Origin of the sequence: Loigolactobacillus rennini DSM 20253, from assembly GCF_001436505.1 — a bacterium.
In the GTDB taxonomy this organism is placed as follows: Bacteria; Bacillota; Bacilli; order Lactobacillales; family Lactobacillaceae; genus Loigolactobacillus; species Loigolactobacillus rennini.
Map to the genome: position 1 here is coordinate 1 of NZ_AYYI01000027.1, position 44,586 is coordinate 44,586.

Sequence of the window (44,586 nt, forward strand, 5' to 3'; positions counted from 1 at the left end):
AAGTGATTAGAACTTTTATAATTAATTCACCAACAACAGTTGACGAAGAGCCCTAAAATATAAATTAAAGTACCAACACCAGAACTTAAAATTGCGATTCCTGGATTTAATCCAACTAATATAGGAACTAAAACTGTAGCGCCAAACATGGCAAATAAATGCTGCAATGATAAACCAAACCATTGTAATGGTGCTGGTTTATCGTGAATGTCTAATACAACGCGGTTTGACTGCTGCTTCTTTTGGGTCATTAGGATAACCTCCACTTTATTTTTTACCATAAAAAAACACCCATTTAGCAAAATGGATGTTAATTTCAGACATTAGCCCAAACTAGTTTTAAGGGTAATTGCTGAACGCTTGCGCGACCATTTTGCTCTCACTGGAGACAATTAAATCGTTTTGCTTTTAATCTTCTTTTTGAATAAAAATCCCATCGCGGTGATCAATTTCTTCAACTGCCACCTTTATTTGTTCGCGAAGTGATGTTGGAATATTTTTACCAACGAAATCTGCTCTAATCGGTAATTCGCGGTGACCGCGGTCAACTAAAATTGCCAATGAAATTTTTTTTGCACGTCCTGCTTCTAAAAGTGCGTCTAAAGCAGCACGGACAGTGCGGCCGGTAAATAGCACATCATCGACTAAAATAACGTGTTTGCCTTCAATTGGAACCGGAATCTTTGCGCCATTTACGGTCGGATGTTCCTGATTTTTTCGGTGTATATCATCACGATAAAGCGTAATGTCTAGTTCACCAACCGGAATGGTTAAGTCTTCTAATTGTTGCATTCGCTTGGCTATGCGTTGCGCCAAATAAATGCCCCGCGTCTTAATTCCAACTAACACGATATCATCAAGCCCTTTATTGCGTTCAATGATTTCATAAGTGATTCGGGTTAAGGCCCGTTTCATTGTGACGCCATCTACAACTTCCTTTTCCAATTTACTACCCCTTTCTAACAAAAAATCCTTTTGCCCGTGCGGCAAAAGGATTTAATTAATTGCATATCACTAATTAATTATGCCTTCTTAGCCTCACGGGGCTAATTTAAAGGATTCGTTATTTGATTAACCTAAGAATACCGAAATGATTACTAACTGTCAACCGATTTTTCTAAAGTTACCAACGTTTGCTTGAAAATTGGTGGCACTGCCACACTAAAAGTTAGCTGTTCACCGGTACGGGGGTGTTTAAAACCTAATTTAGCGGCATGTAAAAATTGGCCATGACCAGACAACGTTTTTTTAGGTCCATATAGAGGATCACCTGCAACTGGATGACCAATGTAGCGCATGTGCACACGAATTTGGTGGGTTCTCCCAGTTTCTAGCTGACATTTAATCAGGGTGTATGCTTTAAAACGCATTAAAACTTCAAAATGGGTCACTGCGTGCCGACCATCAGCCACCACTGCCTGTTTTTTTCGATCATTTTTTGCCCGGCCTAATGGTGCATTAATGGTTCCGCGTTGTTCTTTAAAATTACCATGGACAAGTGCGAGATACTCTCGTTGTGTCGTTTTTGCTTGTAATTGTGCTGCTAAACTTTGATGGGCTAAATTATTTTTTGCCACCATTAATAAGCCTGAAGTATCTTTATCGATCCGATGAACGATTCCAGGACGAATCACCCCATTAATTGTTGACAAAGGGCTGTGATAAAGTAAAGCATTCACCAAAGTTCCATGTGAATGGCCCGGCGCTGGATGCACCACCATACCTTGGGGTTTATTGACTACTAAAACATCTGCATCTTCATAAACAATATCCAATGGCATTTTTTCCGGCTTAGCAGTCAAACTGACAGGTTTAGGTAATTTAATGACGATATAATCGCCGGGAGTAACAACATATTTAGCTTTAACGCTAACGCCATTAACCTGCACTAATTTTGCTTTGATTAAATTTTGAATGTGTGAGCGGGTTAACTGGGTAAAAGCGTCCCGTAGTACTGTATCTAGCCGCCCTTGTTGTGTAGTTATGGTCAGTGTTAAACAATTTTGCGTCATGATTAACCTTTCTCATCTTTAAAAATTAAATCAATAAAAATCAAGATAATGCCCACTGTTAAAGCTGTATCAGCTAAATTAAAAATTGGGAAATTAAACCAATCTAATTGCAACATGTCAACAACATAGCCTAAACGTACTCGATCAATAAAATTGCCTAATGCACCTGCTATCATCAGAGTTAAACCAGTTGCATAGAAATACTGCTTATGCGGCGCACGATACAACAAATAGATTAAAACTACCATAACCACTGGCGTTAAAATCAAGAAAAAAATTTGGCGGCCAGCTAAAATATTCCAAGCAGCACCATTATTTTGTAGATAAGTTAATGACATCAAATGAGGAGCGAGTATTTTGACTTGTCCCAGCGCTAAATGACTAATCGTCCAATATTTTAATAATTGATCACTGGCGATGACTATCAAGAATAAAATTAGGTAAATCACTTATTGCCCCTCACTTTGTAGTTGCTGCTTAAATTTCGCTAAATCTCGGGTTAAGTCACTTTCAATTTTTCGGTTGTAAAAAACTGCGGCTGGATGAAAAGTTGGCATAACGCGGTAATGTCGCTTAGTCGGCACAAATTTTTGCTGCTGGTAATCATAACACCGAATTGGACCCGAAAAAAATTGTCCGTGCACGTCTCCAACACGATATTTTGGTCCCAACAAACGTTTCAAGCCAACATTACCAATGGTTAAAATCAAATCAGTGGGTAAATGTGCTAGTTCGTAGTCAATTAAAAATGCCTGACTAATTAATTCATGTTGTGTGGGTGGCCGATTATCTTTTTTCTGGTAAGTCTGACCAGTTCTTTTAGCTGTCTTTGTCACAATCCGAAATGGACGACTGCGATAGGCACTAGTGATAAACACTTCTTCGCGAGTAACTCCTAGTGTTGACAATGATTTATCAAGTTCCACCCCGGCACGTCCTGTAAAAGGTTTATGGGTTGTTACTTCCGTTTCACCTGGTGCTTCACCCACCAAGATAAAACGCGGCGTTAAACTACCGTTTCCTGGGACTAGCCCCTCGACGTTGTCATGCAAGGTTTGCCAACCACGTTTAATTAAGTCAGGTGGTAAAATGCTAGCCATTAAAATAACCCGGTAATGTTACCATCTGCGTCAATATCCATGTCTAAAGCAGCAGGATGTTTAGGCAGTCCTGGCATGGTTAAAACATGTCCCGTTAACGCCACTAAAAAACCGGCTCCTAAATCTGGTACAAATTCGCGTACATGAATGGTGAAGTCTTCAGGTGCGCCTAATTGTTTAGGATCATCAGTAAAAGAATATTGGGTCTTTGCCATGCAAATTGGCAATTTATCCCAACCGTTTGCGGCAAAATCGGCCATTTGTCGTTTAGCTTTGGCAGTATATTCGACCTTTTTACCACCATAAATTTTTTGCACAATCGCGTTAATTTTTTCTGGAATAGATGCTTGCGGTTCATATAGTGGTTGGTAAGTATGCTGTTCAGCTAAGGAAGTAATCACTGCTTTAGCTAGATCAATCCCACCAGCACCACCTTTGGCCCAAACATTGGTATCCACTGCTTGCACGCCCAGAGCTTGACAAAGCTGTTGCAATGTTGTTATTTCAGCCGCCGTATCCGCTGTAAAATGATTGATGGCAACTGTCACTGGTACCCCATATTGTTGCATATTTTGAATGTGTCGTTTAAGGTTGGCAAAGCCAGCTTTTAAGGCAGCAATATTTTCTTGCTTCAAATCCGCTAACGCAACGCCACCATTGTATTTTAATGCACGGACAGTCGCAACCAAAACAATGGCATCAGGATGCTTGCCTAACTGTGGAACTTTGATGTCTAGAAATTTTTCAGCACCTAAATCGGCGCCAAATCCAGCCTCGGTAATGGCATAATCACCTAATTTTAAGGCGGCCTGTGTGGCTAAAACACTATTACAGCCGTGCGCAATGTTCGCAAATGGGCCACCATGAACAAAAGTTGGGGTATGTTCCAAGGTTTGAACTAAATTCGGTTTTAAAGCATCTTTTAAAAGCAGCGTGATGGCGCCTGCTACTTTTAAATCGGCAACAGTGACAGGTTGCTGATTAATATTATAACCAATTACAATTTTACTGATACGTTGCTTCAAATCACTAAGACTAGTTGCTAGACATAACACTGCCATCAATTCACTTGCAACAGTGATGTTAAAGCCATCTTGCCGTGGCACTCCTTGTGTTGGTCCGCCTAAACCAATTACAACTTGCCGCAACGCACGATCATTAATATCCAAAACGCGTTTCCAAGTAATCCGCCGCTGATCAATCTGTAACTGATTACCATGTTGGATATGATTATCAATCAATGCTGCTAAAGTATTGTTAGCACTAGTTAAGGCGTGCATGTCTCCGGTAAAATGCAAGTTAATATCTGCCATTGGAACAACTTGTGCATATCCGCCACCAGTTGCACCACCTTTGATTCCCATCACGGGTCCTAAAGAAGGCTCACGCAATGCAATGACTGCTCTTTTATTCAATCGTTTTAAAGCATCACCTAATCCAATAGTGACTGTTGATTTACCTTCACCAGCTGGTGTTGGATTAATTGATGTCACTAAAATTAACCGGTGTGCGTTAGATACACACTGTTGTGCTAAAGTTGCCAACTTTACTTTAGCCTTATAACTGCCATATTGCTCAATATCATCAGGTTGTAAACCGATTTGTTGGGCAATTTCAGTAATTGGCTTAATTGCTTGTTGCTCGTTTTTTCGTGCAATTTCTATATCAGACATCGCGTTCACTCCTTATATATCATTCACGCTAACCTAAATAATTAATTTTGCTGAAGGCTAGTTTCTGTTTTTAAAGTCTTTAGCGTTTCAACCAGACGTTGCTTTTGTTTTTTTGTCATTAAAATACTCAAATTGGGCAATCGCTCCAGCTCAAAACGAACACCATGAGGTAAAATAACCACGTGATTTAGCGCTTTTAACGGAATAACCTGGCGGTGTTTTGGTAAGATTTGTTGCAACGTTAAGGTCGCCTGATCCACATTAAGAAATAGTTGGCGGCGAAAAATCCCTAAACCAGCAACTATTAAAAACAAAATAAAAGTTACAATTGTAAACCATTGAATGGTGGTTATTTCAAGCCAACCAGTAGCACTACTAAATAAAATAATAAAGGTCCAGGACCAAAAAATAATGCTGCTATACAAATCTGGTTGATAATAAAAACGGTGTGTCATGTCCTCACCTCGTTGTTGGTTTGGGGGTTGGTTTTTGTAATTTTAAGTTAAAGTAACTTTTTTATTTTAAACCATTTTTAAAACAGGCACTATTTTGCCCAAAACTGAAAAAGATCTGTTCTTAAAGCCCCATTATATAATTTGCGCCGTTTAGTGGCTTTCTCACCATAATAAGTTTCAAATTTTAAATCACTAGTTAAAATGTATTTACTCCAAGAAGTTAATGGTCGGTACACCGTACCCATTTGCTGATATAACTGGTGGACACCACTTAAATCACTCAATCGCTCCCCATATGGTGGATTAGCAACAATCACCCCACCTTTTTTCTCGGTTTTAAAATCCTTAACAGCGAGTTGCTTAAATTGAATGTGGTGTAAAACGCCTGCTTCATGCGCGTTGAGTTTTGCAATATCGATCATGCTACCATCAATATCAGCTCCCATAATGTCCAAAGGAGTCGTCATTTTTTGCATTGCTACTGCCTTTTGCCGTTGTTCTGCTACTAAATCGGCGTTCACCCAATCCCAGTCTTCAAAAGAAAAATGCCGTTTACTTCCAGGCGCAATGTTTAAACCGATTAAAGCTGCTTCAATCGGAATTGTACCTGAACCACAAACTGGGTCTAAAAATGGCTTTTCTGGCCACCAATTGGTTAAGGCAATTAGTGCCGCTGCCATATTTTCCTTCAATGGTGCACTACCTTTTTCAACCCGGTAGCCCCGCTTAAACAAACTGGGTCCCGTTGTATCCAATGTTAACAATGCTTTATCTTTTAAAAGACTAACTTCTAAAGCAAAAGTTGCTCCGGTTTCTGGCAAATGCCCACGCCGATGATAAACTTGGCACATTTTATCGACAATTGCTTTTTTAGTTAGTCGCTGCACATCAGGGACACTGTGTAATTTCGATTTATGTGAGCGCCCTGCCACAGGAAAAGCGGCATCTAAAGGCAAATAAGCGTCCCACGGTAATGCTTTAACCTGTTCAAATAAATCATCGAAAGTAGTCGCATTAAACTCACCGATGATGATCTTAACGCGATCAGCTGTTCTAAGCCACAGATTGGTCCAGATAATGTCAGATAAATCCCCTTGAAACCGAACCCGACCATTTTCAGTTTGAACTTGATAGCCTAGGTCTTTTAATTCGCGTGCGGCTAATCCTTCAATACCACTAGCAGTTGTCGCCATTAATTGATATGTTGTCATTTTTTTACCTCAATATCTAAAAACTGTCTTGATGAAAGAAAAAACCCTCCATCGAAATGAAGGGTTTCCTGACTAAGGTGTAAACCTCTGTAAGCCATGTTTTGTCTCATTAAGCTGCTCAGGCACAACTCAATGAGGGTAATCATCTATCTACAGATTATTCATCTGCCTTCATGCATTGTTCATTTCCCGACATGAAGCGCCCCTACCAAAGTTTGGGTTACTCGCTCGCGGGGTTTACCCGTTCCAAACAATATGTTTCCATACTGGATCGTCACTGTGGCACTTTTCAGAAGGTTAACAGCATAGATCACTCCTTAGCTGCGTCCTTCGCCGTTACTGCAAAGCAGTACCTTAGCTTATTGGGCTAAGCGCGAACACTACAGGCATCTCAGCCTGTGCGGGCATGGACTTTCCTCAGCCTGCGCATAGCAGACCGCGATTACCCGAGATTTACACCAAAAGCATTTAATTATTTAACTTTCTTGGCCCATCCTGTTGATTATCATCTAATTTGGCACCAAAAACGTGCCGTTCTAGATTAGATAACCGTTTTAAGATGTCAAAATTAGTCACGGTTGGATTAGGTTGTGCACTTTGGACATTTTTGTTCACAGTGACTTGTTTTGTCAATTCATCATTTCGTGAACGCAACCGTTGATTATTACTAGTTAATTCTTCAACCTTGGCATCATAAGCTTCATAATCTTTGATTACTTGATCTAAGAATTCATCGACCTCTGTTGGATCATAGCCCCGCATTTTAGTTTTAAATTCTTTTTGTAGGATATCCTGAGTTGTGAAATTCAAATTGTCCATTCCGATACACCTCATTGCGCGTTGTCATTAATATGACTGATAATAGTATAGCAAAGTTTAATCTGCTTGCAAACCATTTTCTTGGTCTTGCCCATAATTATTTGCCACATCTTGCAAATCATCAAAATCTAAAGTAGTCAATTGATAATTATGCTGCTGACGATACCGTTCGATTGCATCAACAACATAGTGGGTTTTTCCCGGTGCAGTACTATCGTAAACCACTAGTGCCCCTTCTGTATGGGTTAACATGAAAGTTTGATAATTTCTTAATTGTTGTGGCGAACGGTAAGGCTGCTGACTAATAGCAGCTGCGAAATCGACTTGGCTGCGCACCAAAGCTAGTGCTGCTTGATTAGTCTCATTCCAATTTTGTCCAAAATCTGCAAAAGGCAACATTAATGCTGTCTGCAATTCAGGATAGTCCTTTTTAAGGTCGGTGGCAACTTCTAACCCCCACTGTTCGGTCCCCAACTGACCGCCACTAATGACCCAAGCTAAACCTTGGTTAAATTGATCGATCAACGCAGCGCGTAATGCGGCTTTAATAATTTTTAACTTTAAGTCATTGGCGTTGAAAACGCCGAGTTCATAGCTACGGTAGCCTGTTACCCACAGCCGCATAAAGATCCCTTCTTAATTTCATTTCAAAATATGCTGGTAATTGCTATAATAAGGCTTTAGGAGTGTGATTATATGCCGTTTCATTATCCAAATGGCAGTCTCTACCATCATGATGCCAAAGCACGGCCAAAAAAGCAACTAGTCAGTAGTCGTACTCGCTTTGACAACCGTGGAATGTCATTAGAAGAAGAAATTAATGAAAGCAATCAGTATTACCGCGCACGCGATATTGCTGTTATCTATAAAAAACCAATTCCTTTACAAATTGTCAAAGTCGATTATCCTAAACGCAGTGCAGCAGTCATTAAGGAGGCCTATTTCCGGCGGCCTTCCACAACTGATTATAATGGCGTATACCAAGGATACTACCTTGACTTTGAAGCTAAAGAAACCAAAAATAAAGCAAGTTTTCCGTTGAAAAATTTTCATCAACACCAAATTGATCACATGCGTCGCTGTCTGCGGCAAGCAGGTATTTGCTTTGTTATCGTGCGCTTTGTTAGTTTAGACCGACTTTTTGTTTATCCTGCCAGTCCACTGATTACTTACTGGGATCAGCAAACTAACGGTGGTCGCAAATCGATTCCGCTCAATGAAATCAGCGCAACTGGTTTTGAAGTTCATTACGCGCTTAAACCTAGGATTCCTTATTTAAAAGCAATTGATCAATTACTTGCAACATCAACAATCGATAAAGGAGATCATCATGGCCAATAAACAAACACGGGTTGCTCGCCACAAAGCAGCAACCAAACGACCTAAAAAAAATCGTCCAATCCGACGCATTTTTCTTTGGTTAATCGGTATTTTTGTCGCGTTATTATTAGCAGGCGGCGGTTTATTTACCTATTATGCCATGAGTGCCCCTAAAATAACGCAAGCTCAGCTAGCCAGTAAATCTTCTTCGGTTATCTATGATAGCACCGGGGACAAAATTAGAACTTTAGGCCAAGAAAATCGGCGCTATGCTTCCGGTAACTCAATTCCACAAACTTTGAAAGATGCGATCGTTTCCACTGAAGACCGGCGCTTTTACTCTAACTTTGGAATTGATCCAGTTCGCATTTTAGGCGCTGCTTTTTCCAACGTTAGCGGTCGGACAGGTTTGCAAGGTGGCAGCACACTGACACAGCAATTAGTTAAGTTAGCCGTCTTTTCAACTAAACAATCAGACCAAACGCTAAAACGCAAAGCACAAGAAGCTTGGCTGGCGATTAAAGTTGATCGTGCTTATTCTAAAGACCAAATCCTTGAATTTTATCTCAATAAAGTTTATCTGGCTAATGGCGTTTATGGAATGGGAACTGCCGCGCATTATTACTATGGCAAACCTTTAAAACAACTGAGTTTAGCACAGTTAGCATTAATTGCAGGCATGCCACAAGCACCGAACACTTATGACCCTTATGTTAACCCAAAAGCTGCAACATCACGCCGCAATTTAGTTTTACAAGCAATGGTAGACAATAAAAAAATCAGCTCTGAGCAAGCACAAACAGCTAAAGCAGAACCTGTTACAGCGGGATTAGTCGACCAACACCAACAAAAAAATAATAGTGATACTGATTCAGTGACAGATGCTTATGTCAGCCAAGTAGTTGCCGAAGTTAAAAAGAAAACCGGCTTAAATCCATATACGGATGGCTTAAAAATTCATACAAATCTAAACATGAAAATTCAGCGTCGGTTGTATGATATTGTTAACACAAATAATTACGTTAATTTCCCAGATAATCTGTTACAAACTGGCGTCACAATGACCGACACTAAAACCGGTAAAGTACTAGCCATGATTGGCGGTCGGAAAACGGGTGATGTTCAATTTGGTTTAAACCGGGCAGTTCAAACTAGCCGCAGCAATGGGTCCACCATTAAACCGTTATTAGATTATGCCCCAGCAATTGAATACTTGAATTACTCCACCTATCAACAATTAGATGATACTAAATACGTTTATGCTGGAACTTCCACACAACTTTATGACTGGGATTTCAAGTATATGGGTAGAATCTCACTACGAACTGCACTAGCACAATCGCGTAATGTCCCAGCTGTTCGTACTTTAGATAAAGTCGGTATCGACCGGGCCACCAAGTTTGTTAAAGGTTTAGGCATCACTTTTCCACGGCCATTGGAATTGCAAAACGCCATTGGTGCAGATATTTCTAGTCTAGACGAAGCCGCGGCTTATGCAGCCTTTGGCAATGGTGGTACTTACAATAAACCTTATTTAATCAATAAAATTGATAAACCTGATGGCACTACGGAAAGCTTTGAAAGCCAGGGTGCTCGGGCCATGAAAGCTTCCACAGCTTACATGATCACCGATGTTTTAAAAGATACCATTTCAAAAGGAACTGGAACTAATGCACAAATCAGCGGTTTACACCAAGCTGGTAAAACCGGGACCACTAATTATTCCACCGAGGAATTAGAAAATAGCCAAAGTATTTCTAGTAACATGGCAAAAGATTCTTGGTTTTCTGGTTATACACCACACTATTCAATTTCAGTTTGGACAGGTTATGATCAGCCACAAAAACACGGACTTACCTCTAGTGAACAGCAAATTGCCGGTAGCATTTATCGCGAATTAATGCAATATGCCACTACTGCAACCAATGTTAGTAACAAAAATTGGCATAAACCTAGCAGTGTTGTCGCCGCTAATATTCTTAAGGGATCAAACCCAGCTGAACTAGCTGGTAGCGGCGCATCAAGCAATCAAGTGACACGCGAATTATTTGTCCGTGGCTACCAACCTACTAAAATTGCAAGTGGTACAACCAGTTCACGGCGAAATAATCGCCAAGTAAGCAGCCAAAATAGTTTAGAATCTAGTAGCAGTGATTTTAGTTCAATGCTGAGTGACTCTTCTAGTGCTGACAGTGCTTCTTCTAGTCAAGCTAGCCAAAGCACAACGACCGATCAAGCAAGTAGCCAAAGTAGCAACACTCAAAACAATAATCAGGCACAAGACCAAAACACCTCTAACAACAATAATCAAACTTCTACGCCCCCAAGTGGTGGCAATCAAAGCACAGATTCTGATTAACAATTAATCCCTTATTAAGGGTAAACAGAAAAAACGCCCTAGTTAGGTTCCTAGTGAATAACACTAGTAAACTTTAACTAGGGCGTTTTTGCGTGTTCATTTAATGCTAATAGCAGGTAAAAGTATTACGCATGATCGTCATCAAAAAGGGCTGTAATTAAAAGGGTTACTTTTGTCACAAGCCCCAACACGATCACTAAGCGTTTTTAATGTACCGCCAAACGTTGCTGTCCATCTGCACAGATACTGAGTAACGGACATTGTAAACATTTAGGCGCACGCGCTAAACAGTGATAGCGGCCAAAATAAATTAAGCGATGGTGCGCTGCTACCCACAGTTTCTTCGGTAATAAATGCGTCATGCGCTGTTCGATTTGTAAAACACTGGCATCAGCAGCAACGATCTGTAACCGTTTGGTAACCCGTGTCACGTGTGTATCCACTGCAAAAGCCGGAATATTAAAAGCATCAGCTAAAACCACTGCTGCAGTTTTTCGGCCTACACCAGGTAATGTCACCAAATCTTGCCGCCGCTTTGGTACGACACCGCCAAAATTTTCAACTAACGCTTGACTAGCTGCTTTCATGTGTTTTGCTTTATTACGGTACAAGCCAATACTATGGATATCTTGCCGCAACGCTGCTTCACTAGCAGCAGCCATCGTTTGTGGATCTGGGAAATCACTAAACAATTTTGGCGTCACTTTATTAACTGAGATATCTGTAGCCTGCGCACTGAGTAAAACGGCAATCAAATACTGAAACGGCGTCTGTGCAACTAAAGACGGCTTTGCATCAGGAAACATTTTTCCCATGATAGCAATGGCTAATCTTGTTTGTTTTTTAGTTAACATCAGCTTAAATTCCCTTCACACTTAATTTTGCTGTTGATCATCTGCCGGATCCGCCCAATTATACATGGGAATCTTAGGCACATGGTCACTAGCAGTTGTTTTAGCAGCTGGCTTTTGTTGCTGCCGCTTTTCTCGCTCTCGCTGAACCTGCTGCTTAGAAGTCAAGTGCTTGCGCTCCCAGCTCAATAAAATGCGGTCCATATATTTCAAACTATAAGCTTGATTTAACACTGCTTCGCGTAAAGCTAATGACACCATTTCAGGTTGATAGTGATCCTCATCCAACCAAGCGGCCACTGTTTCAAATTCCATCGGGGACAACGGACGTCCAAACTCAGTTTCAATTTGTTCAAAAAGTTGCTGCCGCTGATTTGCTTTTTTTGTGGTTGTTGCTTGCTGCTGGGCTTGTGTTAACAGTGTTGCTAACTTACGATAAAGCAATCTGAAGTCATACTGATCTTGACTGCGCCCAGATTTATCTTGACTGGTGTCGATGGTCAACACTTTTTTTTGAATCATCCGGTGAATGATTTGATAAATCTGCGGGCGCGATAAACGTAACCGTTGTGCAATAATGGCCATATCCGGAAAATGATTGCCAGCATCATAAAAACTTTTTAGCTGTAAATAAACCAAAAATTCATCATTTGTCATTCCCAATTCATGAAAATGCGCCAACAACAAACTTGAAACCGTCGTTTGTCCAGCATTAATAAATTTTTGCATAAAGCGTTCATCCATGTTGTCATCCTTTTCTAACAAGTTTACGCCATCCTCCTTGTCAACCAGCCGTTAATAGTTAGTTAAACCCTTTAATCAGGATTTCCTTTTGTGCGCAAAAATTCTGCCATTCGCTGATAAGCTTCTGCTAGCTGCGTCTCACTTGCCGCATAACTGATACGAATGTAATCAGGTTGACCGAAGGCACGTCCTGGGACAACTGCCACATAAGCCTGCGTTAAAAGATCTGTGACAAAATCTTCCGTTGTCGTGTAACCGCAGCGGACAACAGCCCGTTTAACATTTGGAAATAAATAAAATGCCCCTTGCGGTTTAGTAGGTAATTCAAAACCTGATAAACTTTGAATCTTCGGAAACAAATAATTTAACCGTTGTTCAAAGGACAAACGCATCGCTTCTGCAGCGCTTTGATCGCCATTTAAAGCAGCAATGGCAGCATACTGACTGACAGCAGTTGGATTACCCGTCGCATGACTAGCCACCGTTGTCATCGCTTGAATAATCCCAGCATTACCTAAAACATAACCTAAACGCCAGCCAGTCATCGCGTAAGTTTTGGATAACCCAGAGACTAATAATGTATTATCCCGAATCGTTTGGTCTAATTGAATAACTGACGTAAATTGATTGCCGTTATAAACTAAATGACTATAGATTTCATCTGCAATTAATAAAATATCATGTGAAGCTGCCCAATGACCTAAGGCAGTTAGTTCAGAAGCGGTATAAATCGCACCAGTAGGATTTTGAGGTGAATTAATAACCAGCGCCTGTGTCTGCGGTGTGCGCACCATTTCTAAATCGGCTACAGTGACCTTGCCATTTTCACCAGTAGGATGAACTAACAATGGCCTGCCACCGGCTAATTTCACTTGCTCAGCATAGCTAACCCAAAACGGTGCAGGCAATAAAACTTCATCCCCAGCATTTAAAATAACTTGGAAAATTAAATACAGCGCAAATTTTGCCCCAGTTGTTGCAATAATTTGCTTAGCTTGATACTTTACGCCGGTATCCGCAGCAACGCGTTGGGCAATTGCTTGTTTAAGTTCTGGCAAACCGCCTGCTGGCGTATAAAAACTAGTTTTACCCGAACGAATGGCATCAATGGCAGCACTTTCAATCGCTGTTGGTGTGGTGAAATCTGGTTCACCCAATGACAAATTGATCACATCCGCACCCTTTGCCAACATGGCTTTGGTTTTAGCTGCCATGGCTAATGTTGCCGATGGCTGGACGCGCATGACTTTTTTTGATAATGCCATTTTATCCACTCCTCATTATAGTTGTTTAATCAATTTAACGGTTTTTCCGGTTTTAAAGCTCAAGGTTTGGTAACCTAACTGGCCGTTTTTATTAGCAAAAGAGACTTCCCAAACTGGTTTCTTTCGGTATAAGCCTAAAGTTGCACTGTAAACTTTTTTTGGATTCTGTGTCTGCCAAACTCGTTTTAAAGCAGTATTCCGCGAAATGCCAGCTGCTTGGTCTAAAATGGTGATTTTGCCACCCTTTTGGGCAACTAACACAAAAACCGCCTTTTTTTGCTTTGTCTGACCAGCAACGGTTAAATAACTTTGTTTGCGGTTAAACCAATAAAAATCATCCACTTGTGTGACATGAGCATATTTTTCTGCTAACGTCACAGCCTCATGACGCGCAGTTGCAGCTGGTTTGTTGGCAGCATGATAAATCAACAACGCACTGAAGATAATCAACAAAATAACGCCTAACAAACTATATGATTTCCAATGTTTGCGCATGTTTTCCCCTCTAGTTGTAAATTCACTTAGCTAAAAGATACATCGTCATTATAGCAGATTTTAATCCTAGCGTCTGGCTGAAAAAATTAAACTTTTGCTGCAAAAAATTGTCCGACTTGCGAGCCCAATTCACTTAAAGAAACTGCCGTTTTTGGCAAGGATGTTGGTAATGCCTTTAGCATCCGCTTACCGTAATTGGTTGCCATAATGCGTTTATCTAAAATAACCAACACGCCATAATCACTGCTAGTTCGAATTAGCCGACCAAAACCTTGCCGTAACTTTAAAGTTGCTTGTGGTAAAGCTGCTTTAAAGAACGGATTTTGGTGCGCCTGCTCAATTTTTTGATAACGTGCTTTTGTCAGTGCATCATTAGGCGCAGCAAACGGTAAACGGGCGATAATAACTTGTTCCAATGCTTTTTTAGGTAAATCGATTCCAGCCCAAAAACTGCCCGTACCTAATAAAATCCCCCGCTCACTAATGCCAAAGCGTTTAATAATTCGCTCTTTACTACCGGTAACTCCTTGTGCAAAAATCTCATGGTGCTTAGGTAATTCAGTTTGCAGCAACATCCGGTAAACAGCAGTAATCATTTGTAAAGAATTAAATAGCACTAAAGTTTGCCTATGATTGTGTTGCAATAATTGAACAAGTGCTTGGGCCACATAGGCGGCATAATCATCCGTTGTTGCTTCACGAACTCCCGGTCCGTCAGTGACGGCAAATAGTGCTGCCTGACGTTTATACCGAAAAGGGCTGGCAAAGCGCTTTTCAACAAATTGAGTCGCCATCACTCCCATAGATTGTTTAAAGTAAGTAAAGCGGTGATCAACACTTAACGTTGCACCAGTAAAAACCGGTGGCGCAAAATGCGTCAGTAATTGTTGACTGATCGGTGCAATGTCTAAGCGGCTTAAATGCAACGCTAAACTAGCGACATCCCCGTTATCCTTCAACGTTAACCAAACTAATTGTCCTTGATCCGGCTGGTTTAACAGTGTAAAGACCGTTTGCAGCTGCTGGCGTAATGTCACTAACCCTTGAACATACTGATTAAATGTTAACCAAATTTTTTGTTCACTTTTCAGCCACTGTACTTGTTGCGTTAAAAGTTGTGAACTCAGTTTATTGCTTAATAATAGGCAATTATTTAAAAGTTGATAAAGCTTACGGCAACTGCCACGATTTTCTTGTAACCAGTTCGCTAATGCGTGATTATCCAACACCCGTTCAAAATAACCGCCAGCACGTTGTGAACTTGTAAGTGGCTGCATGAAGCTTTCATTAAGTTGCCCTTGTAAGTGAATAAGCAATTGCTCAAACTCACTTAGTCCATAATCCAATGACATAACTGTATAATGCACTAACGGTGCGGCTTCCACCAATTTAGCCAGTGTTGTCTGGGCACTGTTTCCTGCTAATAGTTGGTGCAAATGCTTTAATAGTAATGTTATCGTATCACCCATCAACTGATGACCACTAGCTTTAGTTGCCGCGGCAGGAAATTGTTGTGCTTCATCCACCACTAAATAACTTTCTTTCGGGAAAAATATCGTATCAACTGCATGTTGGCTTAAAAAGGCATGGTTAGTGACCAATACATCTGCTTGTTGTTGCCGTTGACGAGCCGCCCGCCAAAAATCATCTGCGGCAAATGGTGTCTCGGCAGAAACAATATCTTGATTATAATGACAAATTTGAGCAAAAAGTGGTGCCTGGTAATTAGCTAAGTGTAATTCTGTAAAATCACCGGTTGTGGTCATAGTTAACCACACTAATAATTGCATTTTAAGTAGTTGCACCGGCTTGAGTTTATCTGTAGTCTGTAATGCCTGCTTAAATTTTGCCAGATCAATGTAATGTTGCGGACTTTTCACAATAGCTGCTGTTAAATTCATGTCCAACAATTGATTGAGTAATGGCACTGTTTGCTGTACAAATTGAGCTTGCAAGACAGCAGTAGCTGTGCTGACCACTAACTGCCGTTTACCTTGGAGCAAAAAACTAAACGGCAGCAAATAACCTAATGATTTACCTAGGCCAGTTGCCGCTTCTAAAATCAATGGTTGTGGTTGTTCATGAGTAAAATTGAAATAGATGGCATCCATCATTTTGCCTTGAGTTTTACGCCATTTTAATAAGGGCTGTAAGTAATGCTTTTTTTCTACATCCGTTTGCGGATAATTTTTGGTTGGCACCGTTAGTCTAGTGGTAGCCGTTTGTTTTTTTCGCAGCGCTAAGCCATGACTAATATAAAGATAGTCTGGCAGTTTTCCTGCAGACTGCTGTGCATAGTAGTCAAAATAATCACTAGTTTGACGCACAGCATAAACCGCACATTTAGCTAAAGCTTGGCGGGTCACTAACGGTAACTGAGCTAATCGCTGAGTCAAAGCAATAAATAATTTAGCCGTTACTAAAGCATCACTGTCTGCTTGATGAGGATTGGTATGTTCAATTGCCAGGAGTTTAGTTAAGTCACGTAATCGGTAGCTAATAGCAGTTGGCAGTAAAACTTGTGCTAATTCAACAGTATCAATTGCGGCTAAATTTAGTGCTGGCTGTCCCACCCGCTGTAATTCTGCATTTAAAAAAGGATAGTCAAAATTAACATTATGCGCAACAAAAACCGTTTGTTGCAGTAATTGCCTAATCGTCGTGGCAACATCTTCAAAATAAGGGGCGACAGCCAGCCGCTTAGTAGTTAAGTGTGTCAACTGCAAAATCGCACTGGGAACTGATCGCTCAGGATTCACATCAAACGCCAGTTGATCAATAATTTGTCCATGCTGCACCAAAACACAACCAAACTGGATGATCCGGTCGCCCTTTTGCACGTTGGTACCGGTAGTTTCTAAATCGACGATGGCGTAAACCGAGTCTTTATTCATAGTCGTCAAGGAGTCTCTTTTCTTTACATTATATAGTTCAAATACTAGCATTTTCAGTGCACTGCGGCAATCAACACCAACGAAAGCTTAACTTTTTATGAAAGCTCTTTTATCTCTTTATTACTGCTGTTTACTTTGTTCCCAACTATGTATAAACTATTTATGGGTTAGATAAAAAATAAACAGATTTCTTATTTACATTAATTCCATCTTAAATTATAGAAAAGAGTGGCGTCATGAAAATAAAAAAAGGCATTGGCACCAGTAATGCAAAAATTATTTTAATCGGTGAACATTCAGCGGTTTACAATCAACCTGCAATTGTGATTCCACTGACAGCCGTTAAACTAACGGCTGTCACCACAGCCAGCACAACCGGTCAATACATTGAAAGCAATTATTACACTGGGCCGCTAAGCCGAGCGGTTAAAAATTTTGCTGGCATTAAAAAATTGATCCAAACCATTTTACAGCAATTCAATCAAAGTAGTGCAAATTTTAAAATGACAATTACTAGCGCTATTCCCGCAGAACGGGGCATGGGATCATCTGCAGCTACCGCCGTTGCGGTTACGCGCAGTTTATTCGATTTTTTCGACCGCCCATTAAGTCGGCACCGCTTGTTGGCACTAGCCGCTGTCTCTGAAAAAGTAATCCACGGCTCTCCTAGCGGCATGGACGCGGCAACTACCAGTTCAAGTGCACCCATTTGGTTTGTCAAAGGTCAAGCCAGTTACAATTTACCAATTAATTTAAAGGGCAATTTAGTGATTGCTGATAGTGGCATTCGTGGACAAACTGGCCCTGCAGTAGCAACTGTCAGAGCCCGAATGGCTGATTTTCCACAAGAAACCAATGTCTTTATGGATCGTTTAGGCCAATTAGCCTATTCTACCCGACAAGCAATTGCTTCAGCCCAACTAACTAAAGTGGGACAAAACTTTACAACTGCGCAACTGATTTTGCAGACACTAGGTGTCAGCAGTGAATTGTTAGACCATTTAATCTTTGTCGCACAGCGCAACGGTAGTTTAGGAACCAAGTTAACTGGCGGCGGTCGTGGTGGGTGCCTCATCGCATTAGCACCAGATCAAACTACCACCGACCATTTAATTCAAGTCTTAAAAAACGAAGGCGTCACCCAAACTTGGGTACAACCACTTGCACATTTAAATCAAGCCCATCAGCAGGAGGAACGCTCATGAATCAACCGGTTACTGCCCGTGCCCACACTAACATTGCCTTGATTAAATACTGGGGAAAGTCAGATCCAGAGTTAATCATCCCACAAAATAGTAGTTTGTCGCTGACTTTAGAACCATTTTATACGGATACCACAGTGACTTTTTCTAACCAGTTAACCCGTGATCAGGTTAGTATTGATGGTCAACAATTGACTGTAGCTGCTAGTCAACGTGTTAGCCAATTATTGAATTTAATTCGCCAACAAGCCAATCAACAAAACTTTGCGCAAGTGATCTCGATTAACCATGTACCAACTGCGGCGGGCCTTGCCTCTTCCGCATCAGGATTTGCTGCTTTAGCAGCTGCTGCCAGTAAAGCAGCTGGCTTAGACTTAGACCGGCAAGCCCTCTCCCGCTTAGCCCGTCGTGGCTCCGGTTCAGCGACGCGCTCGGTATACGGTGGGTTTGTCGAGTGGCAAAAAGGCCACGGCGATGCCGATTCCCAAGCCATACCGTTGCAGGAAAAAATTGATTTTGACATTCAAATGATTGTCATTGTCTTAGATCCGCGACCTAAAAAAATCGCTAGCCGAGCAGGAATGGCTCGCGTGGTCGCGACTTCCCCTTATTATCCCGCTTGGCCAGTCGCAGCAACTAAAGATTTAGCAGCAATGAAGACTGCAATTCTTAAAAAAGATTTAAATTTAATTGGACAATTAGCCGAAGCTAACGCAATGAAGATGCACGCGACAACGCTTAGCGCGACCCCACCTTTCACTTATTTTGAACCAGAAACATTGCAAGCAATCGACCTAATTCAAGGCTTGCGCGCAACCGGGCTTTCTTGTTATTATACTATGGACGCGGGTCCGAACGTTAAAGTGATTTGTTCGGCCAAAGAAACACCCGCTATTCTTGCGCGCCTACGGCAGCACTTCCCCGCCGATCATTTGTTGGTGGCCAAGCCCGGCCCGGGGATCGCATATTTATAGTCTTGTTGTGCTCGAAAGGAAATGATTGTTTGATAAAGGCTCAGGCCCCAGGTAAACTTTACATCGCTGGTGAATATGCCGTGGTTGAAACCGGTTTGCCTGCCGTTATCGTTGCGTTGAATCAATTTGTTACCGTAACGATCGAAAAAAGTGCTGATTTTGGCAGTATTGTGTCAAAACAATATCAAGAAAATTCACTTTATTGGCTTCGACAAGGAGATGAAATGGTATTTGATAACCGAGATAATCCATTTCATTACATTCTTTCCGCCATTCACCTCACTGAAAAGTATGTCCTGGAAGCAGGTAAACACCTGTCACTGTATCACCTGCACATCAATAGTGAATTAGATTCAGCAGATGGTAAAAAATACGGACTAGGTAGTTCAGCTGCTGTCACAGTCGCCACAATTAAGGCGCTATTAGCGTATTACCAATTACCGTTAACTAAAGACAAATTATATAAACTAGCGGCCATTGCTCACTTAGATGTTCAGGGCAATGGTTCTTTAGGCGACATTGCTGCAAGCGTTTATGGCGGTTGGATCGCTTACCAGGCATTTGACCGTGACTGGTTACAGGCAATGCGCCGTGAAGCCAGCTTAGCCGAATTATTAGATCTAGACTGGCCCCAACTGCGTATTGAACTATTAACTCCACCGGAAAACCTGCAATTGATGATTGGCTGGACTGGTTCGCCAGCTTCAACTTCGCAACTAGTCGATAAAATTACCATCGCTAAAGCAAAAAAACGTGCTGCTTACCAAAACTTTCTGCAGCAAAGCACTGCTTGCTTGCAAACAATGATTACCGGATTTAAACAAAAGAATTTGGCCGTGATCCAAAAACAAATTAAGCGCAATCGCTTTTTATTACAACAATTAAGTGATTTTAGCCATGTTTCAATTGAAACTCCGCTCCTTAAAAAAATGTGCAACCTAGCTGAGGATTTCGGTGGGGCTGCTAAATCTTCTGGTGCTGGCGGCGGTGATTGTGGCATTGCCATTTTGGACGCTAATCAGCCTAACCATAAGCTAGTAGCAAATTGGCAAAAACATGGTATTGAACAATTAGCCTTATCCGTGCACAATGTCACTTGGTGATGATCACCTGCAGGAGGAAAAATAATGGCTCATATCTCTGCACATGCTCACCGTAAAGATGAACATGTTTTTTTAGCCGAAAAGAATTACCCGCAAACACAAAACAATGATTTTGATCAAGTTCGTTTCATCCACCAGTCATTACCGGAAATTGCTGTTGATGAAGTTGATTTAACCACTAATTTTGCTGGTCAGAAGATCCCGTTTCCCTTTTACATCAACGCAATGACCGGCGGCAGCCCACGAACTCAACGCTTAAATCAACAATTAGCCACATTGGCTAAACGGTTTAGTTTACCAATGGCAACTGGGTCACAAAGTGTTGCTTTAAAAGAACCAACCACTGCAGCCAGTTTCCAGATCGTACGCCAAGCGAACCCTCATGGTATGATTCTAGCTAATTTAGGCGCAGATGCCACCGTTACCCAAGCTCAGCACGCCATTGCTATGCTCAAAGCCGATGCGCTGCAAATTCATTTAAATCTTCCGCAAGAAATTGTGATGCCTGAAGGACAACGCCGTTTTTACTGGTTAACAAATTTGGCAAAACTCAAAACCGCCCTTCCCGTACCAGTGATTGTTAAGGAAGTGGGGTTTGGTATGAGCCAGGAAACTTTACAACAACTTAGAAGCATCGGCATTGAGCACGTTGATTTAGGTGGCCGCGGTGGCACTAATTTTGTCACCATTGAAAACCAACGGCGCCGTTTTAAGGAGTTTAACTACCTTGAAAATTGGGGCCAATCTACAGTTGAATCCCTTTTAGAAAGTCGTGCCATGCAGGCAGACTTAAATATTTATGCCTCCGGTGGTGTACGGCAACCATTGGATATCATCAAAGCGCTGGCTTTAGGTGCACAAGCAGTTGGCGTTTCCGGCACCATTTTACATAGTCTCCAAAAAAATGGCTTAGACGCTACTAGCCAGTTACTCCAAGCGTGGTGCCAACAGCTAAAATTATTGATGGCGCTCTTAGGTTGCCGTCAAGTTAAAGCATTAACCCACTGTCAACTAATTTTTAGTCCAGAATTAATGAATTACATTCATCAGCGTCACATTAAATGATCATAAAAAAGGACATTATAAATAATGTCCTTTTTTTGATTAAAATAAATTGTACTTAATCTGCTTGAAACCTTAAGCCCTTCGGGAAAAAGTTCTTAATGGTCTGATTTGTTAATTTACCAAAACCAACTGTTTTTTCTTGGTAGCGTAATAAATACCAGCCTTTACCTGCTAAAGTTACTGGAAAAGTATCCCCGTGAACGTATTGCCGGTACTGCTGTGATGTAAGTCGCAAAACATGTTTGGCTTGGGTCAAAGTTAATGCTAGTGCGTAAGCTGGTTCAAATCGTTTACGCTTAAATTGACCTAAAGGCAAGCCAGGCCGCACCACCTTTAAACCACTTAGTTCAATTGGCTGGGATTGCGCAAAAAGATGGTCGCGGTGTACCAGTAAATGCGGATATTGCGGGGCCACCAAAGTTGCCTGACTAAATGTTTGCCATAATTGCTTTTGTGTCGCCGTTAAACGGGACACATTATTTTTTTTAGCTCGGTGCCGTGGCTTTTTCACTGGAGCTGCCACTTGAGATTGCAATTTTGCAATGAAGTGCCCATCACCTGCAAAAGCATGCGGAAAGGCGCGTAAGGTCCCTTTTAGTGCTGAATTACCATCCGCCCATTCTGGCCGCCCGTTTTGCAAGCCATGCGTTGCTGCTAACGGTATTACCGCTAATCCGTCATATTGTTGTAACAACCAGGCAATGATTTGCTCGTCTTCTTCAGGACTAAAGGTGCAAGTCGAATAGATCAACTGGCCGCCGGGCCGTAACATTTTCATGGCTTCTTGAAGAATTTGGCGTTGACGTTTAGCACAGCTAGCCGGGTAGTCCACTGTCCAATATTTTTTAGCAGCCGGATCCTTACGAAACATACCTTCACCAGAACACGGCGCATCCACTAAAATTCGATCAAAATAGTGGGGCCATTTTTGTGCTAATCGTGCTGGCGTTTCATTAGTGATGACAGCATTAGCAATTCCGAAACGTTCAACATTTTCCGCTAAAATTTTAGCACGTTTCGGGATGATTTCATTAGCCACTAATAATCCCTGTTGTTGCATTAAACTGGCCAAATGGGTCGTTTTACCTCCGGGTGCAGCACATAAATCTAAAACCCGCTCTCCTGGCTGTGGTGCAGCCACTGCTCCTACTAGCATTGCGCTAGGTTCTTGACTATAAACATAGCCAGCTTGATGCGCCACCTGCCGCCCGTGTACACTACCATAATATCCCCAGCGCGTCAGCGGTACTGGTTGCGTTAATGGCAGATTGATCTGCTTGGGATTTGGTTTAAGCGGATTTAAACGAAACCCTTTGTAGCCTGGTTCCTGTAAACTGGCCAAAAAACGTGCCGCTTCAGTAGTACCTAGTAATTGCTGGTATTTTTCTTCAAATCCGGTGGGTAACAAAATCTGAACTCCTTCTTTTAAGTTTTAGCGCGTATTGTTTTCAATGTATGCCGCAGTCTAAACCCATAATAAATGATGCACAGTAACGCATTAAATGTTAATAAAATTGCTAGTAAATCATATTGTAAAATATAAAGCCGCCAAGCACCAAGTAGACCGCCTATTGCAATACCTAAAACAGCGAAAAATGCAAAATGTCGCAATTCTCGCCAATAAAAACCTGATGCATCGTCAGTATAAAAATGCGCCTGGCGCAGCATTCGTTTCGCCAGCACTAACCAAAATTCAACTGTGACTAAGAATAAGCCACTGATCAACAATAATGCACCACCAAACCACCAATATTCTTTTAACCAAGCTAAGCCGACAAAGGGCGTACTTTGTGGAAAAAGAAAATCAGCCTGATTGGTAGCAAAGATGTGTTTAAAGACAGGTAAATGTCGTAGTTTGGGTTTGCCATCTATATGGATTTGTAACTGATTAAGTGGTTTGGTCAATAAGCTTTGTTGGGGAGAAGTAGAAATAAACACCATGTTGTCCAATTGACTGACTTTTTTTGCCCCAACCACGCCAATAACGGATAAGTAACGTTTCCCATACTTTAAATAGCTTTGGCTAGTTGGTGTATAAAGTTTTTTGGCAATGTTTTGGCCAACAATCGCAACGGGAACAGGAGAATCAAAATCGCTATCGCTAAAAAAACGTCCTGATACTAGCGGTAACGTTTTAAAATCACCAGTACCGTAAACAAAAATTTCTTTTGAGTGCGGTTGGCGGTATTGAATTTGGTAATTAGTCAATTTAGGGTGCTGGGCTAATTTTTGGTTAATCGTAGTAATACCAGCATGCTTTTTGGTTGCAAGCACCCGAGTATCAGTAGATAAACCGGCATGGTCTAATAAATCTTGATAAATGATCCGGTTCATCTGACTAAAAAATAATACCCCTAAGAATGCAATGGCCGCAAGCAAAATGACTAAAAGCGATTTTCGTTTAAACAAGTGAGCTTCACCCATTTCATTTTATTTATAACAGTTCAAATAACTTAAATCATGGTTTATCAAAACTACTCAATCCAAAAAACCTGCTCTCGAACTAGGTCCAGTGGCGAGAAACATTGGTTTAAGCGCTGAATTTCTGGATTATTGACAAAATGTGCAGTTTGCCAAAATTGCTTACTATTCGTACAGCCATTTCGTTCACCAACACAAAGCAATGGTATTTGTCGTTGATCTTGCCGCATTAACTGCAATAGTTGCCAATCCACTGGCACACCATCAGGACTCCAAACCATCACCACATAGTCAATATTACCCCGGTATTTACGGTAAGCTTTGCAGGCATCTAAAGGGACTACCGTTGTCCATGGTTGCCGGCCAGTCTGATTTTCTCCTGTCCAACTTAAACTATCTGTGGTATAAACTTGCTGATGCAAACGCCGCAAGCCATAGCTTAAATACCCATTACCGGCCATCACTTCTAAATAGTGTTTACCAGGCAACCGAGCAAATCCAGCTGCAACTTCTTGCGTAATCTGCCCCCAAAAGCCAAAATAAGTTTGCAAAAATTGCCGGTAATTTTGTAAGCAACGATCTAACCGCATAAAGTGAGCACTTAATTGGTTGGGGGTTAAAGCTAATTGTGCTAGCCGCGGCAATGCCCACTGGTAAAATTGCGTTGGCGCTAAAATTAAATCAGGTAGCTGGTGTGGTAATTGGTGTCGCTGAAGCCGAATAATATTACGCAAAATACCATCTAACCGTTGGGTAGCCGGAGTGAAGCCAACAAAATCTCGTCGCAATTGCAGTATTTCTTGCACATATTTTTCTTTCACCAATTTTGCTGGTAACACCAAACCCACCCCACATCATGACACGACCTGAAAATAACGTCAAAATTCACCATACTTTTATAATATTCTAAACTTCTTTATTAGAAAATAAAAGCCAATTAGGTACACACATCGTTTTAAACATAAAAGGCGAATAATTCACCTCAGCAGTGAATTATTCGCCTAACTAACTTAGATTTTAACGAATGCCTAGTGCAATTCTAGCATAACGGCTCATCTTATCAACTGACCAAGCCGGATACCAAACTAACTCAACATCAACATCTTTTACTTCTGGCACTTCACTCAACGCTTCATTAATTTGCTCATTCAACAAATCAGACAACGGGCAACCCATAATCGTTAATGTCATCTTAATGTGGCACAATCCTTCTTCATTAAGGTCAATGCCATAAATCAATCCTAAATTGACGATATCAATTCCTAATTCTGGGTCGATCACTGTTTCTAAAGCAGTTAGAATTTTATCTTTAACGGCTTCTGCTTCCTTTGTGTCTGCTGTATCTTCAGTTTGAGCATTATTTTTTTCTTCTTCACTCAAAGGACTCACCCCTTTATACTTACTTTCACAAATCTATTATACTGAAAAAAAGCGCATTCATCAATGCTAAATGAGAAAGGATTTCATTTGCTAGTAAAATTTCACAGTCATTCCTTATTTTATGCTGGATTGACAGTTAAAAATTTACGCCGGTCGTTGATCAACAAACGCTCCCATCACCTTGGTTGTATTCATCACATTAACAAAAGCTGCTGGATCAGTTTGGTTAACTGCACGTTCAATATCGTAAAGCTCGTACCGAGTTACAACGACCATTAAGACATTACTTTCTTGATGCGAGTAGGCCCCTCTGGCTGGCAAAATCGTAATCCCACGAATTAAATGCTGGTGGATTGCTTGAACTAAGGCAGTTGATTTCTGCGTCACAATCATCACAGTCACCTTTTGCTGACTGGTGTTAATACTGTCCACCACTCGAGACATACAGAAAATCGAAATAATGGTGTACAGCGCAATTGCCCAGCTAAAAGCAAAACCAGCCACCAAAACAATAATGCCGTTGGTGATTAACATTAACGTACCGATGGTCTTGCCGGTGGTTTTAGCTAAAACGAAGGCAATGATGTCCATGCCACCGGTTGAAAAACCATAACGTAGCGCATAACCAACGCCTAAACCGGTTAAAGCACCACCGACTAGGGCATTCATTAATGGATTAGCAGCTAACGCATGAATTGGTAATAAAACTGAAAAAGCTGAGGTTAAAACTGCCGATAAGAAACTAAAAACTGTAAAACTACGGCCAATTTTCACCCAACCTAACCAGCCGATGGGCAAGTTAAAAAGTAAAATTAACCAGCCAGTTTGAATGTTAATGGGTGAAAAACGTGCTAATAAAGTAGATGCTAACTGAGCAACACCGTTAATCCCCGATCCAAAAACCGAAGCGGGTATCAAAAAATTATTGAGTGCAAGTGCCAGTAAAATACTTGAAACAACGGCAAAAAATAATTTTTTGCCTAATTCCCGTCTGTTCATTCATAAACCCCTCTCATTGGTTTAACCAGTAATGTCCGTATTTTACCATGAAGTCATTCATTTGATGACAATTTTCTGGAGAAAAATAATGAATGACTATTTTTTGATTTAAAAGTACGTTAAATTCAACAAAATTAACGCAAATTCAACTAAAAATGGTATAATTATTCTAAAATTTAAAAAATAATGTATAAAAGGTGCTAAATATGCAAAAACAACCCATTAATAACTTGTCAGCCTGCACAAGTATCTTGGTCGGTAAACAAGCTAGTGCAGACGGTTCTATTTTTATCGGTCGTAATGAAGACAGTAAAGCGGCATGGCCAAAACATTTTATCAGCCACCCGCGAAAAACTTACACTAACGCCCCGGTATTTCAATCAAAAGATACTGGCTTACGTTTAACCTTACCAGTAAACCGCGCTAAATATAACGCAACCCCAGAATGGACCACGGAGTATGGTTTATTTGAGGAAGACGGTTTTAATGAATATGGTGTCGCCATGAGCGCCACTGAAAGTGCTTATGCCAACACTCGCGTTTTGGCTTATGATCCGTTAGTTAAAACCGGCCTCGCTGAAGAAGCCATGGTGACAGTTGTGCTACCTTATGTTAAAACTGCACGCCAAGGCGTTCAACGCTTAGGCGCCCTAGTCTCCAAATATGGTACCGCTGAAACTAATGGCATTTTATTTGCAGATCAGCAGGAAGCTTGGTATTTGGAAACAGGTAGTGGCCATCATTGGGTTGCACAACGCATCCCAGATGATGCCTATGCGGTAGTCGCCAATCAACTAGCCATTCAAGTAGTTGATTTTAATGACCCTGAACAATTTATGAGTTCAAAAGGCATCCGTCATTTTGCTTTGAGTCACCATCTATGGCAAACAAACACGCCATTTAATTTTCGGGAAATCTTTGGTACCCAATCCGAAGATGATGCCATTTATAACACACCACGAGTCTGGTACGGCCAGAAATTGTTGACGCCATCTAAACAACAACAACCAATGAATCAGCAATTACCTTTTATTCAACGGGCAGATCAGCCGATTCAATTCGAACAAATTGCACAATTTTTAAGCTCACACTACCAAGGAACACCTTACGACCCGGTTGGTAGCGGTAATGCAGTAAGCAAACATCAATTCCGGCCAGTTAGTCTAGCTAAAACGCAAGAATCGCACATTTTGCAATTACGGCCCGAGCTTCCTGCTGCCATTGGCAATCTGCATTGGTTGGCAATGGGCGTCACAGCAGAAAGTATCTACGTCCCATTTTATGCTGGCGCTGATCAAACACCAGCAGATTATCAAATTGGTCAGCAAACTTATGACCCGCAGTCTAGTTACTGGCTGTATAAACTTGCTGGCGTTTTAGTTGATAGTCACTACCAGCGCTTTAACCCACTGCTCAAACAAGTCCAAGATAGCACGCACAGTGCGCTATTAGCAGCAATTGCAACACATGATCAACAAGCACAGCAACAGGCAAAAACAAGCTTAATTCCATTTTTAAATCAAGCAAATCAGGCACATGCCACTTTAGCTCGGCAGAATTTCACCCGTTTGATTGCTAATTTAATTACTGAGGCAACTGATTTATCGCCGTTAAACTTCAACACTGACGAAAACCTTTAATTATGGACTGCGTTAGACCACATTGAAAATAATTTAATTTAGGGGAAATTAGCATGGCAAAAAAGAAACAAATTACTGTAATTGGACTCATTTTAATGATCTTCGGCTCAATTTTTGGCTTTGCCAATACCACTGTTGCTTACTATCTGATGGGCTACGGTGGCATTGTGTGGTATTTACTAGCTGCAATTTTGTTCTTCCTACCTTCTTCTTTAATGTTTGCGGAATATGGTGCAGCTTTTAAAGAAGTCCATGGTGGCATCTATTCTTGGCTAGCTGAATCAATTGGTGAACGGCCAGCCTTTATTGGAACTTTTATCTGGCTAGCCTCCTGGATCATTTGGATGGTATCCACGGCTTCAAAGGTTTGGATTCCCTTCGCCACCTTTATCTTCGGCCATGATCAAACCCAAACTTGGCAATTGTTTGGACTTAACGCCACGTCTACCATTGGCCTATTAGGGATTTTATTTTTATTAGTGGTCACTTTTTTAGCCACGCACGGGGTACAAGGAATTTCCCGCATCGCCTCATTTGGTGGCTTTTTAATTGTGATTTTAAACATTGCTTTTATTGGTGTCAGTTTGTTAGTTTGGATTAAAAATGGTGGCCAATTAGCCCAGCCAGTGCACGGCCTGCACAGCTTTGCAACTTCACCTAACGCTGATTACAAAAGTCTAATAGGTATGCTATCATTCATCGTCTTCGCGATTTTTGCTTACGGCGGGATGGAAACCATGGGTGGTGTGACCGATAGTATGAAACGCCCAGAAAAAACTTTCCCTAAAGGACTGATCATCGCAACGGTATTGATTGCCATCAGCTATGCCTTATCCATTTTTATTTGGGGAATTTCTGCAAACTGGTCACAGGTGTTAGCTAATAAAACCACTAACCTAGGCAACATTACTTACGTTTTAATGGCCAACTTAGGCGTTTATTTTGGCCAAAGCTTTGGCTTGTCTGCAAGCATTAGCCAGCTCATCGGTATTTGGTTTGCACGAATCACTGGTTTTGCTATGTTCTTCAGCTATTTAGGTGCATTCTTTGTTTTAATCTACTCACCATTAAAATCATTTGTACTAGGAACACCCAAAGCAATCTGGCCCAAAGGCTTCGCCGAAACCAACCATGCTGGGATGCCGGCTAAAGCCATGTGGTTCCAAGCACTGTTTGTTTCCATTTTAATTTTTATCGTTGCTTTTGGCGGCCAAAATGCGCAAATTTTTTATAACATCCTCACGCAGATGGCAAATGTATCGGCCACACTGCCTTACCTATTTTTAGTCACCGCATTTCCATTTTTCAAACGGCGTCAAGATTTAACCCGGCCATTTGAAATTTACACCAACCGAACCTGGACCACTATTATCACCGTTTTAGTGGACTTAGTCTTGATTTTTGGTATTTTATTTACCATTGTCCAGCCAATCCTAGAAGGTGCTTACCTAGATGCGTTTGAAATGGTCGTTGGCCCGGTTGTGTTTGGTTTTATTGCTTGGCTGCTTTATTTACGCTACCAGCATCAACAAGTCAAATTAACCCAAACAGATTTGAAATAAACGATTAAAAGCGCGCGAATCAAGCATTCAGCTGATTCGCGCGCTTTTATTGTCAACATTAATAAAAACTTTCAACTAGCGGCTTAGTTGCTTTAATCACCGCATCACTGCCGTTATCTTCAAGCAGCGCTACCATTAAGTAACGATTTTGATCAGCATCTGCTGCCATCAAGAAACCGTTTTGTTTACCGGTGGTATCTTGCTGCAATTTTAATTCCGCAGTGCCCGTCTTTGCTGCAATATTGTGGCCAGCTATCTGCAATGCGTGCCCAGTACCCTGTGCATCTGCAACCACTTGAACCAGCGCCTGCTTAACTTGATCGGCACTAGCCTGTTTTAAAACTGCCTGCCGTTTTGCCGCTTGACCTGCAATTAAAGTGGGCAACTGCATGTTTCCTTGATTCATCACACTACTATAAAAAGTAGCTTGCTGAATCGGTGATAGTAATAATTGGCCTTGACCATAAGCCGTATCGGCTAACAAAATCTGCCGGTCCAATTTACCATTATTTGAAATTTGTGCAGGTTGCATGGTTAACGGTAACTTTAATTTTGGTTTAAAAAATGGTTGTAACCCATTGAGATACGCTTGACTTCCCATCTTCAGCGCCGTTTGCGCAAACCAAATATTATCCGAATTAACTAACGCTTGCGTCATGTTTTCCGTCGCTGCGTCTTTCACCCGTGTCACTTGATAATCGCCCCAACTACGATCTTGTTGCCACTTCAGTCCTGAAATGCGGCGTGTGGTAGCTGGTGTAATTGTCCCATTATCTAAGGCAATTCCGGCCGTAATCATTTTAAAAGTTGATCCTGGCGCATAGCGTTGTGTAAATCGGCTTAAAAACGGTTGTGCTTTATCTTGCGCGTATTTTTGATAAGCTTTTTGACTAATTCCTGCAACAAATTGGTTAGGGTCATAACTAGGAGCACCAGCTAAGGTCAATAATTGACCATTACGCGGATCCATCACCACAATGGCCCCTTTTTGGCCAGCCAACTGTCGATAAGCTTTTTCTTGTTTAGTACGGTCTAAAGTTAATTTAATTGTTTTACCATTACTTTTTTTCCGCTTTAATAACGTCCGCACCACATTATCATCATTATTAATGGTGATGGTACCACCATCGCGGCCTTGTAACTGGGCATCATAATAGCGTTCCAGACCAGTTTTACCAATGGTGCCATTACTTTGCAGCTGTGGATGTTTTTTCAAGTCTGCAGCTGTTACAGGGCCTACATAGCCAATCAGCTGCGCACTGGCTGCACCACTAGGATAAGTTCGCGCCGAAACCGCTCGGTACGTCACCCCTGTCAATTTAGGTTGTTGTTTAACTTTTTTAATCGGGACAAAACTTGTTTTAGTCACCCAATTTTGCTGTAGCGATTGTTTTAAAGTTGCCAAATCAACATCAAATTGTTGGCTAATAGCCGTCAATCGTTCAGTCCGTGTGTGTCCTTGACCTAACTGATCGGGAATCATCCCCGCTTGGGTTAATTGACCATCTACTGCCAATGCTTTTCCGTGGCGATCAACAATTTTACCCCGCTTTCCTTGTTGCCACTGTAACTGCACTGTATCCGTTCCGTTCATATGTGGAAAAAGTAAAGTAGGCGTCCAAACAACACGCCATTTATGTTTGACTAACTGAATTGCTGCTTGATAATGCTTAACGTTTAACGGCCCAATCATGGTTTGTAAATGTAAATCAAAAGTCATTTGGTACTGTTTTGGTTTTTGTCGTCTAACGGTTAAATTTTTCACATTGAGCTGGTTAGCACCAATTCGGCCAAATACCGCAACGTTTCGCGCCACTACTTGTTTAGACGTATAGCGATAATCACCGCCAGTTAATTGTTTGTGGTCGACATACCTGACCATTTGTTTGAAATCTTGCCGACTAAAAGCTTTAGTATAAGCGCGCGCAACCTGCTTGACAGCCGTTTTTTCCTGTTGCTGCTGGTGCCAATATTGATAATAAAAACTACCCCCAGCGATTAACAATAACAATAGTAACCCAACAAGTAATAAATGTTTCTTTTTCATGTTTTGTCTCCCTTCAGCACCCTGACATGATAAGACATTTTATTTTTTAGGTTGCTCACTTAGCTGCTTTTGATAGCGATGGTATAAACCCCAGGCAATTAAACTAAACAAAATTGGTCCAGCAATGGTATAACCTGTTTTTAACCAATTACCATGAATTGCCGGTTCAATAATCGTAAAAATATTTGCAAAGCCAACTGAAAATAAAACTAAACCAACGCCTAGACCAGTGCTAAATTTAGTTTTATAAACCACAAACGGTTTGGTAATCGTAGCATTGCGTTTAAACCCTAAAAAGGCAAATGCAATAAATAAGTAGGGAATGGTCATCGCCACATTAGTCATGGACACTAGAATATCGAAAAATGTTTTAGCCCCATTACCACCAAAAGAAACCAATGCAATAATTAAAATTACAATGGTCGCTTGCACTTTCATCGCATTGACAGGCACATCATGTTTTAATTTAACTAGCTTTTTAGGCCAAATACCATTGGGTGTACCCTCGATCAGTTGCTTTAATGGTGAAAAAACTAAAGTTAAAAAAGCACCACTTAATGCTAAAAACATGGATAAACCCATGTAGCGACTTAGCCACTGACCCATCAGTCTAGCCGTCGCTTCAGGAACAGCCAACGCATGACCAAATTGATAGCCCATGTTATTCATTGCGACATAAGCCACATTGCCCAAATTGATTTTTGCCGTGCCAAATTGCGTAAAAGCAAAAGTCCAATTAGTAAAAGCACCAAAAATAAAAATTCCTAGCGCATAACCAGTCGAGATGGTCACGGCCGCTAAAGTAATCCCACGCGGAAAAGTCACAGCCGCATTTTTAGTTTCATCAACTAAGCCACCAGTAACTTCCAAGCCACCATAAGCAAAAATCGCATACACTAAAAAGCTGAAAATTGAAATTAGAGACGTAAAATCTGGATTAGGCGATGTAACTAATGCTTTAATCGACAAGGGCTCAGCTAATTTGTGATTCGCCAACAAAATAAAAAAGCCACCTGCTAATAAGATAACATTAATCAACGCAACAGCTATCCCGCCAATCGACGTCAAGCGCTTAACCCAGCCCAAGCCTTTAGTCGAAATAAACGTAACGACTAACATCCAAGCGATGGCAAGCAGTCCCAGTGTTTGCACACTACCTAGCCCTAAAAAAGACCACTGCTGGGTCTTATCCGTTCCAAATAGCGCACTAGAAAAAGGGATCCAAATGGCAGAACCAATATTAACCATCCAAACAATATAAGAAGCATAGCTCATAAAAGTCCCGATAAAAGCAAATTCAGGTCCGAATGAAACTGCCATCCAAGAATAGATTCCACCAGAATAATCTTTAAATGCGGCACCGTATTCTGCAATCATAAATGCAAACGGAATAAAAAAGGTCAATGCCGCGATAATGTACCAAAAGATCGCTGCATAACCCATTAAATAAAAGGCTCGCGGAATGTTCGTAAATCCAAATACCGACGTAAAAATCATCAAAACTAACGATGTTAGCGTCAATTTGGCGCTTTTTCGTTGATGCGCCATCGACAAGCTCCTCTCAAAATAAAAAGTTGAACTTGTCCATTATAGCAGGATTATAGTTTAAAAAGCAGTTACAGCAATAATTTTATTAAAAAGCAACCTTTATTTTTGAAAAATGTAACGCCGGTGCCAATTTAAAAATGGTGCTGCATGGGGCCTAAACGATACGCGAATGGCGGGATCTAACAACAAATTCTGTTGATCAGACTGGCTGAGCTGGGGTGAAATCAATAACCAACCACCGCGGCTAAAAGAAATTTTGCCTTGCGCTAACAATGCGGCATGATTAGGGCACAATAATACCCCATTATCTGCATTACGCCGATCAGCCGGTGCACTATCTTTCAATGGCTTTAAATGACTAGCTTGTAATAAAGCAGGATCAGCTAAACCACAGACGGCGCAATGTGCTGGTTGTCGTTGTAATACTGCACGCTGAAAAATTTGTTCGGTCCGAATCATCTGCCGTTGATTTAGCAACGCAGCATTTACCAATAACATCATTAGTGGATCATTATCCACTGCAGTTACTGCAGACATGACTAGAGATAACTGCTCCGTCTGTTTGGCAATAAAATATTGTTCTTCAATCAAAGTGATTAATTTTGCCAATAATAAAGAATAGCAAGGATAAATGTACCCCTGATTACCACTACCATCTTGCTGAAAAGCAGCATGTTTACGTGGAAATAGTGGCTTTAAATCAGCCAATACCGATGTAATCGCCAGTGGCTGTGGTAAGGGATAATATTTTAAAGAAACTACATTAACCTGCGGGCCAACTTTTGCACTCAAAAAACTGGGCCGGGATACTTGCCGTACCGCCGTTAATGCTTGACTAACAGCCACAATCCGTCCAGCAACGTAGTGAAATAAAATGTCTTGTGGTTGAATTTGATTAATCCGTTGCCAAGTTGGCGGGATAACCTGTCCTGAACTCCTTTGCTCAGTCCAAATCAATCCAGCTGCTTTTTCCTGTTGGTAAGTACGCCCTTGCATGACAATAAATGCTCGCATGTTTTTCCCCTGCCTTCAATAGCTTTACTTTCATTTTAGTGATCTCTGTGCTTAATTGCAATCAACTGCTTGAGAGCGGTTTATTTTGTCATAAGCAAAACGGTGACCAGTTCAGACCAAGAACCAATCACCGTTTATTTTCACAAAATGCGCGCCATTAACTACTGGCTTTTTATCCCTAATACTTCTAAATCACTTTTTCAGCTGGAACACCTTGCCGCCCAGGCTTCATCTCCACTTTACCGTAAGTAATGGCACCAACTGGGCAGACTAATGCACACAGCTGGCAACCAACACATTTGTCTTGATTGCAAAATGGCTGGCGCTTATCGTCATCCCATTCCATTGCTTGATGTGCCCCGTCAAAGCAGGAAATGTAGCAGCGACCGCAACCAATACATTTGTCTAAGTCAATTTTTGGATAAACTTTATAGCTACGATCTAGTTCTTCAGCTGGTAGCATATTATGATTAGCTAGACCAACTAAATCTTGTAAATGATCAACGCCTTGTTCGGCCATATAATGCATCAACCCATTTTTCATATCTTCAACAATCCGGTACCCATATTGCATCACTGCAGTTGTGACCTGTACGGTCGAAGAACCTAGCAAAATGAATTCAGCTGCATCTTCCCAAGTTTCAATGCCACCAATCCCAGAAATCGGCAGGTGTTCCAAACCTTTAGCTGCACGCAATTCTTGGATGAAGCGTAAAGCAATTGGTTTAACGGCTTTGCCAGAATAACCAGAAATGGAAGATTTACCATTGATGACTGGCAAACCTACTTTACGTTTAAGGTCTAAATTCGCTACTGATTTTACAGTATTGATGGTCGCAATGCCATCAGCACCACCAGCCAAACTAGCTTGTGCCGCTGGAACCATGTTGGTAATATTTGGTGTCATCTTAGCCATCATTGGTAAGCTGGAACCGCGTTTAACAGCCGCACAGTATTTTTTGCACAATTCAGGATTAGCCCCAACATCAGAACCCATCGCATGTGATGTCATCTGTGGACAAGATAAATTCATTTCAATCATATCTGCGCCAGCTGCTTCAACTAATTGTGCTAGATCAACCCAATCCTGTTCATTAGTCCCCATAATCGACGCAATCAGAACTTTATTGGGATACTCTGTCTTTAATCGTTTCAAATCGGCTAAATTTTCTTCTAAGCTGTGTTCGGCGATCTGTTCCATGTTTTTAAAACCAACAAACGACGTGTCCTCTTTATCCAATGTATCAAAGCGTGGTGAAACCTCATCGATTTCGAAATGCTTAGGACCGATAGTTTTGAAAACAACACCGCCCCAGCCGGTATCATAAGCTTTTTTACACATTTCGTAACAATTGCCCACAGGGGAAGAAGATAAGCAGAACGGATTATCAAAATGAACGCCTAAAAAATCAATGGATAAATCTTTATTAATCATGCTGATTACCTCCTAAAACCTGGTCAATTTCCGTTGCGACTTCTTTGCCCCGCTTAACCGACCAAACAACAGTTTTATCACCTTGGGCAATATCGCCAGTAACAAAGACTTGTGGCGCTGCTTGATAACCAGTAAATGGTACTTCATCATGATTTAATTGCAGCCCTAAACCTGCAGCATTAGCTTTTTGACCCACAGCTAAAATAATTTTGTCTGCTTCAATGACTAACTGACTATCAATGTGGCGGTGTTTAAACGTTACCTTTTTACCATCTGCTGCTGTCGGTACATAACCATCAATAATGGTGACGCCATGTGCTTGTGTTCCCAACAGCTCTTTTTGGGATGCTTTGAATTCGTTAAATTCTTCATAAACAACGTCAGTAACATGCTTAACATCTAATCGCTTTAAAGTCGTTGCCACATCCATTGCTACGTCACCACCGCCAATAACCAACACGTTGTCTGGCAACTCTAATTGGCCATGGTGCATCTTAGCTCGTGCCAAGAAAGAAACGGCGGTTTCCATGTAAGGATTGCCTTCAAATAATGGTAAGCTTTTTGCTTCCCTACTCCCAATTGCCAACACAACAGCTTGATAATTTTGTTTCAATTGCGCCATTGTGATATCTTCACCAATCGTGGTGTTGTATTTAATTTCTGCTCCCATATTGGTGATCCGTTTGATTTCAAAATCCACAATGTCCGTTGGTAGCCGGTATTCTGGAATCCCATAAGTAAGGTAGCCGCCTGCTTTAGCATTCTTTTCATAAATGTCAACTGCATAACCTAATTCTAATAAAGTTACGGCAGTTTGTAAGCCAGAAGGGCCACTACCAACAATGGCTACCTTCATGCCATTAGGTTTACCTTTATGCAAAATGTCCATTTGGGCTTGTTGTTCAAAATCGGTTACAAACCGCTGAATACCACCAATATCGATTGGTTTATCAATGCCAGAACGGGTACAGCCTAATTCGCAATAACGTTCTGTTGGGCAAACCCGGGCACAAATAGCACCCATGGCATTATTTTCCCGAATGGTTTCAGCGGCGCCTTTAAAATTACGAAAACGGACACTGCGAATAAATCTTGCAGGATCAGTTTTAGCTGGACACATCTTTGAACATGGTGCGTCGTGGCACAACAAACAACGAGCTGCTTCTTCCATGACCGTTGATAGTGTATAGCTTGGCTCAGCTTCTTTCATGTATTTCACTTTGCGTCAGACTCCTTATCTATATTTAAGGCTTTTGATCTCAGGATCTTTTTAACCAAAGAAAACAACTTCATTCTGGGCAGCATTAAACATTATATGCTCACAAAATCACAAGATTGACGATAATTAATCTGCCCTACATCTATAAGATACCACCCTAATTTTATAGTTTCAATATTTTTCCACAAATTTTTATCAATTACAAAAAATATTTTTTGTAAGTTAACCCACCAGAGCCATTAACCTTAATTCACACCTAATTTAATAGGCATCATGCTTAGTTAAATCACCATTAACTAAATTTCTAAAATCAATAAAACCGGCTGCCAATCCCCGTAATAATACTTCTGCAGTACCCACATTAGTCGCTAGTGGTATTTGGTAAACATCTGCTAAACGAATCAAGGCATTCACATCCGGTTCGTGTGGTTGTGCGGTTAGCGGATCACGCAGAAAAATAATTAAATCCATTTGATTTTGTGCAATTAAGGCGCCCACTTCTTGATCGCCACCTAAAGGTCCAGAATTAAACCGGTGAATCTTCAAATCCGTTGCATTCGCAATTAACTTTCCGGTGTGACCAGTTGCGAACAACGTCTGTGCTTGTAAAATCACTTTATAGGCCGTTGCCAAACGAACAATCTCTGGCTTCTTTTCATCATGTGCAATTAACGCAATTTTCACTTTGAACACTCCCGCAATTATTTAATTGAATTTAGTTTACGCTAACCTTTAGTTAAATACCATCTAAATGACTATTCAATTATCTTGCTTGCAAAACCAAAACTATGTAAAACAAACAGTAAGCAATGGCTTAAAATTACCTGCTTACTGCTTTAGCCAAGTCATCCGGCATAATTATTTAAAGATTTCAAAGGCACGCTTAATTGACGAATTGGCCATATCTCGTGCTTGTATTTTAGTCAATTCATCGCAAATTTTTTTATTGTTAGGTAATTTTTCAGTATAGATAAGCTGTTTAAACGGAATCTGATCCAACCAAAACAGATCGCCCTCGGTTAAATCTGATAAATTCAATAAAATGCTCAGGCCCTCACCTAATTTAATTTCCCGGTTTCTCAAAACATCAAACGTATAATAATGGACATTAGCAAATAAATATAAAAATGCCGGGATTCGATCTAAATCTGCTGCAATAATATTAATTGACTGGTCTTTTTTCATAATGAATTAACCCCCAATATCAAAATATACGATTCTAGGTTACACGCCACAATCTGCTAAATGCGTTAAATAATGTTTTGCTAAGTTTCTATTACCTAAATAAGCTAACAAACGAGCCGTGTTTATCGCTGCTTTTTTTGCTTGTGTTTGCCCCAAGCGATAGGTCACAATGCCCGCATAATACCGATATAAAAACCAAGATTGAATGTCTTCCACCTGAAGTTCGCTTCTAACAACTTTTAAATAGACTGCTGCGGTTTTAACTTGATTTAATTTAAGCAAACGTTCAATTAAACTAAATAACAGTTGGCAAATTTCTTTGCGCGGCTCGCAATAAATAGCATCATAAACTTTACCGGCCGTTAATGCAGTTCGACTCAATAAAGTGATTTGAAAATCATCAAACAAGGTTAAAGTGCACTCGAAAATTCGCAATTCATAGATTCCCCACTGGTCTACTCTTAATAAATAATCATGGATTGTGTTAATTTCAGCAGTCGTAATATTAACTTGTTGACCTAATTTCTTGAGCAAAACTTTAATCACAATCATTAAATGCAAATCGTGTTCACGGTGATAGATGGCGTACCATTGTTTGAATTTAACTTGCATCTGACGTAAAAAGTGCTGATCTTGTCTGCGGTAAGCCATAACCAGTCTGTTAAGATTATTCTTTGGTAAGTGTTGCTCGGTGATGCAAGCAATGTATTCATTAATATCAATGTTGAGCTGATTGATTAGTTTGAAAAATTTATCCAGCGTAATCATGGATTTACCGTTTTCAAACGCGGATAAACCTTGTTTAGACATGATGCCAGCAGCTGCTGTCGCCAATGACGCGCCTTTATCCTGTCTAATCCTGTGAAAAACTTTGCCATACTTGCAATCAATCATTTAAAACGCACCTACCCATCACTGCTCTATTTAATCGCTCATATTGTCATGGTGAAACCTCCTTTCTAGCTCCCTACTTTAGCAAAAATTTGCCTGTATTTAATTTTCGTCAATTATATTTGACACTACTTTTTCCGAATAAACGATATTGTCTATTGTCAGTCAAACGCAAATGGAATTCATCAGCCAACTCTAGACATCTGTCTAATTTAGCGCTTTAAGCTTGGGCTTGGCTGCATAAACAATGTGCAGTTGACAATAAAGCCCATTGATTAGCCAATACATGCTCTAAAACAGCTAATTCATGGTGTCGATAGTGGCTAACAAAATCTGGTGTTAACGCCGCAACCTGTTGGGCAATTTTTTGCCGACGCCAACGTTTTAAATCCAATAAAATCACTTGTGCATCTAAATGCGGCTGATTAACAGCCAAGGTTTTACCCCCTAATTCAAATTGCCATAGTGGAGCTAAATTATTGGTACATAATAAATGTTGGTCTAAATACAAAACGCGGGATAGGTAATTTAAATACTGGCCGCTATCATATCCAAATCGATCAGGACTTAAAATTGGGTGCCGTTTTTTCGGATTTGTAGCTGCTCCAATAAAAGTTAAATGAGTACAATTTTCAAATTTCCTAGTTAATTTTAATAGGCGTAGTCGTTGCCCTGATGTCATCCCATTATCAAACACTAAAAAATTAAATGCATGCTGAGAATTATGCTGTAAAATCGAGTGGTATAAATTATTGAGCAACTGACTATCTTTTAAATTGCCTTGTGAAGCAACTGTAATGCCATTCATTTAATCAGCTCCAATCATTAGTTTTAATTAATATATACTTATTGTATTAAACCAACATTTTGCATTCAATTTTTATGCATTACTCGATTCAAACAAAAAGACGCCTCTGAAATAGCATTTTCGCTTATTTCAGAGGCGCCAAATAACTAGTATAGGATTAATCGGCTAAATCTTCCCCGTTTGTAGCAATGACTTTTTGATACCAATAAAAGGAATCTTTACGAATTCGCCGCAACGTTCCTTTACCCGCATCATCTTGATCAACGTAGATAAAGCCATAACGTTTAGACATTTCAGAAGTGCCTGCACTGATTAAATCAATTGGACCCCACATGGTGTAACCCATTAAGTCCACACCGTCTTTAATCGCTTCTTTCATTTGTAAAATATGCTGCCGCAAATAATCAATTCGATAACTATCATGGATTTTACCATCAGCTGTTACCTGATCAACTGCGCCTAAACCATTCTCAACGACAAATAATGGAATCCGATACCGGTCCCAAAATTCATTTAAAGTAATTCGCAATCCAACGGGATCAATTTGCCAGCCCCAATCACTGGCTTTTAAATAAGGATTCTTACCGCCAAAGCCTAAATTGCCGCTAGTTTTAGCCTTTTGCTCAGTAGCCGCAGTAACTGTTGACATATAGTAACTAAAACTTAAATAATCAACTGTCCCTGCTTTAATAACTGCCTGATCATCAGCGGCCATCTTTAACTTAATTTGATGATCTTTAAAATAACGATTCATGTATTCAGGATATTCGCCACGCACTTGAACATCCGTGAAAAATAAATTCAGTTGATCTTGAACTTGTGCTGCCCGAACATCAACAGGATTGGGGGTGTTCGGATAAGTTTGCATCCTAGCCAGCATGCAACCAATTTTAGCTTGCGGGTCAATTTTGTGACATTGCTGAACAGCGATAGCGCTGGCCACAAACTGGTGGTGTAGTGCTTGGTAACGCAATTGCAATTTTTCATTTGTCGTTAACTGATCATCCACTGCACCAGTACCAGTAAAGCCCCAAGTTCCCGCATTAATTTCGTTAAACGTCATCCAATACTTCACAACACCCCGATAACGCTTAAATAACACTTCTGTGTAACGCGTAAACGCCGCGATGGTTTTCCGGCTTGCCCAGCCATTTTGTTTAACGGTTAGCGCTAGCGGCATTTCATAATGAGAAAGGGTAACCACTGGTTCAATGCCATATTTACGACATTCTGCAAAAACTTTATCATAAAATTTCAAACCAGCTTCATTTGGCTGTGCATCATCACCATTTGGAAAAATTCGTGCCCACGCAATGGATAAGCGGAAAGCTTTAAATCCCATCTCCGCAAATAATTTAATGTCAGATTGATACCGGTGATAAAAATCAATTCCCCGCCGCTTAGGATATAAATCGGCGGTCTTATCTGCCATTGCTTGTTTGATTGTTGCCTGTGTAACTTGATTCATGGCTAACGAATTTTTACGGTCAGTTGCCTTTTGGACAACTTCAGCGGTGGTTAGCCCTTTACCATCAACATTCCACGCACCTTCAATTTGATTAGCAGCTGTCGCGCCACCCCATAAAAAACCTTTTGGAAAACCAGTTGGAACATTTTCTTGATACATGATAGATCCATCCTTTCTAACTTAATCTAATGCCAATATCGGGTCATTTTGTTTAACCACCCAATATGAATCAGCAATTCTACCTTGCTTTCAGTATTCAAGCCGATTGCATGCCCAGTTAAAAAAACCAAAGCTTTTTCCTTACATGTAATATTGGTACGTTTTGTCATACTATTTGAGGTTTAAATGCCAATAGAAAATCCAGTTGTTACAAAATCACTTAACTTTCATAACTTTAGTCTTGCGAAAGCTTAATCAGCCTTTGCTTCATTCTCACTATTAAAACTTGGTTGTAGCACATCAACTAAACTACATTGTATTTCATTATTCGCTATCATAACAGATTTCATATACTCCGTAATATTAGCTGTTATCAATTTCGTATTAATGAACTACCATCGCTTTCGTGCTTAGTACTTCCAATTCCTAAACTTAATTATTTAATATATATTTTTCTCTATTAAAATGTTTAGATATAAATAAAAAAGCAATAATATCAATTATTAATAACAAGAGGGAAATTAATAACATTGCACGTGTTCCTAACAACAGAGCACCACTAGCTTGAGAAATAAGGCCCCCAATTATTGGCAGAATCAATATCATTGCAACAGATTGGGCAAATTTACTTGTTTTTACATGCTGTGAAACAGAGATTATTAAAGCAATCGCCAAGAATACGATCAGTGGATTCAATAACAATACGACAACAAGCCAATTTAAATTAGGAAATATAGCCCGCCCAAAAATTCCTAGACCAACTGTATCAATTAAAACACCATAGATAATCACCGATATCAATGTAGCAATCATCGCTGGTACAGCCGAAGCAAGAATCTTTCCTAGAACAAGCTCCCTATTAGTCAATGGCGTATACAGCAAACCTTCAAGCGTTTTATTTTCCCTTTCCCCAACAAAACTTGAGCTTGCAATTACTGTAGCAATCATTACCGGTATTAGTAAAAACAATGGAATAAAAAAATACATTAAAATAGCATACAATGGTTCACTACCGGCTTTAATATCTGATGGAAAACTACTAATATCCACATTTTCAATAAACTCATTTAGTCCGCCAACACTACTTATAAACACATTTGACGAACCCATTAATAAAATAAGCAACGGTAAAATTAAACTAAAAATAAGCGGTAATATACATAAAGAAAATAGAATTGCTTCATCATTTATAATCCCCAACAAATCTTTTTTTATCAGTACTTTTACCCTTTTTAAATTAATCACTTTTTGTCCCACCTACAATATTAAAATAAGCATCTTTAATTGTATGCTTGACTTCAAATACAGTATTTACTGCCATACCAGATTCAACCAAATCCTTGACGATTTGCGAAATATGAATGTCCTCTGTAATGGACAATCTGAATGTTTCACTTTGAGAACCGCTATAAATCCTACCATATTTTTTACATTCTTCAGTTGCCCTATTTTTAGGATCAACGCCAATTTCATAGATTATCTCTGGAAATTCGGTATTAATAATTTTACTTGCACTACCGAAAGCGGTTAAATTTCCATGCTGAATAATCCCTATATCATCAGCAATTTCTTCTAACCCTTGTAATTGATGCGTACACATAATAATAGAAATTCCTGTGTTTTCAACTAACTTGTTTAGATATGAAGTCAGTTCTTCTGTAGACTGTGGATCTAATCCTGAAGTAGGTTCATCTAAAATAAGTAGCTCAGGACGATGAAAAACTGCTCGAGCAATCGAAACTTTCTGACGCATTCCTTTACTCAATTGTCCTACTTTTGAGTTTATTCGTTCTTCTAAATCAAAAAAATCTAAAATCTCTTTAATCTTGCTCCTTATATTACTACTTTCAATTCCATATAATTGTCCCCACAAATCTAAATTTTGACCAATAGTTAAATCTTCATATAAATTTCCATCATTTTGAACACCGATTTTTTGTCGTAAAATATCACTATTCTTCGGGCTTAATTCCATATCAAAGAGTCGAATTTGTCCTTTTGACGGTTTCAATAGCCCTGTAATCAGACGAACCATAGTCGTTTTACCCGCACCATTTGGTCCCAATAAAGCAAATGTTCTCCCTCTTTCGAGCTGAAAACTTAAATTATGTATAATTTCTTTAGTTCCAATACTTTTAACAACGTGCTTAACCTCCACAATCACTTTATTCCCTCCTTCATTTTCTATCTTTTTAATATAGTATTAATTAGATATTCCTAATGCCCTCCGAAGTAAGTATAATAGTTTCCAATATTCCAGCAGATAAAAAATGGAGAAGACATCCAAATGGCTATAGCAGCACCTAACAATGCAAACATTAAGAAATACTAGTAAATGTAACACCTAAATGCTGGAAATAATAACCATACTCTAACTTATCACCAAAAAGTACCCAGTCTATATAGACGGCACATAACCCCCCGAATACAATACGCAAAGTTGCAATAATCCTGCTTACCACTACCTTTGAAATGTAAATTGTACTGACCTTATTGCTCTTAGTTTTATAGAATAATTGTAAAGATTCATTTTTTCTATAATACCATGCTTGTGCTACTAACAAAACAACTATAAATCGGATTAAATGCACTTTTCCAAGAAAAGTCTTTAAGATTAATACCTTTAACTCCTTCTGTATTTCTAGAAAAATTGAGTACACATCTGATAAATAAACTTAAAGAACTAATTTTCACTTTTACAGTTTTTAAAATTATAGTGCTGTATGTTTTCCGTGTTTAGACAAAAAAGTCCTAATCATAGAGTGATTAGAACTTTTAAAATTCAAGTTGTCAACAATAGTCGATGAAGAGTTAAAATATTTATTTAGTTGCCGCAGCAACTAAAATGCTTATATAATCGGACTACAGATACAAAATAAAGCAATACACTTATTTAATATCAAGTTCATTCTGATACTAATTGATGAAAATCAGATAATAATTGATAAGTTGCTTGGTAGGCTTCACAACCATCTGCAGGCACGGTATAGTTATCCGTCACCTCTGCAAGCTGATCAAGCTCGGCAGTCGGATCAGCAGTTGGCTCTTGGGTTAGTTTTTCAGCTAGCGCCACAAATAATTCGCGTACTTGCTGTAACTCAGGATGATGCTGTCCGTGTACTTTGAGAATCTGGCTAGTGTAAAAATCAAGTTTCGGAAACTCGTTAGTAATAAAGGTTTGTTTTGTCATCATGGGAAATTCCTCCCTTTCTTTTGGGTACTGTCAAACGTACCCTAATTTACCTTGTTTTTATTATCGTTACTAATT

The 44,586-nt window shown here is 40.2% G+C and carries 40 protein-coding genes, 1 other RNA gene and 1 pseudogene; 8 read left to right on the top strand and 34 right to left on the bottom strand.

The annotated features are described in order from the left end of the window. Positions 1–53: 53 nt before the first annotated feature. From FC24_RS04410 to FC24_RS04455, 11 genes and pseudogenes are all read right to left on the bottom strand, one after another. Positions 54–251: pseudogene (locus tag FC24_RS04410) on the bottom strand (solute carrier family 23 protein); the annotation flags it as partial. Between the two features lie 157 nt (positions 252–408). Then, complete coding sequence (pyrR, locus tag FC24_RS04415; protein WP_083485630.1) at positions 409–945, bottom strand: bifunctional pyr operon transcriptional regulator/uracil phosphoribosyltransferase PyrR; 537 nt, start codon at positions 943–945, stop codon at positions 409–411. Positions 946–1,097: 152 nt separating this feature from the next. After that, positions 1,098–2,012, bottom strand: a complete 915-nt coding sequence (locus FC24_RS04420) for an RluA family pseudouridine synthase (protein WP_057873672.1) — start codon at positions 2,010–2,012, stop codon at positions 1,098–1,100. A gap of 2 nt (positions 2,013–2,014) precedes the next feature. Beyond that, on the bottom strand, positions 2,015–2,461 hold the full coding sequence (gene lspA, locus FC24_RS04425; protein ID WP_057873673.1) for a signal peptidase II: 447 nt from the start codon (positions 2,459–2,461) through the stop codon (positions 2,015–2,017). Further along, on the bottom strand, positions 2,462–3,112 hold the full coding sequence (locus FC24_RS04430) for a uracil-DNA glycosylase (protein ID WP_057873674.1): 651 nt from the start codon (positions 3,110–3,112) through the stop codon (positions 2,462–2,464). It abuts the gene before it with no gap. Continuing rightward, positions 3,112–4,785 carry a formate--tetrahydrofolate ligase gene (locus tag FC24_RS04435; protein ID WP_057873675.1) on the bottom strand — a complete coding sequence of 558 codons (1,674 nt, stop codon included), beginning with the start codon at positions 4,783–4,785 and terminating at the stop codon, positions 3,112–3,114. Before FC24_RS04435 ends, FC24_RS04430 begins: the two co-directional genes overlap by 1 nt. Before the next feature lie 41 nt (positions 4,786–4,826). Further along, complete coding sequence (locus tag FC24_RS04440; protein WP_057873676.1) at positions 4,827–5,240, bottom strand: EbsA family protein; 414 nt, start codon at positions 5,238–5,240, stop codon at positions 4,827–4,829. Between the two features lie 89 nt (positions 5,241–5,329). Continuing rightward, the gene (locus tag FC24_RS04445; RefSeq protein ID WP_057873677.1) at positions 5,330–6,451 is read right to left on the bottom strand and encodes a THUMP domain-containing class I SAM-dependent RNA methyltransferase; all 1,122 of its coding nucleotides are present in this window, start codon (positions 6,449–6,451) and stop codon (positions 5,330–5,332) included. 85 nt (positions 6,452–6,536) lie between these two features. Further along, positions 6,537–6,905, bottom strand: an RNA gene (gene rnpB, locus FC24_RS11335) — RNase P RNA component class B. 14 nt (positions 6,906–6,919) lie between these two features. After that, positions 6,920–7,270, bottom strand: a complete 351-nt coding sequence (gpsB, locus tag FC24_RS04450; RefSeq protein WP_057873678.1) for a cell division regulator GpsB — start codon at positions 7,268–7,270, stop codon at positions 6,920–6,922. Positions 7,271–7,327: 57 nt separating this feature from the next. Continuing rightward, complete coding sequence (locus FC24_RS04455) at positions 7,328–7,894, bottom strand: SLOG family protein (RefSeq protein WP_057873679.1); 567 nt, start codon at positions 7,892–7,894, stop codon at positions 7,328–7,330. A gap of 72 nt (positions 7,895–7,966) precedes the next feature. Here FC24_RS04455 and recU point away from each other — a divergent pair, with 72 nt between their 5' ends. Further along, positions 7,967–8,611 (top strand): Holliday junction resolvase RecU, encoded by a 645-nt coding sequence (recU, locus tag FC24_RS04460; protein WP_057873680.1) that lies wholly within the window; start codon positions 7,967–7,969, stop codon positions 8,609–8,611. Then, positions 8,601–10,949, top strand: a complete 2,349-nt coding sequence (locus FC24_RS04465; protein WP_057873681.1) for a PBP1A family penicillin-binding protein — start codon at positions 8,601–8,603, stop codon at positions 10,947–10,949. Before recU ends, FC24_RS04465 begins: the two co-directional genes overlap by 11 nt. Before the next feature lie 206 nt (positions 10,950–11,155). Here FC24_RS04465 and nth read toward each other — a convergent pair whose 3' ends face one another. The 5 genes from nth to FC24_RS04490 all read right to left on the bottom strand — a co-directional run bounded on the left by nth (position 11,156) and on the right by FC24_RS04490 (position 17,198). Next, complete coding sequence (nth, locus tag FC24_RS04470) at positions 11,156–11,803, bottom strand: endonuclease III (RefSeq protein ID WP_057873682.1); 648 nt, start codon at positions 11,801–11,803, stop codon at positions 11,156–11,158. Positions 11,804–11,824: 21 nt separating this feature from the next. After that, on the bottom strand, positions 11,825–12,565 hold the full coding sequence (locus FC24_RS04475; protein WP_235807314.1) for a DnaD domain-containing protein: 741 nt from the start codon (positions 12,563–12,565) through the stop codon (positions 11,825–11,827). Positions 12,566–12,615: 50 nt separating this feature from the next. Then, positions 12,616–13,809, bottom strand: a complete 1,194-nt coding sequence (locus FC24_RS04480; RefSeq protein WP_057873683.1) for a pyridoxal phosphate-dependent aminotransferase — start codon at positions 13,807–13,809, stop codon at positions 12,616–12,618. A 15-nt stretch (positions 13,810–13,824) separates the two neighbouring features. Continuing rightward, the gene (locus tag FC24_RS04485) at positions 13,825–14,304 is read right to left on the bottom strand and encodes a cell wall elongation regulator TseB-like domain-containing protein (protein WP_057873684.1); all 480 of its coding nucleotides are present in this window, start codon (positions 14,302–14,304) and stop codon (positions 13,825–13,827) included. Between the two features lie 86 nt (positions 14,305–14,390). Further along, the gene (locus FC24_RS04490; RefSeq protein ID WP_057873685.1) at positions 14,391–17,198 is read right to left on the bottom strand and encodes a helicase C-terminal domain-containing protein; all 2,808 of its coding nucleotides are present in this window, start codon (positions 17,196–17,198) and stop codon (positions 14,391–14,393) included. Between the two features lie 236 nt (positions 17,199–17,434). Here FC24_RS04490 and mvk point away from each other — a divergent pair, with 236 nt between their 5' ends. Genes mvk through fni form a run of 4 tightly spaced genes read left to right on the top strand, consistent with a single transcriptional unit; the run spans position 17,435 to position 21,542 of the window. After that, on the top strand, positions 17,435–18,403 hold the full coding sequence (gene mvk / locus FC24_RS04495; protein ID WP_057873686.1) for a mevalonate kinase: 969 nt from the start codon (positions 17,435–17,437) through the stop codon (positions 18,401–18,403). Further along, positions 18,400–19,374, top strand: coding sequence for a diphosphomevalonate decarboxylase (gene mvaD, locus FC24_RS04500; RefSeq protein WP_057873687.1), 975 nt, complete (start codon positions 18,400–18,402; stop codon positions 19,372–19,374). The genes mvk and mvaD overlap by 4 nt, the downstream gene beginning before the upstream one ends. Positions 19,375–19,403: 29 nt before the next feature. Continuing rightward, entirely contained in the window at positions 19,404–20,477 is a 1,074-nt protein-coding gene (locus tag FC24_RS04505; RefSeq protein WP_057873688.1) for a phosphomevalonate kinase, read from the top strand. Positions 20,478–20,501: 24 nt separating this feature from the next. Then, positions 20,502–21,542 carry a type 2 isopentenyl-diphosphate Delta-isomerase gene (gene fni / locus FC24_RS04510; RefSeq protein WP_057873689.1) on the top strand — a complete coding sequence of 347 codons (1,041 nt, stop codon included), beginning with the start codon at positions 20,502–20,504 and terminating at the stop codon, positions 21,540–21,542. Between the two features lie 55 nt (positions 21,543–21,597). Here the strand turns inward: fni and FC24_RS04515 are convergent, their stop codons facing one another. The 5 genes from FC24_RS04515 to FC24_RS04535 all read right to left on the bottom strand — a co-directional run bounded on the left by FC24_RS04515 (position 21,598) and on the right by FC24_RS04535 (position 26,342). Beyond that, positions 21,598–22,950 (bottom strand): RsmF rRNA methyltransferase first C-terminal domain-containing protein, encoded by a 1,353-nt coding sequence (locus FC24_RS04515; protein ID WP_083485631.1) that lies wholly within the window; start codon positions 22,948–22,950, stop codon positions 21,598–21,600. A 17-nt stretch (positions 22,951–22,967) separates the two neighbouring features. After that, a complete protein-coding gene (locus FC24_RS04520) occupies positions 22,968–23,951 on the bottom strand; it encodes an ABC transporter permease (protein WP_057873691.1) in 984 nt (327 codons plus the stop codon). Between the two features lie 65 nt (positions 23,952–24,016). Next, positions 24,017–24,802, bottom strand: a complete 786-nt coding sequence (locus tag FC24_RS04525) for an SAM-dependent methyltransferase (RefSeq protein ID WP_235807315.1) — start codon at positions 24,800–24,802, stop codon at positions 24,017–24,019. A gap of 178 nt (positions 24,803–24,980) precedes the next feature. Next, complete coding sequence (locus tag FC24_RS04530; protein ID WP_057873692.1) at positions 24,981–25,343, bottom strand: metal-sulfur cluster assembly factor; 363 nt, start codon at positions 25,341–25,343, stop codon at positions 24,981–24,983. A gap of 144 nt (positions 25,344–25,487) precedes the next feature. Next, positions 25,488–26,342 carry a YitT family protein gene (locus tag FC24_RS04535; protein WP_057873693.1) on the bottom strand — a complete coding sequence of 285 codons (855 nt, stop codon included), beginning with the start codon at positions 26,340–26,342 and terminating at the stop codon, positions 25,488–25,490. Between the two features lie 206 nt (positions 26,343–26,548). On the opposite strand from FC24_RS04535, the gene FC24_RS04540 reads away from it, so the two are divergent. After that, positions 26,549–27,982 carry a C69 family dipeptidase gene (locus tag FC24_RS04540; protein WP_057873694.1) on the top strand — a complete coding sequence of 478 codons (1,434 nt, stop codon included), beginning with the start codon at positions 26,549–26,551 and terminating at the stop codon, positions 27,980–27,982. A 53-nt stretch (positions 27,983–28,035) separates the two neighbouring features. After that, positions 28,036–29,544: a glutamate/gamma-aminobutyrate family transporter YjeM gene (yjeM, locus tag FC24_RS04545; RefSeq protein ID WP_057873695.1), complete on the top strand. Its 1,509-nt coding sequence runs from the start codon at positions 28,036–28,038 to the stop codon at positions 29,542–29,544. A gap of 58 nt (positions 29,545–29,602) precedes the next feature. Here the strand turns inward: yjeM (FC24_RS04545) and pbp4 are convergent, their stop codons facing one another. The 13 genes from pbp4 to FC24_RS04610 form a co-directional block, all read right to left on the bottom strand. Further along, on the bottom strand, positions 29,603–31,591 hold the full coding sequence (pbp4, locus tag FC24_RS04550) for a penicillin-binding protein PBP4(5) (RefSeq protein WP_057873696.1): 1,989 nt from the start codon (positions 31,589–31,591) through the stop codon (positions 29,603–29,605). Between the two features lie 39 nt (positions 31,592–31,630). Beyond that, the gene (gene yjeM / locus FC24_RS04555) at positions 31,631–33,139 is read right to left on the bottom strand and encodes a glutamate/gamma-aminobutyrate family transporter YjeM (RefSeq protein ID WP_057873697.1); all 1,509 of its coding nucleotides are present in this window, start codon (positions 33,137–33,139) and stop codon (positions 31,631–31,633) included. A 99-nt stretch (positions 33,140–33,238) separates the two neighbouring features. Then, positions 33,239–34,153 carry an HNH endonuclease gene (locus tag FC24_RS04560; RefSeq protein WP_057873698.1) on the bottom strand — a complete coding sequence of 305 codons (915 nt, stop codon included), beginning with the start codon at positions 34,151–34,153 and terminating at the stop codon, positions 33,239–33,241. A gap of 187 nt (positions 34,154–34,340) precedes the next feature. Further along, positions 34,341–35,588, bottom strand: coding sequence for an NAD-dependent dihydropyrimidine dehydrogenase subunit PreA (gene preA / locus FC24_RS04565; protein ID WP_057873699.1), 1,248 nt, complete (start codon positions 35,586–35,588; stop codon positions 34,341–34,343). Next, a complete protein-coding gene (locus FC24_RS04570) occupies positions 35,581–36,798 on the bottom strand; it encodes an FAD-dependent oxidoreductase (RefSeq protein ID WP_057873710.1) in 1,218 nt (405 codons plus the stop codon). The genes preA and FC24_RS04570 overlap by 8 nt, the downstream gene beginning before the upstream one ends. A gap of 270 nt (positions 36,799–37,068) precedes the next feature. Beyond that, positions 37,069–37,491, bottom strand: coding sequence for a methylglyoxal synthase (gene mgsA, locus FC24_RS04575; RefSeq protein ID WP_057873700.1), 423 nt, complete (start codon positions 37,489–37,491; stop codon positions 37,069–37,071). A 174-nt stretch (positions 37,492–37,665) separates the two neighbouring features. Beyond that, complete coding sequence (locus FC24_RS04580) at positions 37,666–37,992, bottom strand: hypothetical protein (protein WP_057873701.1); 327 nt, start codon at positions 37,990–37,992, stop codon at positions 37,666–37,668. A gap of 39 nt (positions 37,993–38,031) precedes the next feature. Continuing rightward, positions 38,032–38,886, bottom strand: a complete 855-nt coding sequence (locus tag FC24_RS04585; protein ID WP_057873702.1) for an Rgg/GadR/MutR family transcriptional regulator — start codon at positions 38,884–38,886, stop codon at positions 38,032–38,034. 217 nt (positions 38,887–39,103) lie between these two features. Continuing rightward, complete coding sequence (locus tag FC24_RS04590; protein WP_057873703.1) at positions 39,104–39,691, bottom strand: glycosyltransferase; 588 nt, start codon at positions 39,689–39,691, stop codon at positions 39,104–39,106. Positions 39,692–39,848: 157 nt separating this feature from the next. After that, positions 39,849–41,318 (bottom strand): glycoside hydrolase family 1 protein, encoded by a 1,470-nt coding sequence (locus FC24_RS04595; protein ID WP_057873704.1) that lies wholly within the window; start codon positions 41,316–41,318, stop codon positions 39,849–39,851. Between the two features lie 432 nt (positions 41,319–41,750). Further along, positions 41,751–42,563 carry an ABC transporter permease gene (locus FC24_RS04600; RefSeq protein ID WP_057873705.1) on the bottom strand — a complete coding sequence of 271 codons (813 nt, stop codon included), beginning with the start codon at positions 42,561–42,563 and terminating at the stop codon, positions 41,751–41,753. Next, positions 42,556–43,482 carry an ABC transporter ATP-binding protein gene (locus FC24_RS04605; protein WP_057873706.1) on the bottom strand — a complete coding sequence of 309 codons (927 nt, stop codon included), beginning with the start codon at positions 43,480–43,482 and terminating at the stop codon, positions 42,556–42,558. Before FC24_RS04605 ends, FC24_RS04600 begins: the two co-directional genes overlap by 8 nt. Positions 43,483–44,223: 741 nt before the next feature. Then, positions 44,224–44,511, bottom strand: coding sequence for a hypothetical protein (locus FC24_RS04610; protein WP_235807316.1), 288 nt, complete (start codon positions 44,509–44,511; stop codon positions 44,224–44,226). Positions 44,512–44,586 lie beyond the last annotated feature (75 nt).

Bases quoted from the DNA above. Each gene is read 5' to 3' on its own strand.
- mvaD (WP_057873687.1), top strand. From the start codon at position 18,400: ATGAATCAACCGGTTACTGCCCGTGCCCACACTAACATTGCCTTGATT.
- FC24_RS04480 (WP_057873683.1), bottom strand. From the start codon at position 13,809: ATGGCATTATCAAAAAAAGTCATGCGCGTCCAGCCATCGGCAACATTA.
- FC24_RS04420 (WP_057873672.1), bottom strand. From the start codon at position 2,012: ATGACGCAAAATTGTTTAACACTGACCATAACTACACAACAAGGGCGG.
- FC24_RS04490 (WP_057873685.1), bottom strand. From the start codon at position 17,198: ATGAATAAAGACTCGGTTTACGCCATCGTCGATTTAGAAACTACCGGT.
- FC24_RS04465 (WP_057873681.1), top strand. From the start codon at position 8,601: ATGGCCAATAAACAAACACGGGTTGCTCGCCACAAAGCAGCAACCAAA.
- pbp4 (WP_057873696.1), bottom strand. From the start codon at position 31,591: ATGAAAAAGAAACATTTATTACTTGTTGGGTTACTATTGTTATTGTTA.
- mvk (WP_057873686.1), top strand. From the start codon at position 17,435: ATGAAAATAAAAAAAGGCATTGGCACCAGTAATGCAAAAATTATTTTA.
- FC24_RS04560 (WP_057873698.1), bottom strand. From the start codon at position 34,153: ATGCGAGCATTTATTGTCATGCAAGGGCGTACTTACCAACAGGAAAAA.
- FC24_RS04445 (WP_057873677.1), bottom strand. From the start codon at position 6,451: ATGACAACATATCAATTAATGGCGACAACTGCTAGTGGTATTGAAGGA.
- FC24_RS04435 (WP_057873675.1), bottom strand. From the start codon at position 4,785: ATGTCTGATATAGAAATTGCACGAAAAAACGAGCAACAAGCAATTAAG.
- nth (WP_057873682.1), bottom strand. From the start codon at position 11,803: ATGTTAACTAAAAAACAAACAAGATTAGCCATTGCTATCATGGGAAAA.
- FC24_RS04430 (WP_057873674.1), bottom strand. From the start codon at position 3,112: ATGGCTAGCATTTTACCACCTGACTTAATTAAACGTGGTTGGCAAACC.
- FC24_RS04455 (WP_057873679.1), bottom strand. From the start codon at position 7,894: ATGCGGCTGTGGGTAACAGGCTACCGTAGCTATGAACTCGGCGTTTTC.
- FC24_RS04570 (WP_057873710.1), bottom strand. From the start codon at position 36,798: ATGAAAGAAGCTGAGCCAAGCTATACACTATCAACGGTCATGGAAGAA.
- FC24_RS04585 (WP_057873702.1), bottom strand. From the start codon at position 38,886: ATGATTGATTGCAAGTATGGCAAAGTTTTTCACAGGATTAGACAGGAT.
- FC24_RS04610 (WP_235807316.1), bottom strand. From the start codon at position 44,511: ATGATGACAAAACAAACCTTTATTACTAACGAGTTTCCGAAACTTGAT.
- FC24_RS04595 (WP_057873704.1), bottom strand. From the start codon at position 41,318: ATGTATCAAGAAAATGTTCCAACTGGTTTTCCAAAAGGTTTTTTATGG.
- gpsB (WP_057873678.1), bottom strand. From the start codon at position 7,270: ATGGACAATTTGAATTTCACAACTCAGGATATCCTACAAAAAGAATTT.
- FC24_RS04590 (WP_057873703.1), bottom strand. From the start codon at position 39,691: ATGAATGGCATTACAGTTGCTTCACAAGGCAATTTAAAAGATAGTCAG.
- fni (WP_057873689.1), top strand. From the start codon at position 20,502: ATGGCTCATATCTCTGCACATGCTCACCGTAAAGATGAACATGTTTTT.
- FC24_RS04580 (WP_057873701.1), bottom strand. From the start codon at position 37,992: ATGAAAAAAGACCAGTCAATTAATATTATTGCAGCAGATTTAGATCGA.
- FC24_RS04540 (WP_057873694.1), top strand. From the start codon at position 26,549: ATGCAAAAACAACCCATTAATAACTTGTCAGCCTGCACAAGTATCTTG.
- yjeM (WP_057873697.1), bottom strand. From the start codon at position 33,139: ATGGCGCATCAACGAAAAAGCGCCAAATTGACGCTAACATCGTTAGTT.
- FC24_RS04440 (WP_057873676.1), bottom strand. From the start codon at position 5,240: ATGACACACCGTTTTTATTATCAACCAGATTTGTATAGCAGCATTATT.
- recU (WP_057873680.1), top strand. From the start codon at position 7,967: ATGCCGTTTCATTATCCAAATGGCAGTCTCTACCATCATGATGCCAAA.
- preA (WP_057873699.1), bottom strand. From the start codon at position 35,588: ATGATTAATAAAGATTTATCCATTGATTTTTTAGGCGTTCATTTTGAT.
- FC24_RS04535 (WP_057873693.1), bottom strand. From the start codon at position 26,342: ATGAACAGACGGGAATTAGGCAAAAAATTATTTTTTGCCGTTGTTTCA.
- FC24_RS04485 (WP_057873684.1), bottom strand. From the start codon at position 14,304: ATGCGCAAACATTGGAAATCATATAGTTTGTTAGGCGTTATTTTGTTG.
- yjeM (WP_057873695.1), top strand. From the start codon at position 28,036: ATGGCAAAAAAGAAACAAATTACTGTAATTGGACTCATTTTAATGATC.